Raw genomic sequence first — 40,792 nt, forward strand, 5'->3', positions numbered from 1 at the left:
CGTCGTCCGCTACCCGGCGGGTGAGCGGTGCGACGCGGGGTGCTCCGTCGGGTCGGGCAGTCGTCCGCCCGGCGCCGGAGCGAGGAAGTAGAAGCGGCGGTAGCCGAGGAGCATGCCCTCGTCGGTCAGGGTGAAGACGTCGACGAAGTCGAGGTCCCCGTCGGGCTGCCCCCGACGGGGCGGGTCGGAGACGGTGTAGCGGCCGGTCACCGCCACCGCGTCACCGGCGGCGATGACCTTGTAGATCTGGTGTCGGGCGGGCGGCCCGGCGAGGAGGGCGTGGGTGCGCAGGACCTCGGCCCGGCCCCGCCCCTGGGCCAGATCCGGCCGCCGGACCTGCACGTCCTCGTCGAGCAGCGAGCCGTACGCGTCGATGTCGCCGGTGTCGAGGTAGTGGTACGACAGGCGTACGTGGTCGACGCCGACCGCCGTCACAGTGGTGCCGCACGTCGACCGCGTGCCCCCGTGGCTGTCCATCCCGGTGTGTCTCCCTGCCGTCGTCCGCCCGAGTGCCCGACGTGCGTCGATCGCTGGGGACGACTCTGGATCCGGTCGGCAACTTCGGCCTATCACGGCGCTTTCCCGACCGGCTCCGCCCGTGGGGTGCCCGGGGATGTCCAGATGAGACGATCACGACGGTGGTGCACGACACCCGGCCGACGAGGTGGGTTGCCTGAATAATAGTCACTTCTGGATCACTGTCCGTACGGGAGAGGCATGCCCGAGTCGATGACCGCCCAAGCGACCGCCGGAGCGCGGATCAGCTTCCGGATCCTCGGCCCCCTGCACGTGGAGGGGGCGGCCGGTCCGGTCCGGATACCCCCCGGCCGGCAGGAGATCATCCTCGCCTCGTTGCTGATGGAGCCCGGCCGGGTGGTCGCCGCCGACAGGCTGCTGGACCTGATCTGGGACGAGGCCCCGCCGGACACCGCGCGTACCCAGATCCAGATCTGTGTCTCCCGGATCCGCAAGAGCTTCGCGGCGGCGCAGGTGGCCGCCACGGTGGTCTCCCGCGCCCCGGGCTACCTGCTGCGCACCGGCGAGGACACGGTGGACCTGCACGTGTTCAACAGGCGGGTCACCGCCGCCCGGGTCCTGGTGAAGGAGGGGCGGCTGGCCGAGGCGGCGGAGTCGCTGCGCGGGGCGGTGGCGCTGTGGCGGGGGCCGTGCCTGAGCGGCATCCCCAGCGAGTCCCTACGGGTACGGGGACTGCGGCTGGACGAGGACCGGCTCGCCGCCGTGGAGACGTACCTCGACCTGGAACTCACCCTCGGACGCAGCCACGAACTCGTCGGCGAGGTCAGCCGCCTGGTCCATGAGTATCCGTTGCGGGAACGGCTGCGTGGCCAGCTGATGCGCGCGCTGTACCGCTCCGGTCGACAGGCCGAGGCGTTGGAGGTGTACCGGGCCGGTCGGACGCTGCTGGCCGAGGAGCTGGGCCTGGAGCCGGGGGAGGAGCTGCGTCAGCTGGAGGGCGCGATCCTGTCCGGGGACCAGGCCCTGCTCGACGGCGTCGCGTCACTGGGCGCCGGACACGTCAGGTCACCGGTCACCGTCCTGCGGGGACCCGGCCAGTACGCCGAGGAGCGACCGCACCAGCTCCCGGCCGACACCGCCGACTTCGTCGCCCGGGAGCAGCTGGTCGGGTCGATCGAGACCGCCCTGCTCGGTGACGACGACAGGCATGCCCTCGGGCTGGTGGTGATCGCCGGCAAACCCGGAATCGGCAAGAGCGCGATGGCCACCCACATCGCCCACCGGCTCGGGGCCACCCGTTTCCCCGACGGTCAGCTCTACTGCGACCTGCGCGGCGCCGGGACCGAGCCGGTCTGTCCCCGTGACGTCCTCGGCCGGTTCCTGCGGGCGCTGGGCATCCCCGGCCCGGTCATCCCCGACGGCACCGACGAGCGGGCCGAGATGTACCGCACCCTGCTGGCCACCCGCCGGATGCTCGTGGTGCTCGACGACGCGGCCGGGGAACGCCAGATCGCTCCGCTGCTGCCCGGCGGCAGCAGCTGTGCGGTACTGGTCACCAGCCGGTCCCGGCTGGCCGCCCTGCCCGGCGCCCAGCGGGTGGAGCTTGACGTCCTGGACCAGGCGCAGGCCCTCGACCTGCTCGGCCGGGTGGTCGGGGTGGACCGGGTGGGCCGGGAACCGGAGGCCGCCGCCGCGCTGGTGCGGACCGTCGGCGGGCTGCCCCTGGCGCTGCGGATCGTGGCGGCCCGGTTGGCGGCCCGGCCGCACTGGACCCTCGCGTCGATGGTCCACCGGCTGGCAAACGAGCGGCACCGCCTCGACGAGCTGGCGCACGGTGAGATGACCATGCGGGCCAGCCTCTCCCTCACCCACGACGGGCTCGGTCCCACCGAGCAGCGGCTGCTGCGGCTGTTCAGCCTCGCCCAGGGGCCGACGGTGCCCGGTTGGATCGCCGGGGCGTTGCTCGACGACGACCGTCCGGTCCCGTCGGACCTGGTCGAGCCGCTCGTCGACGTCCAGATGATGGACGCCGTCGCCGTCGAGGCCACCGGGGAGTTCCGTTACCGGTTCCACGAGGTCATCCGGCTGTTCGCCAGGGAGCAGCTGGCCATGCACGACGGCCCGGCGGAGCAGCGTGCCGCCACCGAACGGATGGTCGGCGGCTGGCTGGCCGTCACCGCGCAGGCCCACGCCCGGGTGTACGGGGGTGACTTCACCGTCCTGCGCGGGACGGGCCGCCGGTGGCATCCGCCGCCGGGGCACGTCGACCGGCTCCTCGCCGACCCGGTCGGGTGGCTCGACGGGGAGCAGGTGAACCTCTGCTCGGCAGTGGAACAGGCCGCCCAGTCCGGGTTGGACGAGCTGTGCTGGGAGCTGGCGACGACGCTCGTCACCCTCTTCGAGACCCGGGGCTACTTCGACCACTGGGAACGGACCCACGAACGGGCGCTGCGGGTGGTCCGGGCGGCAGGGAACACCCGCGGCACGGCCGCCGTCCTCGCCTCGTGGGGCACCCTGCACATCAGCCGGCAGCAGCCGGGGGCGGCCCGCCGGTCCCTGGAGACGGCGCTGGGTCTCTTCGCCGAACTCGACGACCGGCACGGGCTGGCGCTGTGCCGACGGGACCTGGCCCTACTGGAGCGCCAGGGCGGCGACGACGCCCGGGCCCTGGTCCTCTACGAGCAGGCGGACCGCGACTTCGACCGGGTGGGCGACACTGTGGGCCGGGCGACGGTGCTGACCCAGAGCGCGCACATCTGGATGCGTCGGGGGGAGAACACCGTCGCCCAGTCCCAGCTCACCGAGTCACTGGAGATCTTCCGGTCGGTCGGGTACGCCCGGGGCGAGGCGCACGTCCTGCGGCGGGCCGGACAGATGCTGCTCCAGCGGGGTGAACACGACAGGGCCGAGCAGACACTGACCGGGGTCCTGGGGATGGTCCGCAGCAGCCGGGACGTCATCGGGGAGGGGCACCTGCTGCGCAACCTCGGCGAGGTGCACTGCGCGACCGGCCGCTACGACCGGGCGCGTACCGCCTTCGAGCAGGCCCTGACGATCCGGGAGCAGATTATGGACCACGGTGGGGCGGCGGCGGTCCGGCTTGACCTCGCCCGGGTGCTGGCCCGGACCGGAGCCGCAGGACGCGCCGGTGAGCTGCTGGAACACGCCATGGTGACGTTCCAGGAGCGGGGCATGCGGCACGAGTTGGCCGAGGCGCAGGGGCTGCGGGGGCAGCTGCGGCGGGCCGGCTGACCGGTCAGTCCCAGGGGTGGTTGGCGGTGGGGCTGTTGGTGAGCGTCGGGGTGGGTGCCGTCGCGGGCGTCGCCGGGTCGGCCTGCGCCGCCGCCGCGCCCACCGAGATGACCCCGGTGATCGCGGCGGCCAGGGCGAGGGTCCTCAGCGAGGTGGTGCGGCCCATCGTCGACTCCTTCGTGGCTCTTCGATCAACGTCGGCGCCACGTTATCGACGGGGGTAATCGCGCCCTTATTCCAGCAGTTATCCCCCCGCTATCACCGGTTCGCCGCCGGTGGGCCGGTGGTCGTACCAGTCGAAGGCGGCGGTGCCCTCGGTGACGTACATGCCGACGACCCGTCCGGTGAACCCGGTGGCGACCTCGGTGGACAGGTACCTACCGTCCAGTTCGGCGAGCGTGACGGGCTCGCCGGAGCCGGTGGTGACCAGGAATCCGAGGGTGTCGGGACCGGTGGCCCCGACCCCCGGCCGGCGCTCGGCCGCCTGCTTCGCCGACGTCACGGTCGGGGGTAGGACGTCGGTGGTGCGGAGGTCGACGGTCAGCTCCACCGGCCCGGCCGGCACCGGCACCTCCGCCACGCACTGGCGTACCGGCCCGATCCGGGCGACGACCCGGGCTTTGCCATCGGCCACCTCCAGGTCGTAGTGGTGGGCCTCGTCGAGCCGGACGCTGAGTCCGGCCCGGGCGGTGCCCGGGTCGAGGCGGGCGGTGATCCGGCAGTCGGGGTGCTGCTGTCGTCGTCCGACGAAGGTGTGTCCGGGACGGTCGAGGGTGTCCCCGGTGGCGTGCAGGGTCAGCCACCCGGGTCGCTCGGTGAGCGACCAGCTCCCCTCCGGGCGGCTCCGGGGTGAGATCCAGGCCGGGGCGAGCGTGGCCCGGTCGAAGTCGTCGCGCGGCGGCGGCGCGTCGACCGGGCTCCACCCGGGCGACGCCTCCGAGCGGGGGGCGACCGGGTCGACCACCGGCCACCCGTCGACCCACCGGACCGGGGCGAGGAAGGTCTCCCGGCCGAGGACGTGGAACCGGGGGGTGTGCCCCTGCGGTCGGGTGCCCAGCAGCACCATCCACCAGGACCCGTCGGGGGCGCGGACCAGGTCGGCGTGGCCGGTGCTCTGGATCGGCCGGTCGGTGCTGCGGTGCGACAGGATCGGGTTGTGCGGGGCGGGTTCGTACGGCCCGCGCAGGTCCCGTGACCGTGCCACCGAGACCCCGTGCCCGCGTTCGGTGCCGCCCTCGGCGATCAGCAGGTACCACCAGTCGTCGATCCGGTACAGGTGGGGGGCCTCGGGATACTGCAGGCCGCTGCCGGTCCAGAGGGGGTGGGGTCCCTCCAGCACCGTGCCCGCCTCGGGGTCGATCCGGGCCAGCCGGGTGCCGGAGAGGGCACACCAGCAGTTGCCCTCGTCGTCCCAGACCAGGTCGGGGTCGATGCCGGGCAGGTCGAGCCAGACCGGGTCCGACCACGGTCCGGCCGGGTCCTCGGCGGTGACGACGAAGTTCCCCCGGTGCACGTTCGTGGTGATCAACCAGAACCGGCCGTCGTGGTGCCGGATCGTGGGAGCGTAGATGCCCCCGGAGGCCGCCGCGTCCGCCGGGATCGGAAGCTGTCCCGGGCGGTCGAGGGCGTTGCCGATCTGTCGCCAGTGCACCAGGTCCCGACTGTGCAGGACCGGAACCCCGGGGAAGTACTCGAAGCTGGAGCAGACGAGATAGTAGTCCTCGCCGACCCGGCAGACACTCGGGTCGGGGTGCATACCGGGCAGTACGGGATTGTCGTACAACGGCACGGGGGCGGCCTCCCTGAGGGCGACGTGGACGCGGAACCGACCGGGATCGGCCGACGCGGGGGTGGGGTCAGCCGAGGTGGGTGTGGAGGAACTCCAGGGCGCGGGCGTCGTCGACCACGCCGCCACCCTCGTGGCCGTTGTACTCCCAGACGAGCAGGTCCCGGGGGCCGGCGTACTCGTTGAAGGCGGCGTAGACAGTCGAGGGGGGACAGACGGCGTCCATCAGGGCGACGCTGAACAGCGCCGGGGCGGTGGCCCGGCGGGCGAAGTTCACCCCGTCGACGTACGCGAGCGTCCGGTGTACCCGGTCCACGCTCTCCCGGTGGGTGGCCAGGTAGTCGGCCACCTCCCGGTACGGGTACGCGTCGGTGATCCGGGTGGCGCGGGGGAAGTCGCAGAGGAAGGGGACGAAGGCCACCACGGCGGCCAGGTCGTCGCGGAGTCCGGCGACGGCGAGCGCCGCGCCCCCGCCCTGGCTGCTGCCGAGCACCGCCACCCGGTCGGCGTCGACCTCAGGGAGGGCGCGGGCGGCGTCGACGGCGCGTACCGCGTCGGTGAGCAACCGGCGGTAGTAGTGGTCGGCCGGGTCGCCGATGCCCCGGGTGAGGACCCCGGGGACCTGCGGCCCGACGACCGCCGGGTCGGGGGTCTCGCCGACGCTCCACGAGGAGCCCTGTCCCCGGTTGTCCATCTGGAGGTGGGCGAAGCCCGCCGAGGCCCAGAGCAGGCCGGCCAGGGGGTGCCCGCGCCCGCCGCCGTACCCGACGTACTCGACGACTGCCGGCAGCGCGGCGGTGGCCCCGGCGGGGAGCCGCAGCCAGGCCCGGACGTCCTGGCCGGCGTACCCCCGGAAGGTGACGTCGTGGACCTCCAGGGTGGCCAGGCCGGTGGGCACCGGCCGCGTCCGGACGTCGAGGTCGTGGGTGGCGGCCTCGGCGAGGGTCCGCTCCCAGAAGTCGGCGAAGTCGGCCGGGGTGGTCTGTGTGCTGCGGTAGTCGGCGAGCTCCGCCCGGGACATGTCGACGAGCACGGATTCCTCCTGCGGGGGGTGGCTCCGGTCGGGATCGATCCTTCCCGACGGGAGGCGCTTCGGCCAGACCCGTCCCGAAGTTCCGAAAGTTTCGGGATTCCGCCTCGAAGCCGGCCCTTTTTTCGGTCTCGACCCGACCGGTCCGTCCGGTGGGCCGAAAGTTTCGGCTCCGGTCGACAGCGCTTCGGCTGTTCGCCGCCGATCGATGGGCATTGAACTTTCGAGCGTGTTTCGATAGCGTTTCGATTGGAGTTCATCGATTCCTGCGGTGGCGCAGACATGCCGGCTCCCCGACGTGGCTCCCGGGCACCACGTCGTCGCGGCCGGGCCACCGTGGCGGGCGCGGGTCGAGGCTCCTTCCCCCAGACACCCCCGAAAGGTGATCGACATGAACGACCTGTTCGCCCGCGCCAGCGGGCGGTTCGGAGCCGGAGCACTCCGGCGCGGCGCGCTGGTGGCGGTCACCGCCGGGGCCGCGGTCCTCGCCGCCACAGTGGCCTTCGCCCCGAGCGCCAGCGCGGGAACCACCCTCGGTGCCTCGGCGGCGGAGAAGGGACGCTACTTCGGCGCCGCGGTCGCCGCCAACAAGCTCTCCGACAGCACGTACGTCGGGATCCTCAACCGCGAGTTCAACTCGGTCACCCCCGAGAACGAGATGAAGATCGACGCCACCGAGCCCCAGCAGGGGAACTTCACCTTCGCCAACGCCGACCGGATCGTCAACCACGCCCGGGCCAACGGCATGAAGGTGCGCGGCCACACCCTGGCCTGGCACTCCCAGCAGCCGGGCTGGATGCAGAACATGTCCGGCACCGCCCTGCGCAACGCCATGCTCAACCACGTCACCCGGGTGGCCGGCTACTACGCGGGCAAGATCGACTCCTGGGACGTGGTGAACGAGGCGTTCGCCGACGGCAGCAGCGGTGCCCGCCGCGACTCCAACCTCCAGCGCACCGGCAACGACTGGATCGAGGCCGCCTTCCGGGCCGCCCGGGCCGCCGACCCCGCGGCGAAGCTCTGCTACAACGACTACAACACCGACGACTGGACCCACGCCAAGACCCAGGCGGTCTACAACATGGTCCGGGACTTCAAGTCCCGCGGGGTTCCGATCGACTGCGTCGGCCTCCAGTCGCACTTCAACCCCAACTCCCCGTACCCCGGCAACTACCGCACCACCCTGTCCAGCTTCGCCGCCCTCGGGGTGGACGTGCAGATCACCGAGCTGGACATCGAGGGCTCCGGCACCTCCCAGGCCAACGCCTACCGCAGCGTGGTCACCGACTGTCTGGCCGTGGCCCGGTGCACCGGGATCACCGTGTGGGGCATCCGGGACACCGACTCCTGGCGGTCCAGCGGCACCCCGCTGCTCTTCGACGGCAGCGGCAACAAGAAGCAGGCGTACAACGCCACCCTGGAGGCGCTCAACGCCGGTGGGACCACCAACCCGCCCACCACGCCGCCGACGACCACCCCGCCCACCACGCCGCCGACGACCACCCCGCCCACCACGCCGCCGACCACCCCGCCCGGCAACCCGGGAGGCTGCACCGCCTCGGTCTCGCTGAACCAGTGGAACGGAGGCTTCGTGGCCACCGTACGGGTCACCGCCGGATCCGCCCGGATCAACGGGTGGACCGTCGGCGTCGCCCTGCCCGGCGGGGCCTCGGTCACCAACTCCTGGAACACCCAGGCCACCGGCACCAGCGGCACCGTCACCTTCCGCAACGTCAGCTACAACGGTCAGGTGAACGCGGGCACCAGCACGGAGTTCGGCTTCCAGGGCACCGGGACCGGACCCACCGCCACCCCCACCTGCACGGCGAGCTGAACCGAGGCCGGTAGGACGCGTCGACCCCGGTCGTACCCACGGCCGGGGTCGACGCACGTCGGACCACGGCGGCCCGGTCGGCTTTCGGGAGGCCCGGTCGGGGCGGGCAACGGACCGGATCGGGGTTTCGGCGGGCCGGGTCGGGCTGCGGGGGCCGCACGAGGGTCGGTCGACGCCGTCGGGGGGCCGGATACGCTTCGTCGCGGAGCCGGAGACGACCGTCGACCGAGGCGGTCCTGCGGCCCCGCCGACGTACCCCGTCCGCCCGGCCATCGCCCACACCCGCAGGGAGCGACATGACCATCCCCGACCTGTTGCGCCGGCACCGTCTCGTCCCCGTGGTGGTCCTGGACGACGCCGCCCACGCCGAGCCCCTCGCCGAGGCGCTCGCCACCGGGGGGCTACCCGTCGCCGAGGTCACCTTCCGCACCCCGGCCGCCGCCGAGTCGATCGCGCGGATGGCCGCCCACGGCGGGGTCACGGTCGGTGCCGGGACGGTCCTCACCCCCGAACAGGTCGACGTGGCGGTCGAGGCCGGTGCCCGGTTCGTCGTCTCGCCCGGTTTCGACGCGGCGGTGGTCCGCCGCTGCCACGAACACGGGGTGACCCCCCTGCCCGGGGCGGTGACCGCCACCGAGATCATGGCCGCGCTGGCCGCCGGGGTCACCACCGTCAAGTTCTTCCCGGCCGGGACCTCGGGCGGGGCGAAGGCGGTGGCGGCGCTCGCCGCGCCGTTCGGACAGGTCTCGTTCGTGCCGACCGGCGGCATCGACGCCACGACCGCCGCCGACTACCTGGGGTTGTCCTCGGTGCTCGCCGTCGGCGGCAGCTGGATGGTGCCCCGGGCGGCCGTCGCGGCCGGCGAGTTCGACAGGGTCACCGACCTGGTCCGGGCCAGCGTCGAGGCGGTAGCCCGCTGACCCCGGCCCACCCCTCGGGTCGCGGGACCGCCTCCACGACCGGACCGACGACGAACCGGTGACGGCCGGGAACGGTGACCTGCCGACAGCGAACCGGTGACCTGCCGACCGGGCCCGCACCACCCACCACCGCAGGTGGTGCGGGCCCGGTCGCGGTCAGCCCCGGTCCGGTACCCGGTCGGCCACCGTCGCCACCAGGTCGTCGATGGTGTCCAGTCGGCCCGAGGCACCGAACTCCACCTCGACGTCGTACTCCTGCTCGATCGCGTCGACCAGGCGGAGCAGCCCGAGGGAGTCCAGGCCGAGCGCGACAAGCGACAGTCCGGTGAGCGTCGCCCCGACCGGTACGCCGCCCTCGGTGGCCTCCTCGACCAGTTCGGCGATCCGCTGCCGCAGCTCGGTACGTCCCATCAGTGCCCCTCTCCCGAACGCCTGACGAAGTCGGCGATCTCGGCGATGGTCGGGGTGTCGAAGAAGGTGTCCAGCGGCACCTCGACACCGAGCCGCTGCTGGATCCGGCCGCTGATCCGGGTGATGGTCAACGAGTGCCCGCCGAGGTCGAACAGGTCCTCGTGCTCGCCGACGTCGGGGATCCGCAGCACCTCCTGCCAGATCGTGCGTAGCTGCTCGACCAGCTCGTCTGCTCCGTCGGCACCCCCGGTGGCGGGGTCGACGTCGTCGGATCGCGCCCCCCGGCGGGCGACGGGCACCGGCAGGGCGGCCCGGTCCACCTTGCCGCTGGGACCCAGCGGCAGCCGGTCGAGGACCACCCACTCACCCGGCACCATCGCCGCCGGGAGGCTGACCGCCAGGTGTCGGCGCAGGTCGGCGGGGTCCGGGGCGGCCCCCCGGGGCACCAGGTAACCGACCAGGGTCGGCTCCCCGGTCTCGGTGTCCGGGCAGGTCTGCACGGTGCCGGCGGCCACCCCAGGGTGCTCCAGGAGCCGGGCTGTCACCTCACCCAACTCGATGCGGTGTCCCCGGATCTTCACCTGTTCGTCGGTGCGCCCCAGGAACTCGATCCGCCCGTCCGGCCGCCACCGGCACCGGTCACCGGTGCGGTACAGCCGTTCCCCGGGGCCGCCGTACGGGTCGTCGACGAACCGGTCCGCCGTCAGGTCGGGTCGGCCCCGGTAGCCCTCGGCGAGACCGGACCCGGCGAGGCAGAGTTCCCCGGGCACCCCGACCGGCACCGGGCGGGACTCCTCGTCGAGCAGGTACGCCCGGGTGCCGGGCAGCGGTAGTCCGATCGTCACCTCGTCCGGGTCGGCCGGGACGTCGGCCATGGTCGCGTAGATCGTCGCCTCGGTGGGGCCGTACCCGTTGACCAGCCGGGTCAGTCGTGATCGTAGGTTCCGGGCGAGGGGCACCGGCAGGGCCTCCCCGCCGGTCACCCCGACCAGCGGTGGTGTGCCCGCCGCGCCGAGACCCGCCTCCAGCAGCACCCGCCACCCCGACGGGGTGGCCTGCACGTGGGTCACAGCGGCGGTGCGGACCAACCGCAGCACCCCGGCCCCGTCCAGGGGGCTGATCCCCGCCGCGACCACCACCCGGCCCCCGGTGGTCAGGGGCAGCCAGATCTCCACCCCGGAGATGTCGAACGCCGGTGAGGTGAGCTGCAACCACCGGTGCTCGGGTCGGCTGTCGAGCACCTCCCGCAGTCCCAGTAGCAGGTTGGTCAACGCGGCGTGCGCAACCACCACCCCCTTCGGCTGCCCGGTCGACCCCGACGTGTAGAGCACGTACGCGGGCTCGGCGCGCAGGGGACGCCCCGGGTCGACGTCGTCGGCGGCGGAGTCGGTCGGGTCCGGCCGGTCGGGCAGGGCGTCGACGGTCAGGGCCGGGCGGTCCAGCCGGGCGGCGAGCGCCGTCGTGGTCACCACGAGCGTCGGGTCCGCGTCGGCCAGGACGAGGTCCTGGCGGGCGACGGGGTGTCCCGGGTCGACCGGCACGTAGGCGGCCCGGCACCGCAGGACGGCCAGCAGGGTCGCCACCAGTTCCCAGGACCGGTCCAGGGCCACCGCCACCCGCGCGCCGGGTCCGACGCCCCGCTCGCGCAGCAGCCGGGCCAGCCGGGCCGCTGCGGCGTCGAGGTCGGCGTAGCTGAGCGTCAGGTCCCCGTCGACCACCGCGACGGCCTGGGGCCGGGTCCGCACCTGGGCGGCGAAGAGCGTCGGGAGGTCGACGTCCGCCGGGTGGGTCCGCCCGGTGTCGTTCCATCTCCGCAGCACCATGTCGGTCTCGTCGGGGGGCAGCACCGGCAGGTCGGCCACCGCCAGTCCCGGGTCGGCGACGACGGCGGCCAACAGGGTCCGCAGGTGCGCCCCGATCCGGGTCACCCCGTCGGCGTCGAGCGCCGTCGGGCTGTGCTGGAGGGTGACCGTCCACCCGGTGGGGGCGTCCACCACCTGCACGTGCAGGGCGTTGCGGGCCGACCCGGAGAAGAGCGTCCACTCCACCCGGGACCCGACGTCGGTGAAGGTCGGTTCCGTGCCCCGACGTCGGTAACCGACCGAGACGGCGGTCAGCGCCGGGGCCGGACGCAACCCGGGTACGGCGTGGGTCAACGGCACCGCCCGGTGTCGGTACAGCTCGCGGAGCCGGGCGCGGACCTTTCGGGCGTACCCGTCGACGGTGCCGGTGGGGGTGGGGGCGGTGACCGGGAGTTCGTTGACGAAGAGCCCGACCTGGTCGGCCTGCTCCGGGGTACGGGTCGACAGCGCCACCCCCACCGGGGTGTCCCGGTTGCCGTACCGGTACACCAGCAGGTGCAGTGCGGTCAGGAACAGCTCGAACCGGGTCACCCCCACGGTGGTGGCGGCCCGGTCGAGCCCGTCGGCGAGGTCGCCGAGGGGCACCGGGACGGCCCGTCCCGGCTCGGCGGCGGCGGGCACCCGGGTCAGTCCGGGCAGCACCACGTCGGTCGGGTCCGGCCGGTGCCGTGCCCAGTACGCGCGGGCGGCCGGCAGGTCCGCCGCGACCCTGTCGCGTTCGGCGGTGGCGTGTCCGGCGTACCCGTCGGGCAGCGGGGGCAGCCGTACCGGCTCTCCGGCGGCGGCCGTCCGGTACGCGGCGGCGAGGTCGCCTACCAGGACCTCTTTGCTGGTCCCGTCGAAGACCAGGTGGTGGGCGGTGACCAGCAGGAGGTGCCGCCCGTCGACGGCGGTCAGCAGGACGAACCGGGACAGCGGCCCGTCGGTCAGGGAGTATCCCCGGGCGATCTCCTCGGCCACCCGCTCCTCGGTCAGTTCGGCGAACGTGACGGGTGGCCGGGCCGGGCCGGGGGCCAGGCGGGGGACGCCGTCGGCGTCGGTGACGACCCGGGCGTCCAGGACGGGATGCCGCTCGATCACCGCCGTGCAGGCCGCCACCAGGGCCTCGGTGTCCAGCCGGGCGTCGAAGTGGATTCCGACGGCCATGTGGTACGCCGTCGCGGCCGCCCCGGCCTGTTCGGTGAACCAGACGGCGTGCTGCGCGTATGTCGCCTCCACGGTACCCACGGGCTCTCCTCGTCCATCGATATACATCAGTCGTCGAACCGGGCGGCGAGCTGTCGTTTGAGCACCTTGCCGCCCTCGTTGCGGGGCAGTTGCCGCACCAGCAGCAGCCGGGCCGGTAGTTGGTGGTCGGCGAGCCGACCGGCGAGGAAGGACCGCACGGCCGGCAGTGTCAGGTCGGTGTCGCAGGACCGCACGGCCGGCAGTGTCAGGTCGGTGTCGCAGGACCGCGCGGCCGGCAGGGCCAGGTCGGTGTCGGCGGTCGTCGGCCTGGCGACCAGGACGGCGGCCACCACCGATCCGAGGACCGGGTGGGCGACGGCGACGACCGCCGCCTCGGCGATCCCCGGGTGCTCGTGCAGCGCCGCCTCGACCTCCAGACTGGAGATCTTGAAGGCCCCGGACTTGATGACGTCCTGGTGCCTGTCGGTGAGGTACAGGTACCCGTCGGCGTCGAGGCGGCCCACGTCGCCCATCCGGACCCAGCCGTCGCGGAAGGTGGCCCGGGTGGCCGAGGCGTCCCGGTGGTAGGAGCGGGGGTGTGGGGAGCGCAGCCACACCTCACCGACCTCGCCGGTGGGCAACGGCTGGCCCTGCGGGTCGGCGATGCGCAGGTCCCCGCCGACCGGGCGGCCGACGGCCTCCCGCCGGGCCGGGTCGAAGATCATCGTGGTCTGGGCCGGGGCGGCCTCGGTGGAGGTGTAGTAGTTGACGACGGTGGCCGCCGGAAACGCTGCGGCCAACCGGGTGGCCACCGCCGGGGGCAGCGCCGCCGCCGTCGACCCCACCAGGTGTACGCCGCCGAGGTCCCGCCCGTCGAGCGCCCCCGAGTCGAGCAGTTCGATGGCGATCGACGGGACCAGGAACACCGTCCCGGTCCCCTCGGCGGCGATCAGGCGGGCGAACCGGGCCGGGGTGAACCCGGGCAGGGTCAACGCCGTCGGCCTGGCGGTCAACGCGTTGAACAGCATCGTCTGACCGGCGTTGGTGCCGATCGGGAAGGCGTGCAGGAACCGCTGCGAGTGGGCCAGGGGCAGCCGTCGCGGGTGTCTCGGGGCACCGACTGTGAGGTTGGCGTGACTGGCCTTGACCCCCTTGGGGCGGCCGGTGGTGCCGGAGGTGTAGAGGATCTGGGCCAGGTCGTCGGGGCGTACCGGATGGTCGGGACCGGTGTCGTCCTCGCCGCGCAGGAGGGTCACCGGCCAGGACGGCAGGCCGGTCGGGGCGGGGGTCTGGCCGTGCACCACGGCGGTGGCCCGGCAGTGGTCGAGGGCGTACCCCAGTTGGGTGGGGGCGGACCGGTCCGACAGCGGTACGGCCACCGCCCCGGCGCGCAGCACCCCGCAGTACGCCACCGCGTACCCGATCCAGTCCCGGGCACCGAAGACCAGCCCGACCCGGTCACCAGGGCCGACGCCGCGTCGCCGCAGGGCACCGGCGACCGCGCCGGCGGCCTCCCACCACTCGGCGAAGGTCAGCTCCGCCACCCCGTGCACCCGCAGCGCCACCTGCTGCGGGTGCACGGCAACCCGCCAGGCCAGCAGTTCCGGGACGGTCCGGGCCACCGGCGGGACCGGCACAGGAGCGTCGGTCGGGGCGGTCACCTCGGGTCGCCCTCGGCCCGGCCGGCGGCCCGGGCCTGCCGGGCCTCGATCCCGACCAGGTCGTCCGGGGGCGCGTCGGGCACCTCCAGGTCGAAGCGGGACAGGATCCGGGAGCGCAGCGACACCACGGCGGTCAGGGCGATGCCGACCCCGAAGACCAGGTACAGCAGGGCGTGTCCACGTCCGGGGCCGACACCGATCACCGCCCCGACACTGGGTGCGAGGGTGCCGCCGGGCAGCAGCATCGGCTCCACCGTCCGGGCGGCGAACGGGGCCACCACCCCCCACCCCAGGGGCATCGTCGACCAGGCCACCATCTGGTTGAGGGCGAAGACCCGCCCGTGGAACCGGGGCGGCACCTTGGTCTGGACGATGGTGTTGTAGACCCCGTTGACCAGACCGAGGGCGAGGTACATGCCGAACGCCCCGACCCCGACGACCAGCAGGTTCGGGCGCAGCCCGGTGACCACACAGGCCACCGCGATGCCGAGGGTGCCGAGCAGGACCGCCCGCATCCGGTAGGTCCGCGGTCCACCCCAGACGAGCATGACCAGCCCGCCGGTGGCCGCACCGACCCCGCCGGTGAGCGCGATCCGGGCCACCTCGCCCAGGTCGGCGAAGCCCAGCACCAGGGGAGAGAGCAGGAACAGCACCGGGAACAGGAAGAAGTTCAGCGCGGCGAAGAAGGCCAGCATCGCCCGGAACTCCCGGCGGCGCAGCGCGTACCGCAGTCCACCCAGGATCTCCTGGCCGATGCTCTCGCGCCGCCGCAGGGCGAGGGCACGGGGGAACCGGACGACGGCGAGGACCCCGATCGCGAACGCGTACGCCACCACGTCGATGATCAGGATGCCGCGCAGGCCGACCGCCTCCAGGAGCGCGACGGCGATCAGGGGGACCAGGAACTGGGTGACCCCGGTGGCGGTCTGCGCCAGCCCGTTGGCGTGCCCGAGGTACCGCTTCGGCACCAGTTGCGGCACCGCCGAGACGAAGGAGAGGCGTTGGAACGCCAGCGCCACCGACAGCCAGCCGACGAAGAGGTAGAAGTGCCACACCTGGACCCGGTCGGTGAGGACCAGGGCGGCCAGGGCGGCGTTCGCGCCCCCGGCGGCCAGCCCGGACAGGATCATGATCCGGCGTCGACTGGTCCTGTCGATCAGCGCCCCGGCCAGCGGCGCCACCACCAGTCCGGGGAGCAGACCGATCACCGCGAAGAGCGCGAAGCGGGCCAGTGATCCGGTCTCCAGGTAGATGAACAGGGGGATCGCGAAGTTGGTCAGGGCGGTGCCCGTACCGGAGACGATCTGACCGGCGGCGATCAGCCCGAACCGGCGCATGCTCGGCTTCGGGGTCCGGTCCCGGCGTCTGCGCACCGGTGGTCCGTCGTCGGGTGGGGTGTCCCGGCGACCGGCCGGGGGAGGCGGTGGGGGCGGGTCGGCGGGCGGGTCGGTGCGGCGGTCCGAGACGGCGACCAGTTCCCACGCCGGGTCCGGGCCTGTCGCCTCCGGGGTCAGGACGGTGGCCTCCGGGGTCAGGACTGTCGCCTCCGGCGTCGGGGCGGCCAGCCGGTCGTGCACGCCGGTGACGATCTCGGCGAGTTCGGCGGCCCGGTACTTCAGGAAGTAGTGCCCGCCCTCGTCGATCACGGCCAGGGCGGTGGCGTCGCTGAGGAAGTGCCACTCCCGGAACCGTTCCTCGTGGTACTCGGTGCCCCGGTCCTGCTCCCCGACCACCGAGATGATCGGGGCCCGCAGCGGGTTCACCCGCCGGTGCAGCAGATCGGTGAAGTACTCCTCGGACACCCGGGCGTCGTGGCGCATCGCCCGGATCAGGAAGGCCACCTCGTCGGGGTCGAGCGTGGCGATCGACGTACCCTGCGCCTGCAACCAGGTCCGGTAGATCCGGTCGCTGCGGATCCGCTCGGCCACCCGCAGCCGCAGCAGTGGTCCGAGGAGCCCACCGGTCGGTCGGCCGAACGGGAACACCGCACCCAGGTACACGGCCGTCAGTTCCCGACCGGCGGCCTCCAACCGGCGGGCGACCTCCACCGCCAGCGCCCCGCCGGGGCCGCAGTGACCGTAGAGGATCAGCGGACCGGTCACCCGGTCCAGCAGCTGCGCGGCGACCTCGGTGGCGACCTCGTCGAGCGGTGCCACCTCGTCGGCGAGCCCGATGTCGTGTCCGGGTACGGCCACCGACAGCAGCCGGTATCCGGGGGGCAGCGCCTCGGCCAGGGGCTGGTACACGACAGCGCTGCCCCCGCCGTACGGGACGCAGACCAGGGTGGCCACCGGGGTCCCGGTGACCGGCGGGGTCAGCTCGTGCAGCATTCCGTCGTCGACGTGGTCGGTGGCGGTCACCCGGGCGGCCAGCTCCCGGACGGTCCGGTGGCGGAACAGGTCCATCACGGTGACCGGGGCGAGGGCGGTGGTGTCCACCACGCCCGGTAGCTCCCGCCGGAGCCGGGCCACCACCTGGGTGGCGAGCAGGGAGTGTCCGCCGATGTCGAAGAAGTCGTCGTCCGCGCCGACCTGCGGGGTGTCGAGGACCACCTGCCAGATCGCGGCGATCAGCGTCTGCACCGGCCCGGACGGGGCGACCCGCGCCCCGGTGGGGGTCTGGTCACCCAGGTCGGGCAGCGCCCGCCGGTCCACCTTGCCGTGTTCCTGCAACGGCAGTCGGTCCAGCCAGACGAACCGGTACGGCACCATGTGTTCGGGCAGCCGCTCGGCGAGCATCCGCCGGATCGCCGCCCCCTCCGGCCGGTCGGCCTCGACCCCGTCCGGGGTCGGCTCCGGTTCCAGCCAGGCCACCAGCCTGTCGTCGCGCAGCAGGACGGCGGCCTGCCGGACGTCGGGCAGCTCCCGCAGGGCGGCCTCCACCTCACCCAGCTCCACCCGGTATCCGCGGATCTTCACCTGGTGGTCCCGGCGACCGAGGAACATCAGTTCCCCGTCGGACCGCCACCGCCCGAGGTCCCCGGTGCGGTAGAGCCGCGCCCCCGGTGGCCCGTACGGGTCGGGGACGAACCGTTCGTCGGTCAGGTCCGGTCGGTGCAGGTAGCCCCGGGCCAGCCGGTCCCCGCCGAGGTGGATCTCCCCGGGGACCCCGACCGGCACCGGTCGCATCCGCTCGTCGAGCAGGTACACCCGGGCGTGCGGCAGCGGCCGACCCAACGGGACCCGCCCGGCCCCCGCCGCCGTCACCTCGTAGGTGGTGACGCCGACTGTTGCCTCGGTCGGGCCGTAGTGGTTGAACACCCGTCCGGCACCCACCGCGGCGAACCGGGCCGCCCACCCCAGGTCGGCCGCCTCCCCGCCGAGGATCAACGCCCGGGCGGGGACCAGCGCGGCCTCGTCGACCTCGACGGCCAGGGCGGCCAGGTGCGACGGAGTGATCTTGAGATAGTCGATCCGGTGTCGACGCAGCTGCTCGGCCAGCTCCCCACCGGTGCACCGCCTGTCGATCAGGTGCACGGTTCCGCCCGTGGTCAGGGACAGGTAGAACACGGTGACGCTGAAGTCGAACGACATGGACTGCAACAGCGCGTACCGGCCGCCCGGGGTGACAGCGAACCGCTGCGCCACCCCGTCGAGGTACCGCAGGACCTGCCGGTGGGCGACAGCCACCCCCTTGGGCGTCCCGGTGGACCCGGAGGTGTAGATGACGTACGCGAGGTGCTCACCCGTGGTCGCCGACGGGGGCGGGGTGACCGGTTCGCCTGCGAGGGCGTCGGCCTCGTCGTCGAGGAGGAACACCACGTCGTCGCCGGGCAGCACGTCCCGTAGCCCGGTGGTGGTGAGCACCAGTGCGGGCCGGGCGTCGGCGAGCATCAGTGCCAGCCGCTGCGTCGGCTGCTCCGGGTCCAGCGGGAGGTACGCCCCACCGGCCCGCAGCACCCCGAGCAGCGCCACGGCCAGCTCCACAGACTGTTCCACGAGCACCCCGACCAGGCTGTCCGGCCCGACCCCGAGGGCACGCAGCCGGTGGGCGAGGCGGTTGGCCCGCAGGTCCAGCTCCCGGTAGGTCACCGCGTCCGGTCCGCAGACCACGGCGGGGACGTCGGGGGTGGCGGTGACCCACGGGGTGGGCAGCTCCGCCAGTGTCGACGCGACACCGGTCACCGGCGCGTCCGGCACCTCACCGGGGGTGCCCAGGTCGAGGAGCCGGGCCTGCTCGGCCTCCTCGACCAGGGGCAGGTCGACCACGGCCAGCTCGGGTCGGGCCACCGCGCCGTGCAGCAGGGTACGGAAGCTCTCGGCGAACCGGGCTGCGGTCTCCGGGTCGAACAGGTCGCTGTTGTACACGAGCATCGCCCGGAGCCCGTCGTCGGTCTCGCTGACGTAGAGCGACAGGTCGAAGCGGGCGACGGTGCCGTCCGCGCCGAACCTCTCGGCGACCAGCCCCTCGGGCCACCGGCCGGTGCCCCGGTCGTAGTTCTGCAGTGTGAACAGCACCTGGAACACCGGCGTCCGGCTCACGTCCCGGGCGACGTTGAGCTCCTTGACCAGCCGTTCGAACGGCACCTCCTGGTGGGCCAGCGCCCGGACCACGCTGTTGCGGGTCCGACGCAGCAGGACCCCGAAGCTCGGTTCGGCGTCGTCGGACACCTCCGGTGCCAGGTCGGCGCGGAGCGAGAGGGTGTTGACGAAGAGCCCGATCACCTCCTCCGACTCGGGGGTGACCCGACCGGCGACGGGAGAGCCGACGGCGAAGTCCCGCTGACCGCTGTACCGGAACAGGGTGGCGTGCAGGCCGGCGAGGAGTGTCATGTAGAGGGTCGCCCGGTGGGTCCGGCCGAGCCGACGCAGCCCCTCGGTCAGGTCGGCGTCGATCGCGAACCGGTGGGTGCCGCCCGCGTACGTCTGCACACTCGGGCGGGGCCTGTCGGTGGGCAGCTCCAGCGGGGCGACCCCGGCCAGCGCCCGGGTCCAGTAGGCCAGCCCGTCCCGGGCCGCCGACCCGGCCATCCGTTCCCGCTGCCAGGCGGCGTGTTCGACGTAGCTCAGACCCGGGGGCTCCGGCGCGGGGGCGGCGTCGCGTAGCACCCCGTACATCGTCGCCACCTCGGCCATCAGCAGGTTCATCGACCACCCGTCGCTGACGACGTGGTGGGTGTCCAGGTGCAGCACGTGGTCGTCGTCGGCCAGCCGGACCAGCAGCACCCGCAGCAGAGGGGCGACGGCGAGGTCGAAGGGGGTCCGCACCCGCTCGGCGACCAGCTCACGGGCGGTCGTCTCGTCCTGTGCCGAGACGACTGTGACAGGCACCCGGACCCGGTCCACCACCTCCACCCGAGGCGTTCCGTCGTCGGTCTCGGTGAAGCACATCCGCAGGCTGTCGTGCCGCCCGGCGACCGCGTCCAGGGCGGCCCCGACCAGCTCAGGGTCCAGCGGACCGCGCAGCCGGCAGGTCGCGTAGACGACGTACCCGGCGGTGCCGGGGGTCAGCTGTTCGGTGAACCAGATCCTTTCCTGACCGAACGACAGCGACGCCTCGGTTCGATGTCGGGGAATGGTCCGGTTCGGTGGGTTAGGAGCAGGCCGCGTTGGTACGTCAACATTGGTCACGCGGTTCGCCTTATCCATTGGGGGTGTGCGGAGCAGACAGTTTGCCGACTGCAAACGATGCAACGGAATGGCCTGAACGGTGCACCCCGGAGAAACCGAACGATTGACCTACGCCGTTGTCGATCGTCGTTACGGTCAGGAATGCGATTCATGGATGCCGTAGTGCCCGACGAGTGGGCCGCACGACCGGTGGTGCACGCCGAGTTCCGGGGGGAGGGCCCACTGACCGCCCCGCTCACCTGGGGGCAGCAGGTGATGTGGCGGGCCAACGCCCTGTCCGGGTCGAACCACCGGTTCATGAACCTGCGCCGTACCCTCCCCGTCTCGGATCGGGTCGACGCCGACCTGGCCGCCGCCACCCGGGCGGTCGGCGCGCTCGTCGCCCGGCACGCCTCACTGCGTACCCGGGTCCGGCCCTACCGTGACGGCCTGGTCCAGGAGGCGGCGGCGGTCGGGGCCCTGCCACTGCTGGTGGTGGCAGGGGAGGGGAACGGGTCGGCGCAGGCCACGGCCACCGCCGACCTGTTCGGCGACGTCGCGTTCGACCACGCCGAGGAGTGGCCGGTCCGGGCCGCCGTGGTCCTGGTCGACGACCGGGTACGCCAGATCGTGCTGGTGTTCAGCCACTCCACAGTGGATGCCCACGCCGTCGACGTCGTCCTGCGCGACCTGCGGCTGCTCCTGGTGCGTGGCGCCATCGCGGTGCCGGCCGGAGCACAGTCGGTGCAGGTCGGGCTGCGTCAGCGGGGGCCGGACCGGCTGCGCTCCGCGCGGGCGGTGGCGTACTGGCTGCGGGAGTTTCCCCGGGTGCACCCCCTCGACCTGCCGACGGTCGGGCCGGGGCTGGAACCCCGGCTGCCCCGGGGTGTGCTGGTCTCGTCGGCGCTGGAGCGGGCCGTCCGGCTGGTCGCCGCCCGCCACCGGGTGACCACCTCCACGGCGCTGCTGACCGCCATGACGGCCCTGACCGTACGCGGACGCGATCCCGGCCCGTGCGGCTTCTTTCCCATGGCGCACAACCGATTTCGTCCAGATTTCTCACAGACGGTCGCCAATATCGGGCAGATCGGTTTCGGAGTGGTCGACCTGACCGGTCGTCCGAGCTTCGGGGAGCTGGCGTCCCGCGTGTGGAAGGCGTCGCTGAGCGCCTACCGGAACTCGTATTACGACACCGCTGATCTCCGTCGCGGCTTCACCGATCTGGGGTACGAGTACGGCACCGTTTTTCTGCCATATCACTATTTCAACGACGTCCGACTCCCCGGCGGGGAGGGTGGACCACTGCCCACCGTCTCCGAGGCGCAGCTGCGTGCCGAGACGGCCCACAGCACGTACGGGTGGACCGCCGGGCTGGACGTGGCGTCCTGGCACCTGCTGGCGCACGTCGTCGACGAACCTGGTGCCCTCGGCGTCACCCTCTCCGCCGACAGCCGTTTCGTGGCCCGGGACGCGGTGCACGGGTTCCTGCGCGACCTGGAGGAGCTGATGGTCCGGGCCGCCTTCACCGACGTCCCCTGGCCGTGGCGACCGACCCCGGACCCGGTCGGTCCGGCGCCGGACCCACCGACCCCGGACCCGGTCGGTCCGGCGCTGTCCCGACCGGCCCCGGACCACGTCGGTCCCGCGTCGACCCGACAGACACCCGAAGCCGACCAGGTCCGGTACGCCCCGTTCGCCGGCGGGGTGGACCGCACCGGTCCACTCACCTGGGGACAGCGGGCCATGTGGCGGGCGGTGGTGGAGTTCGAGTCGACCGAACGCAGCGTCCTGAACCTCCGCCGGACCCTGCTGCTGTCCCCCCGGGCCGGGATCGACGTGGACCGGGCGGTCGCGGCGCTCGGAACGCTCGTCGGTCGGCACGAGTCGCTGCGGACCCGGGTCCGGGTCGGCGACGGGGACCTGTGGCAGGTGGCATCGGCCCGGGGCGACCTGCCGGTGACGGTGCGGACGGCGGACCCGGGAACGGACCCGGACGGCCGGGTGGCGGCCCGGACCCTGGCGGCCGACCTCGGCGACCCGCCGTTCGACCACGCCGCCGGATGGCCGCTGCGGGCCGCCCTGGTGGTGGTCGACGGGCTGGTCCGGCAGGTGGTGGTGGTGTTCAGTCACTCCACCGTCGACTTCCACGCCGCCGAACTGGTCCTGCGGGACCTGCGGATCACCCTGCTGCGGGGTGCCCCGGCGGCCACCCCCGTCCTCCAGTCGCTGGACGTGGCGCTGCGGGAGAGCGGCACCGCGCAGCGGCGGTCCCGGCGGGCCGTGGCCCACTGGATGCGGCAGTTCCGACGACTGCCCGAGGGGATGTTCGAGACGGTCGAGCCGGGCGAGGAACCCCGGTACCGGCGGGGCTCGCTGGTCAGCACCGTGATCGACCCGGCCGTCCGGGCGGTCGCCGCCCGACACGGGGTGACCACCGCCACCGTCCTGCTCGCCGCGACGGCCGCCGTGGTCACTGCGGCGACCCGCCGGGAGGTCTGCGGGTTGTTCGCCATGTCCAACAACCGGTTCCTCCCGGAGTACGCCCCGGCGGTCAGCAAGCTGAACCAACTCGGGATCTGTCTGATCGACCTCGCCGACCGACCCGACTTCGCCGAGGTGCTCGCCCGGACCCGGGCGGCGTCGTTGGAGGCGTACCGGCACGCCTACTACGACCCGAGGGAGTTGGCGCAGGCCTTCACCGACCTCGGGTACGACTACGGCACCGCGCTCGCTCCGTTCTGCTACTTCAACGACATCCGTATCCCCACCGGCGTACCGGAGACCGGTGGCGCCGGGGCGGGCGACGCCGAGCGCCCGGGGCCGGACCCGACGGCGCTTCGGGCTGCCCGTTCGGGCAGCGTCTTCACCTGGTCGGAGCCGCTCGAACGGTTCGCGTGGCGGTGCCGCCTCCAGGTGGTCGACGCTCCCGGGGCGGTGGAGCTGGTCGTCACCGCCGACACCCGTCACCTCTCAGCACACCGGGCGCAACGGCTGGTACGTGCAGTGGAGTGGCTCCTGGTCGAGGCGGCGGTGGGTGACGTGCCGTGGCCCTGGTGCCCGCCGGACGACCCGGACACGGATCGAAAGATCCCGTTCCCGACGGCGGTTCGTCCTTGACTGTCCCTACTGGACCCACTAGACACAGTCGGGCACAACCTGACAGGAGTTGTGCAGCACCATCCGACAGGCGTTCCGTGGTACCGGTGGCGGGCCGGTTCTTCCCGTCAAGTCGACGATCAGGGCCACGACGGGGTGGGAGGCGGCCTGGTGCAGGCGACGGAGAAGGCCCGGTTGGGGCGGACCGGGGTGGAGGTGACCCGGCTCGGTTTCGGGCTGGCCCCGATCGGCGGCCTCTACCAGCCGGTGGGGGACTCGGCGGCCCGGGTGACGGTCGAGACGGCGTGGGACCTCGGGCTGCGCTACTTCGACACCGCCCCGCTCTACGGGTGCGGATTGTCCGAGCGGCGGGCCGGTTCGGTGCTCGCCGGCAAGCCACGCAGGGAGTTCACCCTCTCCACCAAGGTCGGCCGGCTCCTGGTGCCCGGCGGGTCGGGCACCGAGGACATCTGGGCCGAGCCGACCGGCCACACCCCGACCTTCGACTTCAGCTACGCCGGGGTCCGCCGGTCGTACGCCGAGAGTCTGGACCGGCTCGGTCTGGACCGCATCGACATCGCCCACATCCACGACCCCGACGCCCACGTCACCGAGGCGCTCGACGGGGCGTACCCGGCACTGGCGGAGCTGCGGGCGACTGGCGAGATCGGGGCGGTGAGCGCCGGGATGAACCATGCCGCCATGCTCGTGGAGTTGGCCGGCGCCGCCGACTTCGACTGTTTCATGCTGGCCGGGCGGTACACCCTGTTGGACCAGTCCGGCCTGGCCGACCTGCTGCCCCTGTGCCGGGCGCGGGGGATCTCGGTGCTCGCCGCCGGGGTCTACAACTCGGGTCTGCTGGCCGACCCGCGTCCCGGGGCGTACTACGACTACCTCCCGGCCGACCGGACCCTGCTGGCCCGGGCCAACGCCATCCGGGAGGTCTGCGACCGGCACAAGGTGCCGCTGCGGGCCGCCGCCATCCAGTTCCCGTTCGGGCATCCGGCGGTGGCCAGCGTGGTCGTCGGGGCCCGTGATCCGGGGCAGATCGCCGACAACGTGACGATGTTCGAATGGCCGATCCCCGGCGGCCTCTGGGCCGACCTGAAACGCTGCGGCCTGCTCCCCGAGGAGGTTCCCACCCCCTGACCGTGGCCGTCTTCCGGGGCCGACCCGGCCCCGTGGACGGCTTCGTGGTGTGGTGGTCAGCGCTGTGGCAGCACGCACGGCACCCTTCGCCCCGTGGTCGGACCGTCGGCCGGCGGTCGTGCCGAGGGGCCGCCGGACACCTGGTGAAGACCGGGCACCGGCATCGCGGCGACGTCGGCGACGTCCGGCCGTTGCAGCGGGATTGTCATCTGCCGCACCAGGGTGTCGAACCTGTCCCGGCGGGTGGTTCCCGCCGGGAAGAAGTGGTCGAGGATGCGCGGGTGCTGCCTGAGGAGATCGAACTCCTCGGGATGAAGGGCCTGTTGTCCCTCCCTTCCCAGGCGTTCCAGTCGCCAGTGGCTGCTTTCGTGACCGTTCGCCCTGGCCCATTCCTCGTCTGGGGTCCTGGCACCGAGCGCGTCCAGGTAGGCGCGGATCTCGGTCTCCCAGTCCGGTCCGCTCCTTCCGTATGAGAGCCTGGTCCGGGCCTCGGGCGGCTTCTCCAGGGACCGTTCGTAGCGGGCGCGTTTCGGGGTGCCCGCCGGGAAGTAGTGGTCGAGGAGCTTCGGTGACCGTTGGAGGAGTTCGGTCTCCTCGGGGTGGGGCGTCCGTCCGTTCCCGAGGTCGAGCAGTCGCTGACGACTCGCGTGGTGATCGTCGACCACGGCCGGGTCATGGTTCGGAACGTCGTGGCCGAGCGAGTCGGAATACGCCTGGTGCAACGCCGCCCACTGTCGTCCGGTCCGGTGGACCCTGCGAGCCCCCGGTACCGTCACGGCGGCGGTGGCGGCTACCCCTGAGGTGCCCAGGCCGCGCTCCTGCGTCTGCCTCCTGATCAGGTCGTCGTACCGTTCGCGGCCTCGGGAACCCACCGGAAGAAATGCTTCGCGGAACTCCGGTGCTTTTCGGAGGAATTCGAGTTCTTCCGGGAGGATCTCGATGTGTCCGTACCTCAGGTTGACCAGTCGAGTCTGACTCCTTTTGTGGCCGTTCTCGATGGCCCAACGGTGGGAGGGTGCCTGCCCCTGAAGGGCGACCCGGTATCTCTCGTGCTCGACCACCCAGTCGCCTCCCAGGCTGCGGGGGTCCTTCGTGGCGAGGAACCTCGCCCGGAACCCGGGGGAGTCCCGGAAGAACACCTCCTCCTCCTCGGGGCTGGCTCTGACCTGCCCCTTCCTGATGTTCGCCAGCCGGTCGTGGCTGGGTTGGTGGCCCTCTTCCCGAGCCCAGGATCGGGATGGTCTTCCTTCTTCTCCGTCGAGGGCGTCGCGATATCGACGGTGTGCCTCCACCCACTCCTTGCCGGTCCTGTGGTTGCCCCTGTTCGTCGCGCCCTCGCCCACCTGGTCGATGTCGAGGAACCGGCCCAACTCCGCGATATCGTCCTGAGTGAGGAGCTCCCATGGGAGATCGAGGTCACCGAGGTCCGGCTCTGGGGCGGTCACTCGTTGCGGTACGGGCTGGCCGGGGATGCTCCGGGGGTCGGTCACGATGTCCCTCCACGGTGGGGTGCCACGGCCGTCCTGACGTCCGGCAACCGGCAGCGGTTCAACAGTGGGTGGAAACACGGGAGGCCGCCACCTGCGAGGGTGGCGACCTCCCGGTCTCAGGGGCCGGGCGCGATTGGTGTCGTGGCGGGGGCGTCAGCGCCGGGGCGACGACACGTTTGACACCTGCCCCGGCGGTGGGCTGCCGCCGGACGCGAGCGGTCGCGCCGAGGTCTCTCCGGGGACGGGGCTGTATCCCGCTAGCGACGTTGCCGCGACGTCGGCGACACTGCCCTCTGACGCCCGTTCCCTGACGAGCTTGTCGTACTGCACACGGCCTTTGGATTCGGGACAGAGGAAGGCGTCTCGGAATTCCGGTGCGTCGTCGAAGAAGGCGGCCTCTGCTTGGCGAATCTGGACTGTTCCCTTACGAATGTTCGTCAGTCGATCGTGGCTTCTCTGGTGGCCGTGCCTTCTGGCCCACATCGGAGAGGATGGAGGTTCTCCTCGAAGGGCCTCGCGATACGCCCGGTGGGCGGTCGCCCAATTTTCTGCGAAGCTCTCGCGGCTGTTGTGGCTCAGGGGGTTGGAGATTTTGTCGCTCAACTCAGGGAACCTAAGCAAGAATTTTTCTTCTTCTGCGGTCGTCTGGACTTCTCCTCTTTTGATTCTCGTCAGTCGCATGTGGCTGTGTCGCAGGCCGTGTCTCTCGGCCCACCTTCGCGACGGTTCGAGCCCTGCCTCGACGAGGGCCTTGCGGTATCTCTCGTGCTCCGCCACCCACTGTTCTCCAGTTCGGTGCAGTTTGCCGGGAGGCACGTTCGGCGGCTGGTCGGTCTGCTCGCTGGTCCATCCCGGTGCCTGCTGACCGGGATTGTCGTTCCAGGGGTAGGTCACGAGGTTCCCTTCGCGGTGAGGTGCTGCGACGGTGGCCCTGACGTCGGACGGGCGCGACCGGTTCGACACCTGGTGCGACCCGAGAGAAGGAACACAGGAGGCCGCCACCTGCGAGGGTGGCGACCTCCTGCCGTGCTGTGGTTTCAGGCGCGCTTGGCGGGTCACCAGACTGTCAGTCCCGTGGTCCGGTCGTGTCGGGGGTCGATCGGCGTACCAATGGTCCAAAATATCCGTTGTGACGACGTGGCAGGTGGGACCCGACGGCGCGGTGGACCGGCCGGGCGGGTACGGGGTCGGGCAGCGGCCCGGTGCGGGGGCGACGGTGGTCGAGCGACCGGCGCTCGACTACTACCTGGTCCACCCGCCGGGCGGCCCCGGTGCCGGTCGACCGGTCGGGCTCCTGGTCGAGGAGTTCGTGTTCGGCGACGACCACGCCGCCGTCCGGCTCGACGGTGCCGGGTGGACGGCGGGGGAGCGGCGGTGGTGGGACTCGGCCGCGTTCAGTCGGGCGATCCGCGCCGACCGGCGGGTCCGGGAGCGGGTGGCCCCGGTGGACCGGTCCACCGCCGAGGCGGTCCACCGACGGTTGGGCGGCGACGACCTGCCGGACGAGAATGCTCTGCGCGGTCACTTCGGTGCTGGCGTCGCGATACCGGCCGCCGCCCCGCTGCGGCTCGGCGACGAGGTCACCGACGGGTACCGGGACACCCGGGTCTATCGGATCCTCTTCGCCAACGCGTTGAGCTGGGACGGTTTGGCCCAGTTGCAGACCAGGTGGCGGATGACGATCGCCGAGGACGCCGCCGACCCCCACGCCCGGGTGGTGGGCACCGCCCACCTGCGGGTCGGGGCGGACGCGTACACCTGGCAGGTGCGCCGGGTCGCCGGCGGCGCGGCCTGGTGCCTTGACGTCACCGTCGACCTCGCCGCGCACGGCGACGACACGGTACGCCCCCTGCTGCGGTCCCTGACCGCCGCGATGCGCGCCCAGGGGCTGATCCCGGTCACCGTGGAACGGTTCTCCTGAGGACGTGGCGGCGCGGCGGCGTGGCTTTTCCGGCCGAGCGTCTACACACTGTGGGACGTGCGTGACGATGAGGTGATGCCGGCGGTGTCGGTGATCCGGGTGGCCCGCCGGGACGACCCGGTGAGTGCGGTGACCGAGGACGACGCCGCGCGGCGGGCGGCCGCGTACCCGACGGTTCGGCTCGGCGGGCCGATCTTCGGGCACGCCGAGGAGTTGCCCGACGGACGGTGGCAGGTGACCGACCTCGACGAGTACACCCCCCAGGGTGCGCGGGACGGGCTCGCCGAACGCCTCCGGACCTGGCGGATGAAGGTCACCGACCGGGCCCTCGGGGCGGAGTTGGACGCCGTCGACGCCCTCCTGGACTGGGAGAAGATCGACGAGGTCACCGTCGCCGACCGCCGGTACCGGATCATCCGTACCGACACCTTCGCCCGGTTCGGCCCCGACGGCCCCGAACCGCCGCGCCCCACCGACCCGGACCCGCTGCCGCCCGGCACGACCACCCCGCTGCGCGCCACCCCCCTGGTGGTCGCCCCCGAGGAACCGACAGGTCTGGCCCACGCCCTGCTCAAGGCCGAGGTGCTGACCGCCCACTATCCCCGGGGCGGGGTCCGCCCCGACATGTACGACGACAGCGTCCAGGCCACCCGGACCCATCCCGGGGCGGTCATCCTCCCCACCCGGTACGCCGTCGCGGAGTGCGTCGGCGGACGCTGGCAGCCGGACAGCCTCGCGGTGGACACCCCGCAGGCGGCCCGGGACCTGCTGGCCGTCAACCTCCGTTACCTGGCACCCCGCCTCGACGAACTCACCGCCGGGCAGACCCGGGCGTACGCGCGGGCCGCCGACGACCTCGACGCCACCCGGGCCGACGAGGTCACAGTCCTGGGGCGTCGGTTCCGGGTGACCCGGATCGAGGTCCTGCTCCGGTTCGGCCCGAACGGCCCGGAGGGCCCCCGCCCCTCCGACCACGACCCCGATGACCCACCGGAGGTGCACGCCGCCCGCCTCCGATCCGAGGGCCTGCTCTCCGACGAGCCCTGACCGTCGGCACTACGCCACACTGTCGGGGTGCTGCCCGCCGCCGACTCGATCGCCGACCTGCCCGTCCGGCAGGTCCTGCCCGACCTGACCGCTGCCCTGGACGACGCCGGTGCCGTGGTGCTGGTGGCCCCGCCCGGGACCGGGAAGACCACGCTGGTGCCCCTGGCCCTGGCCGATGCGGGCACCGGCCGGGTGGTGGTCGCCGAACCCCGCCGGGTCGCGGCCCGGGCGGCGGCCCGCCGGATGGCCTCGCTGCTCGGCGAGCCGGTCGGGGAACGGGTCGGCTACACGGTGCGCGGGGACCGTCGGGTCGGACCGGCGACCCGGGTGGAGGTGGTCACGACGGGTGTCCTGCTCCGGCGGTTGCACCGGGACCCGGAACTCGCCGGGGTGGACGCGGTGGTGCTCGACGAGTGCCACGAACGGCACCTCGACTCCGACCTGGCGCTCGCCTTCACCACCGAGGTACGCGCCGCCCTCCGGCCGGACCTGCGGCTGCTGGCCACCTCCGCGACCGCCGAGGCCGACCGGCTGGCCCAGGTGTTGACCGCCCCGGTCGTGCAGGCGCACGCCGTCACGTACCCGGTCTCGGTGCACTGGTGCCCACCGACCGGGCCGGTAGCCCCGCCGCACGGCCTCCGGGTCGACCCCCGGCTGCTGGACCACGTGGCGGCGACCGTCCGGCGGGCCCTCGCCGACGGGCCGGGCGACGTGCTGGTGTTCCTGCCCGGTGCCCGGGAACTCGACACCGTCGCCACCCGGCTGGCCGGCGTGGACGTCGACGTCGTCACCCTCCACGGGCGACAGGAGGCGGCCACCCAGGACGCGGCGCTGCGGCCCGGCCCCCGCCGTCGGGTGGTCCTGGCCACCTCGATCGCCGAGAGCAGCCTGACCGTCCCCGGGGTCCGCGCTGTGGTGGACGCGGGTCTGACCCGGGTCCCCCGCACCGACCACGGCCGAGGGTTGGGCACCCTGGTCACCGTTGCGGTGTCCCGGGCCTCGGCCACCCAGCGGGCCGGTCGGGCGGGTCGGGAGGCGCCCGGCCGGGTCTACCGGTGCTGGTCGGCGGCGCAGCACGAGCGGCTGCCCGCCCACCCCGAACCGGAGATCGCCGTCGCCGACCTCACCGGGTTCGCCCTGGACCTGGCGCTGTGGGGACATCCCGACGGCACCGGGTTGGCCCTGCCCGACCCCCCGCCGTCGGGAGCATTGCAGGTCGCCCGCGCCACCCTGTCCGCCCTCGGCGCGCTCGACGGCGACGGCCGGGTCACCGCGCGCGGGCGGGCCATCGCCGAGGCCGGCACCCATCCCCGGCTGGCCCGGGCGTTGATCGACGGCGCCCCGGCAGTCGGCACCGACCGGGCCGCCGAGGTGGTCGCCCTGCTCACCGAGGACGGCCCCGGAGGGGCCGGGGACGACCTGCCCGCCGCCGTCCGCCGCCGCCGGGCCGAACGGTCCCCCGCCTGGCGTCAGGAGGTACGACGACTCGCCCGAACCCTGCCGAAGGTCCCGGCCACCGCGCTCACCGACGACCTGGCCGCCGCCCTCGTGGTCGGCCTGGCCTACCCGGAGCGGGTGGCCCGGCTCCGCCGACCCGGTGGCACGTCCTACCTGATGGCCGGGGGGACCGCCGCCGACCTGACGCCGGGTACCCGGCTCACCGCGAGCGAGTGGGTGGCGGTCGCCGCCGCGGACCGGGCACCCGGTGCGCCCACCGCGCGGATCCGACTCGCCGCCCCGTTGGACGAGGCGACCGCCCGGCAGGCCGCCGCCACCCTGCTCACCGAGGCGACCGAGGTGACCTGGGCCGACGGGCAGGTGCAGGCCCGGACGTCCCACCGCCTCGGCGCGATCACCCTCGTCGAACGGCCGCTGACCGACCCCGACCCGGCCCTGGTCCGGGCGGCCCTGCTCGACGGGTTCGCCGAGGCCGGGCTGACCCTGCTGACCTGGTCCCGGGAGGCGGTGGAACTCCGCCACCGGCTCGCCTTCTGCCACGCCGCCCTCGGTGCGCCGTGGCCCGACGTCACCGACGCCGCCCTCCGCGCCACCCTCGGCGACTGGCTGGCCCCGGAGCTGACCCGGGCCCGCCGCCGCGCCGACCTGGCCCGGATCGACGTGGTGGGGGCGCTGCGGCGGCTGCTGCCCTGGCCGCAGGCGGCCCGGCTCGACGAGTACGCCCCGGAGCGGATCGAGGTGCCCAGCGGCTCCCGGATCCGCCTCGACTACACCGACCCCGCCGCCCCGGTCCTCGCCGTCAAGGTGCAGGAGGTGTTCGGCTGGACCGCCGCGCCCCTGCTGGCCGGGGGCCGGGTCCCGGTGCTGCTGCACCTGCTCTCCCCGGCGGGCCGCCCGGCGGCTGTCACCCGGGACCTGCCCTCCTTCTGGCGTACCGGCTATCCCCGGGTCCGTGCCGAACTGCGCGGACGCTACCCCCGCCACCCCTGGCCGGAGGACCCCACCACCGCAGTGGCGACCCGGCGGGCCGCACCGCGACGCAGGTGACACCCCCACCCGTCGTGGACGTCCAGCCGTCGTCCAGGTTCCTGCCAGGCAAACCCCGGGTCGACCCGGGTAGCCTCCGACGTCGGACCGACTCGGGGTATCGACCCCGGTCGACGAGGGCGGGGGCGATGACGAGGAACACGCGGATGACGCTGGCGCTGATCGCGGCGGTGGTGCTCGGGGTGGCCGGACTCCTGGTGGTCGACCGGGCCAACCGTCCCTCCGCCCCGGCCGCCGAGGGGGCGGTCGACCCGTCGGTGCTGGTCCGGGCGGACAGCCACCGGCTCGCCACCGCCGACGACGGGGTCACCCTCGTGGAGTTCCTCGACTTCGAGTGCGAGGGCTGTCTGGCGGCGTACCCGGCGGTGCAGCGGATCCTCGACACCTACCGGGGGAAGGTCACAGTCGTGGTGCGGTACTTCCCGATGCCCGGTCACCCCAACTCCGACCTCGCTGCCCAGGCCGCGCAGGCCGCCGCCGACCAGGGGCGGTTCGCCGAGATGTACGCCCTGCTGTTCGAGGGGCAGCCGACCTGGGGACACCGGCAGGACCCGCAGACCGAGGTCTTCGTCGGGTACGCCAGGACCCTCGGGCTGGACGTGGAGCGCTTCCGGCAGGACCTGACCGACCCGGCCACCGTAGCCCGGGTCGCCGCCGACCGGGCCGACGGCGAGGCCGCCGGGGTGACCGGCACGCCGACCTTCTTCGTCGACGGCCGACCCCTGACCGACCTGCGGACCGAGGCGGACCTGGTCGCCGCGATCGACGCCGCCCTGGCCGGATGAGCCGCTTCCTCGACCGGGTCACCGCCTGGGTGCTCGCCCTCGGCGGGGCGGTCGGGCTGGTCGCCGCCACCGCCCTCACCGTCGAGAAGATCAACCTGGTCGCCGATCCCGACTACCTGCCCCGGTGCAGTCTCAACCCGGTGCTGTCCTGCGGCTCGGTGATGAGCACCTGGCAGGCCGAGGTGTTCGGGATACCCAACCCGTTGCTCGGCATCGCCGGGTTCGCCGTGGCGGGCACCGTCGGCGTGGTGCTGCTCACCGGGGTCCGGCTGCCCGGCTGGTTCTGGCTGGGCCTCCAGGCCGGTGTGACGTTCGGCGTGGTCCTCGTGCACTGGCTGATCTACCAGAGCCTCTACGTCATCGGGGCGCTCTGCCCGTACTGCATGGTGGTGTGGGTGGTCACCATCCCCGTCTTCCTCTACGCCACCCTGGGCACCCTGCGCCGGTTCCGGCCCGACGGCCGGGTGACCAGGACCGTCGGGACGTACCACAGCCTCGTTCTCGTCGTCTGGTACGCGACGGTGCTCGCCGCGGTGCTGCACCGGTTCTGGGACTACTGGCGCACCCTCGCGTGAGCGTCGTCGGGCGTACCTCCCGGGTGAGTGTCGTCGCGGTGCCGGGGTCACCCACGGGCGGGCGTCGTCGCGGTGGGTCGGTAAGGGCCGAATGCCCGATCACCCCTGCCGGATTTCGAGGTTTTCGCTGGCTGGAACATGGTGTTTACCGGCCCGACGTCGATGAGGTGGGTCACCACCTGTGCGGTTGGGGGTGTACCCCGGTAGGGTAGTGGGACCGATTGTTGATCTCTGGGGAGGTTGTGTGCTGGTCCTGGTGGCGGTCCATGCGCTCGCAGCTGTGGTCGCCCCGGCTCTGGTGCGCAGGTGGGGACCCCGAGCTCTGTACCTGGTGGCGTTACCGCCGGCGGCCACGTTGGTGTGGGCACTCGCCCACACCGGTCAGGTCCGAAACGGCGACCCACTGGTGCAGGTCGTGCCCTGGGTGCCGCAGGTCGGGTTGGAGATCGCCCTGCGGATGGGCACCCTCGCCTGGCTGATGGTGGTACTCGTCGGTGGTGTCGGCGCGCTCGTCCTCGCCTACAGCGCCCGCTACTTCACCGCAGGCGACCCCGGACTGGGTCGTTTCGCCGCAGTGTTCGTGGCGTTCGCCGGGGCGATGCTCGGGCTGGTGGTCTCCGACGACCTCGTCCTGTTGTACGTGTTCTGGGAGCTGACCACTGTCTTCTCCTACCTGCTGATCGGCTACGACCCGGCCAAACGGTCCAGCCGGCAGGCCGCCATGCAGGCGCTGCTGGTCACCACCCTCGGTGGCCTGGCAATGCTCGCCGGCTTCATCATGCTCGGTCAGCACGCGGGGAGCTACCGCTGGTCGGAGGTCTCCCAGAACCTGCCCGGCGGGGGTTACCTGTCGGTCGCCCTGATCCTGATCCTGCTCGGCGCGCTCAGCAAGTCGGCGATCTTCCCGTTCAGCTTCTGGCTGCCGGGCGCGATGGCAGCGCCCACCCCGGTCAGCGCGTACCTGCACGCCGCCGCGATGGTCAAGGCCGGTGTCTTCCTCGTCGCCCTCCTGGGGCCCGCCGTCGGCGAGGTCTTCGCATGGCGGACGACACTGCTCGCCGGTGGCCTGATCACCATGTTCCTCGGTGCCTGGGCGGCGCTGCGGCAGGTCGACATCAAGCTCCTGCTGGCGTACGGAACCGTCAGCCAACTCGGTCTGCTGATGGTCGTCCTCGGCGCCGGCACCCGCGACCTCGCGCTCGCCGGTGTGGCGATGGTCCTGGCCCACGCCCTGTTCAAGGCCACGCTCTTCCTCGTCGTCGGGATCGTCGACCACAAGACCGGCACCCGGGACGTCCGGGAGCTGAGCGGTCTGGGTCGTCGCCTTCCGGTCCTGGCCGGGGTGGCCGGGCTGGCCGCCGCCTCGATGGCGGGCCTGCCGCCGATGGCCGGGTTCGTCGCCAAGGAGGCCGCGTTCGAGGGCTTCCTGCACGGCAGCGGCACCGACCGGGTGGTCCTGGCCGGGCTGGTGCTCGGCTCGGCGCTGACAGTGGCGTACACGCTGCGGTTCCTCTGGGGTGCCTTCGCCACCAAGCCCGACGTCGCCCCGACCGAGGCGGCCGACCCGGGGTGGGCGTTCCTCGCCCCGGCGGCCCTGCTCGCGGTCGCCGGCCTGGCCGTCGGAGCGGCGGCCCCCGCCATCGACACGGTCCTCGCGCCCCACGCCGACCAGTACGCCACCGGCACCGACCCCGGCTACCACCTCGCCCTCTGGCACGGGTTCACCCTGGCCCTGGGCCTGTCGGTGGTCGCCGTCGGCGCCGGTGCGGGGCTGTTCCTCCTCCTGCAACGCCGCAAGCTGCACCCGGCGCTGCGGCTGCCGTTCGACGGCGGCACCGCCTACCACAAGGTCAACGCCGGGCTGGACCGGCTGGCGGTGGAGCTGACCGGTGCCACCCAGCGTGGTTCCCTGCCGTTCTACCTCGGCGTCATCCTGGTCGTGATGGTGGTGCTGCCCGGTGGGGTGCTGCTGGCGGGCGCTCCGTGGCCGCAGCGGTTCCAGCTCTGGGACACCCCGTTGCAGGCGGTGGCCGGAGCGGTGGTCGTCGTCGCGGCGATCGCCGCCGCCCGCGCCATGCGTCGACTGACCGCCATGATCCTGGTCGGGGTCGCCGGCTACGGCATCGCGATGCTGTTCATCCTGCACGGTGCGCCCGACCTCGCGTTGACCCAGTTCCTGGTGGAGACCGTCACGATCGTCATGTTCGTGCTGGTGCTGCGCCGGTTGCCGGCGAAGTTCTCCGAACGGCCGATCCGGTCCAGCCGACGCGGTCGCATCGCGATCGGGGTGGCCGTCGGTGCGGTGACCGCCGGGATGGCGTACGTCGCCGCGGGCGGCCGGTTGGCCGATCCGATCTCGCTGCTCTTTCCCGAGCAGGCGCTGTCGTTCGGCGGCGGCAAGAACGTGGTGAACGTGACCCTCGTCGACATCCGGGCCTGGGACACCATGGGTGAGATCGCGGTGCTGGTGGTGGCGGCCACGGGTGTGGCGAGCCTGATCTTCCGCCGAACCCGCGACCTCGACCAGCGCAGTTCCATCCCACGTCAGGACGGCGGTGCCACCGACAAACCCCGGTGGCTGCGCTCGGGTACCGGGGTGGAGGCCCGCCGACAGTCGGTGATCCTCCAGGTGGTCACCCGACTGCTGTTCCACGCGATCGTGCTCTTCTCGGTCTACCTGCTCTTCTCCGGGCACAACGCCCCGGGTGGCGGGTTCGCCGCCGGTCTGGTCGCCGGCCTCGCCCTGGCCGTGCGGTACCTCGCCGGTGGACGGACGGAACTGAACCACGCCGCCCCGGTGGACGCCGGTGCGGTGCTGGGCGCGGGTCTGTTCGTGGCGGTCGGGACCGGGGTGGCAGCGGTCCTGATGGGCGGCGACTTCCTCCAGACCGCACTGTTGGACTTCTACGTTCCGGTGCTGGGCAAGGTCCACTTCGTCACGTCGGTCTTCTTCGACGTCGGCGTCTACCTCATCGTGGTCGGCCTGGTACTGGACATCCTGCGCAGCCTCGGTGCCGAGATGGACCGGCAGACCGAGGCCGAGGAGCAGGACGAGGTACGGACGACGAAGGAGCTGGTGTGACCCCGAACCTCACCTACGTGGTCGTGGTCGGCGTGCTCTTCGCCGCCGGTGTGACCCTGCTGTTGGAACGCAGCCTGACCCGGGTGCTGATGGGCGTCATCCTGCTCGGCAACGGCGCCAACCTGTTGCTGCTCACGGGGGGCCGGGCCGGTGGTGCGCCCATCGTGGGCACCACCCCGGAGGAGGAGATGAGCGACCCGCTGCCGCAGGCGATGGTGCTCACCGCCATCGTCATCACCCTCGGGATGACAGCCTTCCTGTTGGCGTTGGCGTATCGCAGCTGGCACCTGGTCGGACACGACGAGGTGCAGGACGACGTGGAGGACCGCCGGATCATGGAGTTGGCCGACCGCGACGAGGGCCCCGGCACCTCCGACTTCGGCGAGGGTGACGGCGACGAATCCGACGACGGGCCGACGACGGGTACGACCACGGCGTCCGACGCCGACCGTAAGACGGTGGCCGGCGAGACGGGGAGGCCCCGATGAACTGGCTCGTTCCTCTGCCGGTGGTCATGCCGCTGCTCGGTGCCGGCCTGGCCCTGATGCTCGCCGGGCGGCCTCGCGCCCAGCGGTTGGTCAGCCTGACCGTCCTCACCGCCACCGTGGCGGTGGCCGCCACCCTGCTGCTGCGCACCACCGTCGACGGGCCGCTGGTGTTGGCGGTCGGCGGGTGGGCCGCACCGTTGGGCATCGTGCTGGTCGCCGACCAACTCGCCGCGTTGATGCTCGTGGTGTCGGCCACCGTGACCCTCTGCGTCCTCGTCTACTCCATCGGGCAGGGTATGGCCGACGGCGACGAGGAGACGCCGATGTCGGTCTACCACCCGACGTACCTGGTGCTGACCGCCGGTGTCTGCAACGCGTTCCTCTCCGGTGACCTGTTCAACCTCTACGTCGGGTTCGAGATCCTGCTGGTCGCCAGCTACGTCCTGCTCACGCTGGGCAGCACGGAGACCCGGATCCGGGCCGGTACGACGTACGTGGTGGTCAGCCTCCTGTCCTCGCTGATCTTCCTGGTCGCCATCGGTCTGGTGTACGCCTCGACCGGTACGCTCAACCTGGCCCAGCTCGTGGACCGGCTCGACGCGCTCCCGGACAACCTGCGCCTGCTCCTACAGGGCATGCTGCTGCTGGCGTTCGGCATCAAGGCGGCGGTGTTCCCGCTGTCGGCCTGGCTGCCCGACAGTTATCCGACCGCCCCGGCACCGGTGACGGCGGTCTTCGCGGGCCTGCTCACCAAGGTCGGCGTCTACGCCATCATCCGGACCGAGACCCTGCTCTTCCCGGGGGGCCGGACGGCGACCCTGCTGCTGGTGGTGGCCGGACTGACGATGATCGTCGGTATCCTCGGTGCCGTCGCCCAGTCCGACATCAAACGGTTGTTGTCGTTCACCCTGATCAGCCACATCGGGTACATGCTGTTCGGGGTGGGGCTCACCACCCAGCTCGGGCTCTCCGCGGCGATCTTCTACGTGGTGCACCACATCACCATCCAGACCACGCTCTTCCTCGCCGCAGGTCTGGTGGAACGTCGTGGGGGCAGTACCGCGCTGGATCGCCTCGGTGGTCTGGCCAGACTGTCACCGTTGCTGGGCATCCTGTTCTTCATACCCGCGTTGAACCTGGCCGGGATCCCACCGTTCTCCGGGTTCCTCGGCAAGCTCGGCCTGGTGCAGGCCGGTGTCGACGACGGCGGGCCGCTGGCCTGGACGCTCGTCGCCGCCGGGTTGGTGACCAGCCTGCTGACCCTGTACGCCACCGCCCGGGTGTGGAACCTCGCCTTCTGGCGGGCGCCGCACGCCGACATGCCCGGTCCGCAGGACACCGTGCACACCACCCGGGCCGCCGGTGCCATGGAGCCCTACGAGGTGCCCGACAAGGGCTTCTCGGGGGCGATGATGCCCCGGCTGATGGTCGCGCCGACCATCGCGCTCGTGGTGTTCGGTCTGGCGCTGACAGTGGTGGCCGGGCCCCTGTTCGACATCAGCACCGACGCCGCCGACGACCTGATGCGGCGGGCACCGTACGTGGAAGCCGTCTACCCGGGTGGTACGCCGTGAGCGCCGAGCCGACCGTGACGAAGGACCAGATCGAGCAGCCGAATCCGCCGCTGAGCCGGCAGGCGCGGCGGCGCAACAAGATCGTGGCGGTGATCGGCCTGATCATCGTCTGGGTGCTGCTCTGGGGCACCCTGAGCTGGGCCAACGTCCTCGGTGGGCTGGTGGTCGCGCTGGTGGTGCTGTCGGTCTTCCCGCTGCCCCCGGTGACCTTCGCCGGGCGGGTGCGACCGGTGGCGTTCGTGCGGTTCTGGCTCCGCTTCGCCAGGGACCTCCTGGTGGCCAGTGTGGAGATCGCCTGGCTGGCGTTCCGGTTCGGGCACATCCCGCACAGCGCGATCATCGCGGTGCCGCTGCGGATCAACTCGGACCTCAACCTCACCCTCACCGCCGAGGCGCTGTCGCTGGTTCCCGGCAGTCTCATCCTCGAGGTGGACCGGGGCAACGGGATCCTCTACGTGCACGTCATCAACGTTCGGACCCGTGACGAGGTGGAACGGTTCCGCGACAGCGTCCTGGAGTTGGAGGCGCGGATCGTCGCCGCCATCGGCTCCGACGAGGAGATCCGCCGGCTGGCGGAGCCGCCGCCTGCCATCCCGGAACCGGTCGACGTGGAAGGAGCCCCGAGATGACAGTCGTCGCCGTGATCGTCACCGTCCTGCTCGCCGTGGCCGGTGGGCTCACCATGTTCCGGATGCTGCGGGGGCCGTCGATCCTGGACCGTGCCGTGGCCACCGACGTCCTGCTGGCCGTCATGGTCGCCGGGATCGCCGCCGAGGCCGCGTACAGCAAGGACAGCACCGCCCTGCCGGTGCTCGTCGTCCTCGCCATCCTCGGGTTCATCGGCTCGGTGAGCGTGGCCCGGTTCGCCGTACGGAAGAATGACAGCCAATGAGCGTGGACGCCGTCCTGGACATCATCGCCGCGGTCTGCCTCATCGCCGGGGCGCTGCTCTGCCTCGCCGCCGGGGTGGCCCTGGTCCGCTTCCCCGACCTGCTGACCCGGATGCACGCCTCGGCGAAGCCGCAGGTGCTCGGTCTGCTGCTGGTGCTGGTCGGGGCGGGGCTGCGACTGCGGGACGGGGTGGACATCACCACCCTGGTCCTGGTGGGCCTGTTCCAGTTGGCCACCGCTCCGGTGGCGGCGCACATGGTCGGCCGGGCCGCGTACCCGGGTCAGCAGATCCGTAGCGACCTGCTGATCACCGACGAGCTGGCCGCGCACCTCGACCGGATCACCCAGGACCGCCGGGACGGGGCGACCACCCCGTCCTGAGCGGTCCCCGGCAGTGCCGGATCACCCCTGCTGCCTCGATCCGGGAAACCCACAGATGGTCGATCCCGGGAACTTCGCAGCCGCCACGAACGACCAATGGTCGCTGGCAACGACGGGGTGGAAGGGGTGGCACAGTGACCGGTCCGGAGTCGACTGACGAGATCACCGGTTACGCGCTCGCCGCCGGACGGGGTGACAGGTCGGCGGCGGCCAGCCTGATCCGCGCCACCCAGCACGACGTCCGGCGGTTCCTGGTGCACCTGGCCGGGGTACGCGAGGTCGACGACCTGATCCAGGAGACCTACCTGCGGGCCTGGCGCAGCCTGCCCGGGTTCGCCGGGCGGTCGTCGGCCCGGACGTGGCTGTTCACCATCGCCCGTCGGGTGGCGGTGGACCAGGTGCGGGCGGCGGTGGCCCGTCCCCGGACCACCGGGGTCCCCGACTGGCAGCGGTTCGCCGACGGTGGCGCCGCCCCGGCCCAGTCCGAGCCGGACGGCGAGATCATCCTCCGGCAGTTGATCGACGGGTTGGCCCCGGAGCGGCGGGAGGCGTTCGTGGCCACCCAGGTCGTCGGCCTGTCGTACGCCGAGGCGGCCCGGGTCTGCGGTTGCCCGGTCGGCACCATCAGGTCCCGGGTCGCCCGGGCCCGCGAGGACCTGGCCACCGCGCTGACCACCCCCCTGTCCCAGCCGGTACGCCGCCGCGACGTCGGCTGACGAGTCCCACGGCTCGCTGCCGTCGAGGTGAACCATCACCTGCCGCGAACTTCCACAACACGTTGCGTCGATTGAAGACCGCCGGACATTCGTTCGGAAATGCGGATGAGTACCGGGAGTTCTCCAGGGCGGTCGCGGCGGCCTTCGACGGTCGGCTGGTTTCTGGTGGTCAACTGCGGAGTTCGGCGGACAGGACATCTCCTCACTGGCAGCGAAACGCCTCTCCCACCACGATCTTTCTGGTCAAGTCGGATGGATCGCCCTATGGTGGACCGGACATGGCGGCTTTCGAGGAGGCCCAGGCCGCCCGGTTCACCGACCTCACAGTCCTCACAACCACAGCGGCGAGTTCCGTGAGCCCTTCTGCCGCCGTGGCTCCGACGGAAGCGCCGCAGGGGTTCACCATCCCCTCGATCCGCGACGTGCCCGACCTGCGGTGGGGGCTGAACGCCCGCCCCGCCGCCCCGCCGCCGTACCAACACCAGACCTGGACTCAGCAACCCCCACCGCCGAGGCGATAGGTGTTTCCGTGGCACCCCCGGACGGACTCCGAGCCGGTCAGGCGGCGTGGCGGTCGGTGGAGGCCTGCGCGGAGTACGGCGGCAGCAGGCGCAGCGTCGCCGGTGGCGGCGGCGCGGTCTCGTCGAGCTGGAGTCGCCACCGGGACCGCGTCGACCGGCGGTGCGGAGGCGGGCCGTCGGCGTGCAGCCCTGGTCGGGACAGCAGGACGGTGATCAGGTAGCCCCCCACCAGGAAGGCGTGGCTGGCCAGGCGGGGCATCGCCACCTGTGAGGTGACCAGGTCGTTCACCGACAGCAGCAGCAGGGTCGCCACGAAGGCGCTGAGCATCGGCAGCAGTCCGGCCGGGGGAGTACGGCGGAGGGCGACGAAGACGAAACCCGCGCCGACGGCGACGTTCCAGGCCGCCGCCTCGTGCCACAGGTGCTGCCCGGTCAGGTGGACGTGGTCGGTGCCGCCCCGGGCGACCTGGACCAGCCCGAGGACCAGCTGCACCGCGCCGAGCAACCCGAGGGCGGCCCGCAGGCCCGCCACCATCCGGGGCCGCCAGTTCAGGGCGGCCGGCGACGGCAGTCGGCGTGGCCGGGGCAGGGTCGGGCGCCACCGGCGACCGGTCGCCGGTGG

28 protein-coding genes are annotated in these 40,792 nt (G+C 72.7%); 18 read left to right on the forward strand and 10 right to left on the reverse strand.

Going from position 1 to position 40,792, the window contains the following annotated elements; all coding sequences use genetic code 11:
• Positions 1 to 9: 9 nt before the first annotated feature.
• On the reverse strand, positions 10 to 477 hold the full coding sequence (locus tag ABT336_RS14710; protein ID WP_350897100.1) for a nuclear transport factor 2 family protein: 468 nt from the start codon (positions 475 to 477) through the stop codon (positions 10 to 12).
• A gap of 252 nt (positions 478 to 729) precedes the next feature.
• On the opposite strand from ABT336_RS14710, the gene ABT336_RS14715 reads away from it, so the two are divergent.
• The gene (locus ABT336_RS14715) at positions 730 to 3,729 is read left to right on the forward strand and encodes an AfsR/SARP family transcriptional regulator (RefSeq protein WP_350897101.1); all 3,000 of its coding nucleotides are present in this window, start codon (positions 730 to 732) and stop codon (positions 3,727 to 3,729) included.
• Between the two features lie 4 nt (positions 3,730 to 3,733).
• On the opposite strand, the gene ABT336_RS14720 is transcribed toward ABT336_RS14715, so the two are convergent.
• The 3 genes from ABT336_RS14720 to ABT336_RS14730 form a co-directional block, all read right to left on the reverse strand.
• Positions 3,734 to 3,895: a hypothetical protein gene (locus ABT336_RS14720; protein ID WP_350897102.1), complete on the reverse strand. Its 162-nt coding sequence runs from the start codon at positions 3,893 to 3,895 to the stop codon at positions 3,734 to 3,736.
• Positions 3,896 to 3,973: 78 nt separating this feature from the next.
• Positions 3,974 to 5,518, reverse strand: coding sequence for a glycoside hydrolase family 43 protein (locus tag ABT336_RS14725; protein ID WP_350897103.1), 1,545 nt, complete (start codon positions 5,516 to 5,518; stop codon positions 3,974 to 3,976).
• Between the two features lie 67 nt (positions 5,519 to 5,585).
• Positions 5,586 to 6,536 carry an acetylxylan esterase gene (locus tag ABT336_RS14730; protein ID WP_350897127.1) on the reverse strand — a complete coding sequence of 317 codons (951 nt, stop codon included), beginning with the start codon at positions 6,534 to 6,536 and terminating at the stop codon, positions 5,586 to 5,588.
• A 400-nt stretch (positions 6,537 to 6,936) separates the two neighbouring features.
• Here ABT336_RS14730 and ABT336_RS14735 point away from each other — a divergent pair, with 400 nt between their 5' ends.
• Positions 6,937 to 8,379, forward strand: coding sequence for a glycoside hydrolase family 10 protein (locus tag ABT336_RS14735; protein ID WP_350897104.1), 1,443 nt, complete (start codon positions 6,937 to 6,939; stop codon positions 8,377 to 8,379).
• 296 nt (positions 8,380 to 8,675) lie between these two features.
• Positions 8,676 to 9,299 (forward strand): bifunctional 4-hydroxy-2-oxoglutarate aldolase/2-dehydro-3-deoxy-phosphogluconate aldolase, encoded by a 624-nt coding sequence (eda, locus tag ABT336_RS14740; RefSeq protein WP_350897105.1) that lies wholly within the window; start codon positions 8,676 to 8,678, stop codon positions 9,297 to 9,299.
• 156 nt (positions 9,300 to 9,455) lie between these two features.
• On the opposite strand, the gene ABT336_RS14745 is transcribed toward eda, so the two are convergent.
• The 4 genes from ABT336_RS14745 to ABT336_RS14760 are packed head-to-tail and all read right to left on the reverse strand — an operon-like array spanning position 9,456 to position 19,970.
• Positions 9,456 to 9,710 (reverse strand): acyl carrier protein, encoded by a 255-nt coding sequence (locus ABT336_RS14745; protein ID WP_350897106.1) that lies wholly within the window; start codon positions 9,708 to 9,710, stop codon positions 9,456 to 9,458.
• Complete coding sequence (locus ABT336_RS14750; RefSeq protein ID WP_350897107.1) at positions 9,710 to 12,799, reverse strand: non-ribosomal peptide synthetase; 3,090 nt, start codon at positions 12,797 to 12,799, stop codon at positions 9,710 to 9,712. The genes ABT336_RS14745 and ABT336_RS14750 overlap by 1 nt, the downstream gene beginning before the upstream one ends.
• A gap of 26 nt (positions 12,800 to 12,825) precedes the next feature.
• Positions 12,826 to 14,400: a class I adenylate-forming enzyme family protein gene (locus ABT336_RS14755; RefSeq protein ID WP_350897108.1), complete on the reverse strand. Its 1,575-nt coding sequence runs from the start codon at positions 14,398 to 14,400 to the stop codon at positions 12,826 to 12,828.
• Positions 14,397 to 19,970: a non-ribosomal peptide synthetase/MFS transporter gene (locus ABT336_RS14760; protein ID WP_350897109.1), complete on the reverse strand. Its 5,574-nt coding sequence runs from the start codon at positions 19,968 to 19,970 to the stop codon at positions 14,397 to 14,399. Before ABT336_RS14760 ends, ABT336_RS14755 begins: the two co-directional genes overlap by 4 nt.
• 150 nt (positions 19,971 to 20,120) lie before the next feature.
• On the opposite strand from ABT336_RS14760, the gene ABT336_RS14765 reads away from it, so the two are divergent.
• Together ABT336_RS14765 and ABT336_RS14770 are read left to right on the forward strand one after the other, a co-directional pair.
• Complete coding sequence (locus ABT336_RS14765; protein ID WP_350897110.1) at positions 20,121 to 23,066, forward strand: condensation domain-containing protein; 2,946 nt, start codon at positions 20,121 to 20,123, stop codon at positions 23,064 to 23,066.
• A gap of 150 nt (positions 23,067 to 23,216) precedes the next feature.
• Positions 23,217 to 24,194 carry an aldo/keto reductase gene (locus tag ABT336_RS14770; protein WP_350897111.1) on the forward strand — a complete coding sequence of 326 codons (978 nt, stop codon included), beginning with the start codon at positions 23,217 to 23,219 and terminating at the stop codon, positions 24,192 to 24,194.
• Positions 24,195 to 24,250: 56 nt separating this feature from the next.
• Here the strand turns inward: ABT336_RS14770 and ABT336_RS14775 are convergent, their stop codons facing one another.
• Complete coding sequence (locus tag ABT336_RS14775; protein WP_350897112.1) at positions 24,251 to 25,684, reverse strand: hypothetical protein; 1,434 nt, start codon at positions 25,682 to 25,684, stop codon at positions 24,251 to 24,253.
• 1,129 nt (positions 25,685 to 26,813) lie between these two features.
• On the opposite strand from ABT336_RS14775, the gene ABT336_RS14780 reads away from it, so the two are divergent.
• From ABT336_RS14780 to ABT336_RS14840, 13 genes are all read left to right on the forward strand, one after another.
• Positions 26,814 to 27,605 carry a hypothetical protein gene (locus tag ABT336_RS14780; RefSeq protein ID WP_350897113.1) on the forward strand — a complete coding sequence of 264 codons (792 nt, stop codon included), beginning with the start codon at positions 26,814 to 26,816 and terminating at the stop codon, positions 27,603 to 27,605.
• Positions 27,606 to 27,662: 57 nt separating this feature from the next.
• Positions 27,663 to 28,652 (forward strand): DUF5954 family protein, encoded by a 990-nt coding sequence (locus ABT336_RS14785; RefSeq protein ID WP_350897114.1) that lies wholly within the window; start codon positions 27,663 to 27,665, stop codon positions 28,650 to 28,652.
• A gap of 27 nt (positions 28,653 to 28,679) precedes the next feature.
• The gene (gene hrpB, locus ABT336_RS14790) at positions 28,680 to 31,157 is read left to right on the forward strand and encodes an ATP-dependent helicase HrpB (RefSeq protein WP_350897115.1); all 2,478 of its coding nucleotides are present in this window, start codon (positions 28,680 to 28,682) and stop codon (positions 31,155 to 31,157) included.
• 128 nt (positions 31,158 to 31,285) lie between these two features.
• Entirely contained in the window at positions 31,286 to 31,942 is a 657-nt protein-coding gene (locus ABT336_RS14795) for a DsbA family protein (RefSeq protein WP_350897116.1), read from the forward strand.
• Positions 31,939 to 32,517, forward strand: a complete 579-nt coding sequence (locus tag ABT336_RS14800) for a vitamin K epoxide reductase family protein (protein WP_350897117.1) — start codon at positions 31,939 to 31,941, stop codon at positions 32,515 to 32,517. Before ABT336_RS14795 ends, ABT336_RS14800 begins: the two co-directional genes overlap by 4 nt.
• A gap of 244 nt (positions 32,518 to 32,761) precedes the next feature.
• Positions 32,762 to 35,599, forward strand: coding sequence for a Na+/H+ antiporter subunit A (locus ABT336_RS14805; protein WP_350897118.1), 2,838 nt, complete (start codon positions 32,762 to 32,764; stop codon positions 35,597 to 35,599).
• Positions 35,596 to 36,087, forward strand: a complete 492-nt coding sequence (locus ABT336_RS14810; RefSeq protein ID WP_350897119.1) for a Na(+)/H(+) antiporter subunit C — start codon at positions 35,596 to 35,598, stop codon at positions 36,085 to 36,087. The genes ABT336_RS14805 and ABT336_RS14810 overlap by 4 nt, the downstream gene beginning before the upstream one ends.
• On the forward strand, positions 36,084 to 37,661 hold the full coding sequence (locus ABT336_RS14815; protein ID WP_350897120.1) for a Na+/H+ antiporter subunit D: 1,578 nt from the start codon (positions 36,084 to 36,086) through the stop codon (positions 37,659 to 37,661). The genes ABT336_RS14810 and ABT336_RS14815 overlap by 4 nt, the downstream gene beginning before the upstream one ends.
• On the forward strand, positions 37,658 to 38,290 hold the full coding sequence (locus ABT336_RS14820) for a Na+/H+ antiporter subunit E (protein ID WP_350897121.1): 633 nt from the start codon (positions 37,658 to 37,660) through the stop codon (positions 38,288 to 38,290). The genes ABT336_RS14815 and ABT336_RS14820 overlap by 4 nt, the downstream gene beginning before the upstream one ends.
• Entirely contained in the window at positions 38,287 to 38,553 is a 267-nt protein-coding gene (locus ABT336_RS14825) for a monovalent cation/H+ antiporter complex subunit F (RefSeq protein WP_350897122.1), read from the forward strand. The genes ABT336_RS14820 and ABT336_RS14825 overlap by 4 nt, the downstream gene beginning before the upstream one ends.
• Positions 38,550 to 38,933 (forward strand): monovalent cation/H(+) antiporter subunit G, encoded by a 384-nt coding sequence (mnhG, locus tag ABT336_RS14830; RefSeq protein WP_350897123.1) that lies wholly within the window; start codon positions 38,550 to 38,552, stop codon positions 38,931 to 38,933. Before ABT336_RS14825 ends, mnhG begins: the two co-directional genes overlap by 4 nt.
• Before the next feature lie 134 nt (positions 38,934 to 39,067).
• Positions 39,068 to 39,649 (forward strand): sigma-70 family RNA polymerase sigma factor, encoded by a 582-nt coding sequence (locus tag ABT336_RS14835; protein ID WP_350897124.1) that lies wholly within the window; start codon positions 39,068 to 39,070, stop codon positions 39,647 to 39,649.
• 278 nt (positions 39,650 to 39,927) lie between these two features.
• Positions 39,928 to 40,170, forward strand: a complete 243-nt coding sequence (locus tag ABT336_RS14840; protein WP_350897125.1) for a hypothetical protein — start codon at positions 39,928 to 39,930, stop codon at positions 40,168 to 40,170.
• Between the two features lie 37 nt (positions 40,171 to 40,207).
• Here ABT336_RS14840 and ABT336_RS14845 read toward each other — a convergent pair.
• Positions 40,208 to 40,792 (reverse strand): hypothetical protein (locus ABT336_RS14845; RefSeq protein ID WP_350897126.1); only part of this gene is annotated, 585 nt, incomplete at its 5' end.

It is taken from the genome of Micromonospora sp. NPDC000207 (genome assembly GCF_040300925.1).
GTDB lineage: Bacteria > Actinomycetota > Actinomycetes > Mycobacteriales > Micromonosporaceae > Micromonospora.

Coding starts and splice junctions, on each gene's coding strand:
- ABT336_RS14840 (WP_350897125.1), top strand. CDS start 39,928: ATGGCGGCTTTCGAGGAGGCCCAGGCCGCCCGGTTCACCGACCTCACA.
- ABT336_RS14765 (WP_350897110.1), top strand. CDS start 20,121: ATGGATGCCGTAGTGCCCGACGAGTGGGCCGCACGACCGGTGGTGCAC.
- ABT336_RS14730 (WP_350897127.1), bottom strand. CDS start 6,536: ATGTCCCGGGCGGAGCTCGCCGACTACCGCAGCACACAGACCACCCCG.
- mnhG (WP_350897123.1), top strand. CDS start 38,550: ATGAGCGTGGACGCCGTCCTGGACATCATCGCCGCGGTCTGCCTCATC.
- ABT336_RS14795 (WP_350897116.1), top strand. CDS start 31,286: ATGACGAGGAACACGCGGATGACGCTGGCGCTGATCGCGGCGGTGGTG.
- ABT336_RS14800 (WP_350897117.1), top strand. CDS start 31,939: ATGAGCCGCTTCCTCGACCGGGTCACCGCCTGGGTGCTCGCCCTCGGC.
- ABT336_RS14715 (WP_350897101.1), top strand. CDS start 730: ATGACCGCCCAAGCGACCGCCGGAGCGCGGATCAGCTTCCGGATCCTC.
- ABT336_RS14745 (WP_350897106.1), bottom strand. CDS start 9,710: ATGGGACGTACCGAGCTGCGGCAGCGGATCGCCGAACTGGTCGAGGAG.
- ABT336_RS14720 (WP_350897102.1), bottom strand. CDS start 3,895: ATGGGCCGCACCACCTCGCTGAGGACCCTCGCCCTGGCCGCCGCGATC.
- ABT336_RS14815 (WP_350897120.1), top strand. CDS start 36,084: ATGAACTGGCTCGTTCCTCTGCCGGTGGTCATGCCGCTGCTCGGTGCC.
- ABT336_RS14710 (WP_350897100.1), bottom strand. CDS start 477: ATGGACAGCCACGGGGGCACGCGGTCGACGTGCGGCACCACTGTGACG.
- ABT336_RS14825 (WP_350897122.1), top strand. CDS start 38,287: ATGACAGTCGTCGCCGTGATCGTCACCGTCCTGCTCGCCGTGGCCGGT.
- eda (WP_350897105.1), top strand. CDS start 8,676: ATGACCATCCCCGACCTGTTGCGCCGGCACCGTCTCGTCCCCGTGGTG.
- ABT336_RS14735 (WP_350897104.1), top strand. CDS start 6,937: ATGAACGACCTGTTCGCCCGCGCCAGCGGGCGGTTCGGAGCCGGAGCA.